We start from the raw sequence: 57,671 nt of genomic DNA on the forward strand, positions 1-57,671 counted from the left end.
AAAGTTGTTCGATGGCTGAAAACATGGCTTTGGCTGTTCTATCTGGTATCTTGAAGGCTAAGTAAAAACGAGTTTTTCGCTCTAGAAAAGTCGCTAAACACCCCTTGCTTTTGCCTCTGGAAGACACTACAGTATCAAGCTCCCAGTGGCCAAAAGTTTCACGATTCCGAACCTCTTTAGGACGTTTGGCAATCGGCGTGCCAATCCTAAATGTCCCACGTGTTTCTTTGGGTTGTCGAGTTCTTCCTTTACGACGGAGGACGCTTAAATCCAGATCAATCAAACCAGCATAGAGCCAGTTATAGATGGTTTTAAAAGCTACCATTGGCTTTTGTTCAAGCTGATAGCGCCCACAAATCTGTTCAGGCGACCAGGAGGATTTTAAACCGTTCTCAATTTCCTTTTTCAACTTTGGTGTTAAACAAGACTTCCGACCTTTTTGCTTAGCCCTGTGGTCGTACTGTTCCTGTGCTAAGACTGCGGAATAACCATTTTGACATCGTCTTAACTCTCTTGAAATGGTAGACTTATGGACGCCAAGTTTACTTGCAATTTGGCAAGGTTTTAAACCTAATTCCAAGTAGGTTTCTATCTTTATTCGGTCGGTTATGGTAAGATGGGAGTAGCTCATAGTTTTTCCTCGGGTTCTGTTTGTGTGGTTACTTACAGTTTACACCAATGAAACGCTATGAGATTTTTTGTTGAACTATATTTTACAATTTATCAAGAATAAAAAAATCGTCTGCCTATTTTTTAGTTTTTAACAACTTATTTTACCTTATGTATTAGGTATAGTTATTGGCATTATGTTTGTTTGACAAATGTTTTCTTTATACTTAGTCGTCGGTCAAGCTAGTAATTTGAGATAAAAATGTGTGATTTCAACAGCCTCTAGTTCTGGTCGGGCATGTAGCCACCAACTAAGTGTTGTTAAAAAGGTATCAATAATATATTGATTTAACAGTTGGTCAGGTAGAGAACTTTCCTTAAAATAAATGGGTTTAAGAATGGGAACCAAATATTTTTGAAGTTCTGCTTGCAGACTGCGGCTAAAATAATCATCTTTCAGCTGGTAAAGGGTTGTCACTTTATCAGCATTTTCTTTGAAGTGCTGGTAAAGATGAGTTACTTGTTCTTCAAGGCTTCCTTTGTGCAAGGATTGATTGGTTTGATGTTCAGCAAGAGAAGAAGTCACAAAAACGTGTTGAAAAAGCTGATGACAAACGGCGATTAGCAAATCATCTTTGCTTGTAAAATGACTATAAAACGTTGAACGACCAATATTAGCCTTCCGACATAATTCGCCGATGCGAATATCATGAAATGATTTTTGAGATAATAAATCAAAAAATGCGATAAAAATAGCTTCCTGTGTTTTGACTTCCTGACGTGTCATGAGATTTCTCCTTAAATGGACATTTTTTCTTTTTTGTCTATCATTGAACATTATAATATTTTTGCTTATGGTTTTAAAGTTAAAAGTTTAAGATAATAGAGATAATTTAAAGAAAGAAGCAGTCTGATGACAAATACATTACATAAATCTATTTTAAATCTTGCTATACCAGCAACGATTGAAAATATTTTACAGACTTTGGTGGGCTTTATTGACACCTTGATGATTGCAAAGCTTGGCTTGACGGCGGTAACCGCAGTAGGTGTTTCAAATACGATTCTAAATGTTTACTTAGCGGTTTACATAGCCATTGGAGTCGGCTGTTCAGCCCTTGTATCGCGAAATATTGGTGCAAAAAATAGCAAGGCTGCAAAGATCGTTGCTGTTCAGTCGATTTATCTAGGACTCATTGTTAGTTTGGTTTTTGGTTTGGCAGCGGTGCTGTTTGGACACTATCTTTTGCTTTGGATGGGGCTTGATGCAACAGAATTGGCAGCAGCCAAAACCTATTTTTACCTTGTTGGCGGATTGACGTGTTTTAATAGTTTGATGACTGTTTTAGCAAGTATTATTCGTGCAACTGGTGATACCAAGTCGCCAATGACGATTTCAGCTATCACAAATGTGACGAATGTATGTGTTGACTATGTTTTGATTTTTGGTATTGGATCATTTACTGGATTTGGCATATTGGGGACAGCGATTGGAACAGTAATTGCCAGAATTTTTGGAACGGTTTTATTATTTAAGAAATTACAATCTTCAGCACTAGCCTTGCAAAAAGAGGATTTAAGGTTTGGATGTCGTGATAAGGAATTGATTTCCTTGACCATTCCAGCAACTGCAGAGCGTTTGGTCATGCGTTTGGGACAAGTGGTTTATATGAGCTTGATTGTTGCGATTAGTAGTAAAACGTATGCCAGCCATAATATTGCAGGTTCAATTGAATCATTTGTTTACATGCCAGCTTATGGTTTAGCAACGGCAGCAGCTGTTTTGATTGGTATGGCAAAGGGGGAAAAAGATTATCATAAAATTCGTCAAGTTGGCTTTTGGTCAGCGCTTTATGGAATAATTATCTTAGGATTTTTCGGACTATTTCTGTTTTTTGGTGGAGCTTATTTTGCTACTTTCTTTACCTCTGATAGCTCTGCGATTGCCCAAGTGGGCATCGCTTTAAAAATTGATGGGTTTATCCAACCTGTTTTAGCGATTAGTTTGATTTTAGCAGGTGCTCTTCAAGGAATGGGGGATACCAAAACGCCTCTTTACAGCACGATTATTGGCATGTGGGGAATCCGTGTGGTTGGTGTATTCCTTTTCGGACAATATTTTGGTTTAGGAATTGCAGGTGTTTGGTTATCAATTCTGATTGATTTAGCCATTCGAGCTATTTTCTTATCTTACCGCTTTAATAAAGTCACTAGAATCTTGGCATGATTACCAAGACTTTTTTCGCATTGTTATGCTATTTTACCTATAATCAGCTATAAATTTGTGTTATAATGAAGTGTTACTAAAAAAGGTTTCATTTGCCTTGAAAGGAAAAACTATGACTGAAAAGAATTTTTACATTACAACGCCAATTTATTATCCAAGCGGTAAGCTCCATATTGGCTCTGCTTACACGACCATTGCCTGCGATGTCTTGGCTCGCTACAAACGCCTCATGGGCTATGATGTCTTTTACTTAACTGGTCTGGACGAGCACGGTCAAAAGATCCAGTCTAAGGCCGAGGAAGCAGGGATCACGCCACAGGAGTATGTTGATGGCATGGCTGTTGGGGTCAAGGAACTCTGGAAACTCTTGGACATTTCTTATGATAAATTCATCCGCACAACCGATGATTATCATGAAAAAGTAGTAGCCGATGTTTTTGAACGTCTTCTGGCGCAAGATGATATTTATCTAGGTGAGTATTCTGGTTGGTACTCTGTTTCAGACGAGGAATTTTTCACAGAAAGTCAATTAGAAGAAGTCTTCCGTGATGAAAACGGCACAGTAACAGGGGGAATCGCTCCGTCAGGTCACGAGGTGGAGTGGGTCTCTGAGGAGTCTTACTTCCTCCGTCTCAACAAATACGCAGACCGCTTGGTAGACTTCTTCAAAGCACATCCAGACTTTATCCAGCCGGATGGTCGGATGAATGAAATTATCAAAAACTTTATCGATCCAGGTCTTGAGGATCTTGCAGTATCACGGACTTCCTTCACTTGGGGAGTGCCTGTACCGTCCAATCCTAAACACGTGGTTTATGTCTGGATCGATGCCCTGCTCAACTATGCGACAGCTCTTGGCTATGGTCAGGATGCAGATGCCAACTTTGAAAAATTCTGGAATAATGGAACAGTCTTCCACATGGTTGGAAAGGATATCCTGCGTTTCCACTCTATCTACTGGCCAATCATGCTCATGATGCTGGATATGAAATTGCCAGATCGCTTGATTGCCCACGGTTGGTTTGTCATGAAGGATGGCAAGATGTCTAAGTCTAAGGGCAATGTCGTCTACCCAGAAATGCTGGTGGAACGCTTTGGGCTAGATCCGCTTCGTTATTACCTCATGCGTAGTCTTCCAGTTGGTTCTGACGGCACTTTCACGCCAGAAGACTACGTGGGTCGTATCAACTATGAATTGGCAAATGACCTTGGAAATCTCCTCAACCGTACGGTTGCGATGATTAACAAGTATTTTGACGGACAGGTGCCGACTTACGTAGAAAATATCACGGACTTTGATGCGGACTTGGCAGCAGTGGTAACAGAAAATATCGCAATCTACCACAAACAGATGGATGCTGTGGATTACCCTCGGGCGCTAGAGGCTGTCTGGAACATCATTTCCAGAACCAATAAGTACATTGATGAGACAGCTCCTTGGGTACTGGCTAAAGATGAAACTAAGAAAGCTGAACTGGGTGCAGTTATGAGCCACTTGGCAGCTAGTCTGCGTGTGGTGGCACATTTGATCAAGCCATTCATGATGACAACCAGTGACGCCATTTTGCTCCAGCTTGGTTTGCCAGAAGCAACTTCGCTGGAAAATCTTGATTTGGCAGGATTGCCAGCAGGCTTGACTGTGGTTAAAAAAGGAACACCAATCTTCCCACGTCTAGATATGGACGTAGAGATTGCCTACATCAAGGACCAAATGGAAGCAGGCAAACCAGTTGTTGAGAAGGAATGGAAACCAGAAGAAGTCGAGCTCACACTCAACCGTAAGGAAATCAAGTTTGACGATTTTGACAAGGTAGAAATTCGTGTCGCAGAAGTTAAAGAAGTTGCTAAAGTCGAAGGTTCTGATAAATTGCTCCAATTCCGCCTGGATGCTGGAGACGGCGAAGATCGTCAAATCCTCTCTGGAATTGCCAAGTTCTATCCAAATGAGCAAGAATTGGTCGGCAAAAAAGTCCAAATCGTAGCGAACCTCAAACCACGCAAGATGATGGGGCGTATCAGCCAAGGCATGATCCTCTCAGCAGAATATGGTGATCAACTAACTCTGCTCACGGTAGATCAAAATGTACCAAATGGTAGTTTGATTGGGTGAGCTCACAGGAAGATTAAAATTAAAAATGAGGCTGGGACAATAATGTCTCAGCCTCGCTTTGTAAGGGTTATAAGCTTGTCGCCTCGATCCACGGAGTGAATGGGAACTGTTCGTCCGAGGGTCGGACGGTCTGCCTGAAAAGAGGTTCACTCTGTCCAAGGGTCGGACGACCTATTTGAGAAGTCGTTAAAAAAGAGAGGTTGGGACAAAAGTTCCCAACCTCACGTATTTTATAGTTTGGCTTGCAATACGCAGTGGTTGGTTGGATATCCTTATCCCTTGTTATACCGGTGATAGCGGCTATCCTAACCAACTGTGCGGAGGTGGGACGACGAAATCAAATTCTTCGAATTATTGATTTCTGTCCCACTCTCTTTGTAATATAAGATATGATGATGTGCTATTCATCTTTATTTAAAATGGAAAACCTCTCCGCCAGACTAGCCCAGTTCTCTCGTATATCAGTCATAAAAGCAGTTGGATTGGGTGTTTTGAAATCGTCAATCCAGGCTTGGTAACGGATAGAAATGAGAAGTTGTGTTAAGCGATTCAGCATTTCTTTTTCTTGATCTGTAAGGGCTTGGGCATTTTGGACGATAGTCAGCAATTTCTTGATACTGTTGGGTTGGAAAAATTCATCAATGGACGTAATTTGAGCGTCTAAAATGAGACCGAAAAAGACATCAAAGAAATCTTTAAGCTCGTCATCGGGAACAGTCTCCACCCATTCTTTTAGAGTTTTATCTGTCTGAATGCTATCTGGGTTGAGCGTATCAAGTAAAACAAAGCGCTCGTTTTCAATCTGCCAAGAGAAAGTGTCATGCTGGGCGATTCCACCAATGGCCACGCTTTTAACGATGTGAGCCTGTTTAGGAGTTTCCAACATCATCCCGACGATAGAGCCTTGCGGAATGTAGCGTTTGATTTTTGGAGCCATTTCCTGATAGCCGTCTGTTTCAATCACTGTATGATTCAGTCCCGGAGCGTCAAAACTATAGATTTGAGAAATTCTTGCTTGCAAAGCGGGCTCCACTTGGCTGCCAGCGTAAGTCGCTAGATTGCCACCTTTGGAATGTCCTGTCAAGATAAAGGTCGCTGTTGGAAATGCCTGCATGACCTTTTGAACGTAGCGTACAGCAGTTTGCTGCGCAGGGACATGCTCCATATAAGTCATATGAAAATCTTCTTTCCAGCCAATAATAGAGTCATCTGTTCCGCGAAAAGCGATAACATAGGTGTCTAAGCTGATTTTATAAGTCATAGCAGCAAATTGTTTTTGCACATCAAGATCAATATCATTCACATAGCCCAAGAGTTTGATGTTCTTATAGCGCTTCACCTTAGCGGCTTGTTCCAAAAGTGCCAAGCGGTGTTTGGTATTCATCATGGAAATTTCTTGGGGCATGTATTGTGGTACATCAACCAAGCGATGGGCTTGTTGTAAGGTCAAACTCTCTGTAACAATGTCATCAAAGTTCAGATAGGTCATTTCAGTCAAGAGTAGCATATCCAGCGCTGTAAAGGACTGGTCGTAGATACTATCGTATTGTACATCTTCTAAGTAGTTAAAAATATTTCCCATAGTCATTCTCTTTCGTAAATCTACTGTTAGTATAGCATATTTTCCCAAGTCTTTGTTATAATAGAAAAAGAAAACAGAAAAGAGGGATAGCATGCACAAGATATTATTAGTGGAAGATGATGCCATCATCCGTCAACAAGTCAAAAAAATGTTGGAACAATGGGGATTTGAAGTGGTTGCAGTAGAGGATTTCATGCAGGTTTTGACGATTTTTGTCAAGGAAGAACCACATCTAGTGCTGATGGATATTGGTCTCCCGCTTTTTAATGGTTATCATTGGTGCCAAGAAATTCGTAATATTTCTAAAGTGCCCATTATGTTTTTGTCATCAAGAGACCAAGGAATGGATATCGTTATGGCAATCAATATGGGTGGAGACGATTTTGTCACCAAACCATTTGACAATAACGTCCTTCTTGCTAAAGTGCAAGGATTGTTGCGGCGGTCTTACGAGTTTGGTACCGATCAAAGTCTGCTAGAATATCATGGTGTGATTCTCAATCTAAAATCTATGGATATGATGTATGAGGGAGAAGTGATTACACTGACAAAAAATGAATTTCAGATTTTGCGCGTGTTGTTTGAGCATTCAGGCAGCATTGTTGCCCGTGATGATCTGATGAAAGAACTCTGGAATAGCGATTTCTTCATTGATGACAATACCTTATCTGTGAATGTTGCGCGGCTGCGTAAGAAATTAGAAGAAGCAGGGCTCAAGAATTTCATTGAAACAAAGAAAGGAATAGGCTACGGATTAACCAATGGATTATCAGAATAAGCGTCTATTTTTCAAATATTATCTGCGCTCTAAGCAGTTTTTATGTTTGCTGCTACTTATTTTTTATGGTCTGCTGTTTATCTTTTCTTATCTTTTTGAAGATGAACGTGCTGTTTTGCAGTATGTCATGTTGCTCTTGCTCTTGATTAGCTTGCTGGGCGTCATCTTAGACTTTGTTAAACAATATCAAAATTTTCGCCGTGCCGTTTTATATGCTGAAAGTCAGGCACACACTCCTTTAGAAGCATTACTTTTTTCCAAAATCGAAACTTTAGAAAAGGACAAAAAAGGGCTGCAATTACAACATCAAGAAAAGCAGAGTGATTTACTAGATTATTACACACTTTGGGTGCATCAGATTAAGACACCGATTGCTGCGAGTAAGCTCTTGGTGCAGGATTTACAGGATCAGACGCTCAAAAATCAATTGGAGCAGGAGTTGTTTAAGCTCGACTCTTATACCAACTTAGTCCTGCAATATTTGCGTTTGGAAAGTTTTCATGATGACTTAGTCGTGAAAAAAGAAAATATAGAGGACTTGGTCAAAGATGTTGTCAAAAAATATGCGATTTTCTTTATTCAGCAAGGTCTTCGTTTGAATTTGCATGATTTGAATCACACCATTATCACAGATAAAAAGTGGTTTCTTGTCATTTTAGAGCAAGTGCTTTCTAATAGTCTTAAATATACGAAGCAAGGTGGCATTGAGATTTTCTTTAAGGAAGATACCTTGTATATGAAGGATACTGGTTTGGGAATTCAAGATGCTGATCTTCTGCGCGTGTTTGAGCGAGGTTTTTCCGGCTACAACGGGCGCCTAACGCATCAGTCATCAGGATTGGGGCTCTATTTATCTAAGAAAATTGCAGATGAACTGGGGCATGAGTTGCATTTGCAGTCGGTGGTCGGAGAAGGCACAACCGTTATGATGACGTTCAAAGAGAAGAAATTATTATTTGAATAAATGCAATCTTACAAAATTGTAAGGTTCGTCTCTAAAAATGAAAGGTTATGTTATGGTAGTAGCCTTTCTTTTTTTGTATCATAAGATTAGAAAATGAATGATGTTTAATAGAGGAGGCAGTTATGAAAACAAAAGGATTGAACGCTTTTCAGCTCAAGCTCTTAATGGCCTTTTTAATGGTCTTTGATCACCTTGAAAAAATACCAGGTTTATTGTCAGGTGAATGGGTGAGTATTTTTCATGCTTTAACACGTTGTGTGGCGGTTTGGTTTGCTTTTGCAGCAGTGGAAGGTTTTCGATATACACGGAGCCGCTTGCTTTATAATGTACGTCTCTTTTTCTGGGCAGCCATTATGTTTGTAGGCAATACGATTCTCAATCTGCTGTTTCAGTCTAAAGGAGTTCAGATATACAATAATATTTTTCTAACCTTGGCTTGTGGTGTACTTGTATTAAATCTCTTTTTTGGGATTTCCAAAAATAGCAATTCGATTGACATCAAACGCCAGCCCATTCACTTTATCTTAGGCATTGTTGTCTGCTTGCTGGCTGGTTTTGTGACAGAAGGTGGCATGGTCATTATTCCATTTATGCTGATTACCTATACTTGCAGGGAAAAGAAAAAACTACGAAATCTGCTGTATGGTATTTTAGCGGTTATCCTATTTTGTATGAGTATTCAGATTTACCCGACATGGATCGACACACTGTTAATGATGTTTTATAATTCCGATTGGCTTTTTATCACCGTACTGCCTTTCATTTCACTTTATAATGGTGAGCGCGGTCCTGCAACCAAGTGGAGCAAGTATTTCTTTTATATCTTTTATCCAGCTCATTTATGGTTGATTATTTGCATTGCTTATCTCGTTCAAAAATGAGTAAATTATAGTCTTGCGGCGAGCAATTCGTTGCAAAGTAGTATCAAAAAAGGAGAACAAGATGAAATATGGTAAAATTTTATTGAAACAAGACAGGCAATTGCTTCAGCCAAGCGTAAAAGATATTGAAAAAGCGCAATTTGGCTACGAAGTGAGTCAATCAGCGCAACAGTTATATTTTGGATTTTAAAAAGGAGAAAATCATGACATTATTAGATGTACAACACGTGAAGAAAATTTACAAAACTCGCTTTCAAGGTAATCAAGTGGAAGCACTGAAAGACATTCATTTCACAGTAGATGAGGGCGATTATGTCGCTATCATGGGAGAGTCGGGCTCTGGGAAATCCACTCTGCTTAATATTCTTGCTATGCTGGATAAACCAACAAAAGGACGCGTCTTTCTCAATGGCACGGATACAGCGACGATTAAAAACAGTCAGGCTTCGAGCTTTCGTCGGGAAAGATTAGGCTTCGTTTTTCAAGATTTCAATCTCTTAGACACGCTCTCGGTCAAGGACAACATTCTCTTGCCGCTCGTTCTGTCGCGCCGTCCGATTACAGAAATGATGCAAAAGCTGGTTACGACCTGCAATGAACTGGGGATTAACCAATTGCAAGAAAAGTTCCCCTATGAAATCTCAGGCGGTCAAAAACAACGGGTGGCAGTAGCACGTGCTATTATCACCAATCCAGAAATTTTATTGGCGGACGAGCCAACAGGCGCACTCGACTCTAAATCTTCAGCAGCGCTTTTAGATGTGTTTGATGACATCAATGACCGCGGACAGACGATTCTTATGGTGACGCACTCGACTTCTGCAGCCAGCCGTGCTAAGCGTGTGCTGTTCATCAAGGACGGAATTTTGTACAATCAAATCTTCCGAGGAGACAAGACCGAGCGGCAGATGTTCCAAGAGATTTCTGATACTCTAACGGTTATGGCAAGCGAGGTGGGTCAAGGTGCTTAGATTAGCAGGAAAACTAGCAGTTTCAAACCTAGTGAAAAATCGCAGATTGTATTATCCGTTTGCTTTGGCAACTTGTTTGGTCGTTGCTATTTCGTATATTTTTAATTCCCTAGCCTTTAATCCCCATTTGCAAAAGATGCAGGGGGCAAGCTCTATTGTGTTTGTCTTAGCTCTTGGCGTGATTGTTGTGACAATTGCTGCGGCGATTATCGTTTTTTACGCCAATAGTTTTGTCATGAAAAATCGCTCGAAAGAGCTGGGGCTGTATGGAATGCTAGGACTCAATAAACGTCACCTTTTTACGATGGTGTTCATTGAGCTATTGATTCTAGGCTTGACGACTGTAGCCATTGGTTTAGGATTTGGTGTCCTATTTGACAAACTGATTTATGCCTTTTTACTGAAATTGATGGGGTTCAAAGTTGTATTGGTTTCAACTTTCCAATTACCTGTTCTGATTTTTGTTGTGGCAACCTATGCCTTTATTTTTGCAGGTCTAGTGGTTGTCAATGGTTTTCGGATTTTACGTTTTAATGCGTTGCAGCTGGCTAAGGAAAAGAGCAGCGGTGAGAAAAAAGGACATTTTCTTCTACTTCAAACGATTGTTGGACTGGCTTCTCTAGCCTATGGATATTATCTAGCTCTTAGTGTAAAAAATCCAATGGCAGCGATTCTCATATTTTTCGTAGCGGTTCTCTTTGTTATTTTAGGGACTTATCTGTTGTTCAACGCAGGGATTACAGTATTTTTGCAACTGCTCAAGAAAAACAAACGATATTACTATCAGCCCAATAACATGATTTCTGTGTCCAATCTGATTTTTCGGATGAAGAAAAATGCGGTTGGCTTAGCGACGATTTCGATTTTGTCAACTATGGTCTTGGTCACTTTAGCTGGTGGTATCAATATTTATGCAGGTGCTGATTACCTGAAAAAAGTGATGTATCCACAAGACTATATTATACGAGGAAGAGAAGTATCAGCTACCCAATTGGAACAGGCATTGACAGAGTTTGCAAATGAAAATCATCTAGAAGTCACTAAGAAAAATGCCTATCAATATTATTCAATGGGAATTAAAAAACAAAACGGCAATCAGCTTGATATTTATCCAAAAGGAGAAAACAAAGTTTCTCCGCAAGCTTATATTCTTCTGTTTTCAGCTGTGGATTATCAAAAGATGACTGGCAAAACGTTGGATTTGAAAGACAATGAGACAGCAATCTTTGCAAAAGGAATGTCTATCAAGCAAGATCAACCTCTTAAACTGGTTGGACAAGAATTGACAGTAAAAGAACTCTTAAAAGAAGACTTTGTCCTTGAGAATATCATGGATGAGTACAATATCATTGTGCCGCAGTCACTTTTTATGGTTGTCAATGATTCACAAAAGATAGCAGATGCACAAAAGGAACACTACACGATTAACACAGAATTATATGGTGGGCTGAATATCAAGGCTTCTGATAAGGAAAAAGGGGATCTGGATACAACTTATCAGAAAAAATTGCAGCAATTCAATACAACTCTCCCAGATAATGCTGGTGTGTATGGTTATACAAGAATTAAAGGTGTGCAGGAAATCATGAGCATGCTCGGCGGAGTTTTCTTTATCGGAATTTTCCTATCTATTGTCTTTATGTTAGGAACGGTTTTGGTGATTTACTACAAACAAATTTCAGAAGGATATGAAGACCGCGAGCGCTTTGTGATTTTACAAAAGGTAGGTCTAGATGAAAAGCAGACCAAGCAAACTATTCGCAAACAAATGCTGACTGTATTCTTTTTACCACTTGCTTTTGCCTTTGTACATCTGGCATTTGCTTACCATATGTTAAGCCTCATGCTGAAAGTTCTGGGTGTGTTAAATGCTACATTGATGTTGGAAGTTACGCTTGGCGTTTGTGCTGTTTTTCTTATCGTCTATATACTCGTCTTTCTGATTACATCACGCAGTTATCGTAGAATTGTGTCGATGTGATAGAAAATTGTAGGTTGGGGGAACCCAGCCTTTTTTATATTATCACTAATATGCTTTACAAACTAGTAGATAAATGATATACTAGTTCCAGAAAAGGTAGTTTGTATTACAAAATAGTGATTGAAAGGAGTGAGTAGATGGAACAGACACAACTCTTAAAAGGTATTTTAGAAGGCTGTGTGTTAGAAATCATTTCCCAAAAGGAAATTTATGGCTATGAACTGATCCAAGAACTGAAAAAACTAGGTTTTAATATTGTAGCAGGAACCATTTATCCTCTGCTGCAAAAGCTAGAGAAAAAAGGCTACATCAAAAGCTGGCTCAAGGCTTCTCCAGATGGACCAGATCGCAAATATTTCACTATAACAGTGGACGGTGAACTTTATTTGCAAACGTTCTGGCAACAGTGGGAAGTGTTGGCGGCGAATGTCGAAAAAGTAAAAACATGGAGGAATCTAAAATGAAAAAAGAAAATGTCGTTATTCAAGAAATCATTCAAAGAACTCAAGCATTGATTGCGCGATTGAGTCCAGAAAATCAAGCTTATTTTGACAAAATCAATGAATACATGGTCTTATCTTCTCTCCTGCGTGATGAAAGAGCTATTCGGGAGCAGATTTATCAAATGGTATTGGATTTTTCGGACGCAGAAAGAGACGGCATAAGTGCTCAAGAGTTTTTCGGCAATGCTCCCAAAGGAATGGCTGATGAATTGGTCAACAATAGTCCTAGGATACATTTAAAAAGTGCGTTATTTATTAGTGGTTTGATTGGAGTGATTTTAGCTTTTTGTCGTTTATTGAGTAGTTTTTCATCATCTACTTATTTGACTATATCTCCTTTTCTTTATCTAAGTGATGTTGTACTTGGCTTGTTTGGAATAGGATTGATTTTTCTAGTCCTAGCGAAGACCGTTTATAGCCATTATACAAAATGGGTTATTGGAGTAAGCAGTGTCTTTTTAGTAGCTGTAGGATTGCTAGTGAGATGGTTGGCAGAGGAAAATTTAGCAACGTTTTTCGTATTTATCATTTCAAATCCTTGGGATGTGGTGTTAATGGGAATGTCTTTTCTTATCTGTTTGTTTGCGATTAGGCGAGATAAAGTGTTTCAGCCTATGCTTTTTCCTGTAGGAGGGATGATTTTAACGGGACTTTTAAAGCGTTGGACAAAAGAAATGCAGATAACAGACACCTTATGGACAACGATTATTCCTATTGCCATTATTATTGTCTCGTTACTAATCTTTTATGGTTCATCTTATTATGTGTTTAAAAAGAATAAATAATCCTATTTCTTATGTCTAAATCCCGCAATCTGTGATATAATGGGATATCTAACATTTTGAGGAGATGGTTATGAATATTTTTCGGAAAAAAGATGTCAGTCGAGATCGGACTGGCATGCGTCGTCATTTACGATTGTTGGATTTGATTTTGTTAGGAATTGGCGCTATGGTGGGAACGGGGATTTTCACGATTACAGGAACGGCGGCTGCAACTCTAGCCGGTCCTGCTTTGGTGATTTCGATTATTATTTCTGCTCTTTGCGTGAGTATTTCTGCTTTCTTTTATGCAGAATTTGCATCGAGAATTCCTGCAAATGGGGGCGCTTATAGCTATCTCTATGCTGTTCTTGGAGAATTTCCAGCTTGGATAGCAGGTTGGCTGACCATTATGGAATTTATGACGGCTGTATCTAGCGTTGCTTCTGGTTGGGCTTCTTATTTGAAAGGTTTGCTGAGTGGATTTGGTTTGAGTATGCCCAAAGCACTCAACGGAACCTTTAATCCGCAAGCGGGAACTTATGTAGACTTACTGCCGATACTTGTCTTGGTATTTGTGACGGGTGTGGTTTTATTAAATTCTAAAGCAGCTCTGCGGTTTAATTCTGCTTTGGTTGTCTTAAAGTTTTCGGCACTTGCCCTTTTTATCCTTGTAGGAATTTTCTTTATTAAGCCTGAAAATTGGTCTCAGTTTGCTCCATTTGGCTTTGGTAAACTTTATGGTGGTGAAGTTGGTATCATGGCTGGTGCTTCTCTGATGTTCTTTGCCTTTTTGGGCTTTGAGTCTATTTCTATGGCAGTAGACGAGATTAAGGAGCCGCAAAAAAATATTCCACGAGGGATTGTGCTGTCTCTTAGTATCGTAACGGTTTTATATATTGTGATAACTTTGATTTTGACAGGGATAGTACACTATACCAAGTTAAATGTGGCAGATGCTGTTGCTTTTGCTCTTCGTAGTGTCGGTCTTAGCTGGGCGGCTAATTATGTGTCGGTAGTGGCTATTTTGACCTTGATTACTGTCTGCATTTCCATGACTTATGCTCTGTCTCGCATGATTTATAGTGTGGCACGTGATGGTTTGTTGCCAAAATATTTCAGGAAATTAACCGCTACTAGTCGAGTTCCGAAAAATGCAACGATTTTGGTAGGAATAGCTGCAGCAGTGTGTGCTGGTATTTTTCCGCTAGCCAGTATTGCATCCTTTCTAAATATCTGCACCTTGGCTTATCTGATTTTGTTAGCAGTGGCTATTTTGAAGCTGCGCAAGGATAGAGGGCTTCCTCAAGCAGGGGAATTTAAAACTCCTCTGGTACCCTTGACACCAATCCTATCGATTATTATCTGCCTGTCTTTCATGACCCAATATGGCTCTGATACTTGGCTGGCATTCGGGCTTGCCTTACTAGTCGGAACTATTATTTATTTTATCTATGGCTATCAACACTCGGAAATCAATTGATAAGTTTACCTTACAAAAATGTAAGAAATAATTGTAAATTGTAAGATAGAGCTAAGGCAATTGGCTCTATTTTTCCATATAATAGGGATAATAAAGTAAGTGATGGAGGAAATAAATGAAAAAGGGGTGCATTGGTTGTCTAGGTGTGCTAGGAGTATTGCTTTTAGCGGTATTGGGAGCAGTGTTACATTTTGGACCTAATTATGATATCTATCTTCTGCCACCTAGTCCAGAGCAGTACGCAAAGTCTGCTCTAAATAAGATGAATTCTGCTCTTTATATTGATGAAAATTGGTCACAAGAAAAGGAAAAAGCATTAAAAGAAGTCAAATCTGCCAAAACGTATGCAGATACCTATCCAGTTCTAAAGAAAATGACAAAACGATCGGGAGGAAAGCATTCTTATTTTTATACACCGAAGGAATTTAGGAGTTCACAAAAGGAAGAGAGCCGGCTTCCTATCATAAAAAATGAGGATGGCATTCTTTACTTGAAATTACCTCCTTTTATGGGAAACGAGAAAGAGGCTAAGACTTATCGTACAATGTTACATCAGGCATTGACAAAGGAAACTTACAAGGGAGTAATTGTGGATTTGGAGAACAATACCGGTGGTAATATGTATCCTATGATTGGTGGATTAGCTACTATTTTGCCTGGCGGGACTCTCTTTCAATTTGAATATGCAAATGGGCAAAAAATAGCTACTACTTTATCACAAATATTAGCAAGCAAGCAGACAGAAAAAAATAGTTCCCAAAGAATTCCAATAGCAATTTTAGTCAATGGTAATACAGCTAGTTCTGGCGAAATGACGACATTAGCGTTCAAAGGCTTACCAAACGTTAAAATTTTTGGTAAGCCAACAGCTGGTTATACAACAGGAAACATGGTTTATTCTCTTTATGACGGGGCAACAATTCAGCTGACGGTCTCTCGGATTGTTGACCGAAAAGGGAACCGTTATGAGAATAATCCTATCGAACCAGATGTAACTACAGCCACGCCATTGAATGACGCTAAAATTTGGCTACAAGAGCAAATGTCGAAATAATCTCTAAACAGCGATTACCGCTGTTTTTTGCTATAATAGAAAGAAAAAGAGGTGCGAATATGATACGACCAGCAGAACTTTCAGACGCAGCAGCTATTCAGGAAATCAATGCAACTGCTCTCGGCTATGATTTTGGTTTGATAGAAACGTTTCAGAAACTATCAGAACTGTTGGATAGGTCAGATCATTTTATCTTGGTAGCAGAAAATGCGGCAGGACAGATTGTCGGTTATACCCACACTTGCCGTTATGATTGCCTTTACTTTTCATCCTTGCTTTTAGCTGTTGCTCCAGATTTTCAAGGGCAGGGATATGGCAAAGCGCTTATGCAGGCTGTGCGTGAAAAAGGTTCAGCTACAGGCTATGCAGGTATTCGCATAAACTCTGGCATTTCTCGAACTGCAGCCCATGAATTTTATCGAAAACTGGGCTGTGAGGAAAAAGCTGATCAGAAACGTTTTTATTGGGAATTTTAAGAAAGGAAATCCATGAAAATTGAACCATTAAGTCAAAACAATGCAGAAGAAATTGCGAATCATTGGCATTACGAAGGCATCTATGCTTTTTATGATATGCAAGCAGATCCTGAGGATTATGAAGAAATCTTATCTCCTGAAGCGCGTGGAAATCACTATTATCAGGTTCTCAAAAATGATGAATTATATGGCTTTTTTTGCCTGTTTCCAGTTGACAAGGACAAGCAGGAACTGGGTTTAGGTATGAAGCCAGAGTATTGTGGCAAAGGTAAAGGTAAAGAGTTTTTACAAACGATTTTACGGTTTATCGAGGAAAACATTTCAGCAAAAATCCTGACTCTCTCAGTAGCAGATTTTAATCAAAGAGCTCAAAGACTTTATCTCAAGTGTGGTTTCAGCGTGATCGGACGGCAACCTCAGGCGAGTAACGGGGATATTTACCTTTTTGTCAAAATGGAAAAGGAGTTGAAATGAGAATTGCAGTTATCCAAGGGTCTAGCCGGAAAAATATGAATGCTCTGCTATTTGACTCTGTGAAGAAAGCAGTCCAATCGTCTGATCAAGTACTGAATTTTGGCATTTTTGAGGACGAGGACGAGCAGTATTCTTATGTTGAAATAGCAATGTTGATTAGTCTCTTAATAGAAAGTGAAGCAGTCGATTTTGTCGTGACAGGATGCTCCTCAGGTCAAGGGATGATGCTGGCTTGCAATAGTTTGCCAGGTCTTTTGTGTGGTTATATAGAAAATCCTCAAGACGCATTTCTCTTTGGACGCATCAATGGAGGAAATGTCGCTTCTCTGCCATTAGGCTTAAATTTTGGTTGGCAAGGCGAATTGAACCTGCAATATACACTGGATAAATTATTTGATGGTGAGTTTGGTATTGGCTATCCTGAACATGAAGCCGCAAGAAAAAGAGTAGAAGCAAGTGCTTTAAAGGATTTGAACTGTTTGGCGAAACGCAGTTGGGAAGACTTATTAGAACAAATTCCAAAAGATATCCTCAACAAGCTGTTGCAAAGAAAGATAGTGATGAATGCCATTATAAATAATGGAAGCAATAAAGAGTTCATCCGTTTGCTGAAAGCGAAAGCAGATAAAATGGACATAGATAAAAAGTGAAGTTAGAGATTTGATTTTATTTGCGATTTTGATGGTCTATAGAAAAAGTTGAGCTTGACTTCTGTTGCAGCTATCGTTATTTGAGCCAAGAAAAGAGACTGGAAATTCCAGCCTCTTTTGTCTTATGCTAATTTTGTAATATTGACTGCTTGAAGACCACGTTGACCTTCTTCAATGTCAAAAGTTACTTTTTCGCCTTCGTTCAGTGATTTGAATCCGTTGGATTGAATCGCTGAAAAGTGAGCAAAAACGTCTGGTCCATTTTCTTGTGAAATAAAGCCGAAGCCTTTTTCAGCATTGAACCATTTTACTGTACCTTGTGCCATACATCTTACTTCCTTTCTCTAAAATGTTGCGTAAAAAATAGAAAAAGTAAAGATGAAAAACAAAAATACTCACTCAAAATTCATTTACTCTTGCTAGTCTAACAGAAGTAGCAGTAAAAAGCAAGGAAAAGCCAGCGATTGGCAATATATTTTGCTATACTAGTAATATGAAAAGCAGAAAGAGGTATATCATGACATTTGAAGAAATTTTACCGGGTTTGAAAGCCAAGAAGAAATATGTCCGCACAGGCTGGGGCGGGGCAGAGAATTATGTTCAGCTTTTTGACAGCATTGAGCAGAACGGCGTGGCACTTGAAGTGACGCCTTACTTTCTTATCAACGTGTCAGGCGAGGGTGAAGGATTTTCCATGTGGAGTCCGACGCCTTGTGATGTATTAGCAGATGACTGGGTGGAAGTCTATGACTAGGACGGTTTTGGTGACAGGTGTTAGCTCAGGGATTGGTCTGGAACAAGCTCGTCTTTTTTTGGAAAATGGCTGGCGCGTATACGGTGTAGACCAGTCTGAAAAACCAAGTTTGACAGGGGATTTTCATTTCCTTCAACAAGACTTGACGCTGGGACTTCAGCCAGTTTTTGACCTGTGTCCACAGGTAGATGTCCTCTGCAACACAGCTGGGATTTTAGATGATTACAAGCCCTTACTGAAGCAGACTGCTCAAGAAATTCAAAAAATTTTCGAGATTAACTATATAACACCAGTAGAGCTAACTCGTTATTATCTGACGCAGATGTTGAAGAAACAATCAGGCATCATCATCAATATGTGTTCGATTGCATCTAGCTTAGCTGGCGGTGGCGGTCATGCTTACACTTCTTCTAAGCATGCTCTAGCAGGATTTACCAAGCAGTTGGCACTAGATTATGCGGAGCAGGGAGTGCAAGTTTTTGGGATTGCACCAGGCGCAGTTAAAACAAGTATGACAGCAGCGGATTTTGAGCCGGGAGGCTTAGCCCAGTGGGTGGCAGACGAAACTCCCATCAAGCGTTGGATAGAACCAGAAGAAGTCGCCGAGCTGACCCTCTTTCTCGCCTCAGGAAAAGCCCAATCCATGCAGGGGGAGATTATCAAGATTGATGGTGGCTGGAGTTTGAAGTGAGGTCATGATGAAAGTAATAAAAACAATCCCTAACCCGTTTAAGAATTGGTCAAAAAATATGGTTCGTTATGGCTTAGAAGCTGGGTTAGGGCAGTTTTATACAAATGAAGACGAGACTGCCATTTTGTACGAACAGGGAGATTTTCTCTTTTTGGCTGGGCAGGCAGATTTGGCATTGCTGGAAGATTATAGGGACTTTTGTGAGCCGGACTACCGCATCCTCATATCAGAAGAGGCTTCTTGGCAGGTCTGCTTGTCCTCTTGTCCAGCCTTATCTCCCTTTACCCGCTATGCTTTTAAGGATGAGGCAGATTTTGATGACAAGGTGTTGAAAAACATCGTGGAGCAGTTATCGGAGCAGTTCTGTATGGAGGCAATCAATCAAAGAACCTATCAAGAACTGGCTCAGGAAGAATGGTCTCAGGATTTGCAAGGGAATTTTGCAACTTTTAAAGACTTTCAGGAAGGCGGAGCTTTTGGCTTTGTGATCCGAAAGGGTGAAGAAATCGTCGCTGGGGTCTCGACAGCACTTGTCTACCAAAAAGCCATTGAAATTGAGATTGCAACGAAACCAGCTTATCGACAGCAGGGTTTAGCCACTGTTCTTGGGGCCAAGATGATTTTGGCATCCCTGCAGCGCGGCGTTTTTCCGCTCTGGGATGCCCACAATGAAGCCTCGAAGAAAATAGCTGAAAAGCTAGGTTATCAATGCTTAGGAGCTTATCCAGCTTATGAGTTGAAATCAGTAACAGATAGGAGAAACCATGACACCAGAACAATTATGGAATGAATACAAAACAATCAACCCCGCAATCGGTGATGACATTGATACTTGGGCATTTGGTGTAGAGCCAGATCAGCTGGCGGATTTAGTTTTGAAAGGAGAGAAGACCGCGACGGCTTCTGCCTATGAACTTTATGAGATGGACAAGGAACCTTTGCCTCAAGCAGGAACCTTTGATGTGATTTTAGACGGTCAGGGTCAAGCTGTCTGTATCATTAAAGTGACCAAGGTAACGGTTGTCCCCTTTAACCAAGTCTCAGCAGACCATGCCTTCAAAGAAGGTGAAGGAGACAAATCTTTGGCTTATTGGCGGCAGGTGCATGAAGAGTTCTTCACGGAATGGATGACTGAAGCTGGCTTAGCTTTCTCAGAGGAGACAGGCGTGGTCTTGGAGGAGTTTTGCAAGGTTTATCCGATAGATTAGAAGATTGTGCCTTATCATTCACTCAGAAAAAATCCAACACGAACAAGGAATTTTTCCCAGCCTCCTATGACAGCTGGCAAGGATAACCATGGATTCTGACTTCTCCCAGATAAAAGGAGACAAATTTCTCATGGAGGAAGTACCTATTTGTAGCAAAATCCGAATTTTCACATAGAGGATTTATGTTTTTTTGATAAGTCACGAACTTTTTCATGTGGTCTGGACTTTTTATGAGCAAAAAATCAAATTTCCTGTGGGAAATGGTTTTTTTGAGAAGAAAGAAGGTATTTTTCCATGAAAACGGACTTCTCTAGAACAGTTTGGGGAACTTTTCAGACAGATTTATTCGGAATAGACAGCCGAACGCCCTATTTCTTTTTTAATTCCTCATTTAAAAAAATTTTGTTTAATGATATAATAGTAGTGACATCTTAGAGAAAAGAGACGATTTATGACAAACTATGCAATTATTTTAGCAGCTGGAAAAGGTACTCGTATGAAATCAGATTTACCAAAAGTGCTTCACAAAGTTGCTGGAATTTCGATGTTAGAACACGTATTTAGAAGTGTTGCTGCCATTGCACCAGAAAAGACTGTGACAGTGGTCGGGCACAAAGCAGAGCTGGTGGAGCAGGTATTGGCGGGGCAGACAGAGTTTGTTCGTCAAACGGAGCAATTAGGAACTGGTCATGCTGTGATGATGGCAGAGCCTGTGCTGGAAGGTTTGGCAGGGCAAACATTAGTCATTGCAGGAGACACTCCGTTAATCACAGGAGAAAGCCTGAAAAATCTGATTAACTTTCATGTCAACCACAAAAATGTTGCAACGATTCTGACAGCAGAAGCGGAAAATCCATTTGGTTATGGGCGGATTGTCCGTAATCAGCACGAAGAAGTGATCAAAATTGTGGAGCAAAAGGATGCTTCGGATTTTGAAAAGCAAATCAAGGAAATCAATACAGGAACGTATGTTTTTGATAACGCTCGTCTTTTTGAAGCCTTGAAAAATATCAATACCAACAACGCGCAAGGAGAATACTACATCACAGATGTAATCGGCATTTTCCGTGAGAATGGCGAAAAAGTCGGCGCTTATACTCTGAAAGATTTTGATGAAAGTCTTGGTGTCAATGACCGCGTGGCATTGGCAACGGCAGAAAGTATTATGCGTCGCCGAATCAACCAAGCTCATATGGTGAATGGGGTTAGCTTTGTAAATCCAGAAGCGACTTATATTGATGTAGATGTACAGATTGAACCAGAAGTACAAATTGAAGCCAATGTTACCTTAAAAGGTCAAACAAAAATTGGCGCAGGCAGCATTCTGACAAATGGTACGTATATTGTTGACTCTGTTATCGGTGAACAAACGGTTATTACCAATTCTATGATTGAAGAATCTACAGTTGCAGACGGTGTAACGGTGGGGCCTTACGCTCATGTTCGCCCAGGTTCAAGCCTTGCTAAAAATGTACATGTTGGTAATTTCGTTGAAGTCAAAGGTTCTTCTATCGGTGAAAATACCAAAGCTGGACATCTGACTTACATTGGTAACTCTGAAGTGGGTGCGAATGTCAATTTTGGTGCTGGAACGATTACAGTTAATTATGATGGACAGCATAAGTTTAAGACCGTCATTGGGAACAATGTCTTTGTCGGTTCTAATTCGACCATTATTGCGCCAGTAGAACTTGGGGATAATTCTCTTGTAGGTGCAGGTTCAACCATTACCAAGGATGTGCCAGCTGATGCAATTGCTCTTGGTCGTGGTCGTCAGATTAATAAAGAAGAATACGCTAAACGCTTGCCGCATCATCCAAATAATAAGTAGGAATTGCTATGGATTTTGAAGAAAAAACACTAAAACGGACAGAAATTTACCAAGGACCTATTTTTAAACTTGTAAAAGATGAAGTTCAGTTGCCAGCAGGGAAAGGAACTGCTTACCGTGATTTGATTTTCCATAATGGAGCGGTGGCAGTTATCGCGCTAACGCCAGAAGACAAAATGATTTTGGTTAAGCAGTACCGCAAAGCTATTGAAGCAACCTCTTATGAAATTCCAGCTGGAAAGTTAGAGGTTGGTGAAAATGCAGATCCAAAGACTGCAGCTTTGCGTGAATTAGAAGAAGAAACGGGCTATACAGGTGAGTTAGAACTGCTCTATGATTTCTATTCAGCGATTGGCTTCTGCAATGAACGAACCAAACTTTATAGCGCTAGCCATTTGACAAAAGTTGAAAATCCTCGTCCACAAGATGAGGACGAGACCTTAGAACTCTATGAAGTGACCTTGGAAGAAGCGAAAGCTCTCCTTGCTAGTGGTGATATTTGTGATGCAAAAACCATTATTGCACTTCAATATTGGGAAATGAAAATGAATCGAAGATAGGGGAACGCTCATGGGAAGACCTTTATTAACAGATGAAATGATTGAACGGGCAAATCGTGGTGAAGATATTTCAGGTCCACCTTTGCATGATGAGGAAGAAACCAAAATTTTAAAAACGACCAGAAGTCAGTTTGGTTATTCTTCTCCAACCAGTGGCTTTAATCAAGATACGCTGCAAATTGACGTAGAACCAACGGTGACCAAAAGTCGACGCATTGAGAATGCAAAACGCGGAGTATTCCAAGCGAAGTTAAACAAAATTCTATTTTGGATTGTCCTGCTTTTGATTGCTTTGATTGCTGCTATTATTTGGCTATAAAAAGCGATAAGCCCGACTTTCGCTTTTTTTGTGATAGAATGAGAGGAAATAATGAAAATCGGAATTATTGCGGCCATGCCTGAGGAACTAAAAATCTTAGTGGAAAACTTGGAAAATGCCGAAAAACACTTACGTTTGGGACATGTGTATCATACGGGAAGTATCGGTCGTCATGAAGTTGTGCTAGTGGAAAGCGGAATTGGCAAGGTTATGTCTGCTATGAGTGTGGCTGTTTTGGTCAATGAGTTTAAAGTGACGGCTGTCATCAATACAGGTTCTGCTGGTGCGGTAGCTGAAGGTTTGCAAATCGGCGATGTTGTGGTTGCTGACCGGCTAGTATACCATGATGTAGATGTAACAGCGTTTGGCTATGAATACGGCCAAATGGCGCGCCAGCCACTTTATTTTGAAGCGAGCCGTTATTTGGTTTCTGAGATGAAAAAGATTTTAGAAAAGACACATCAGACGAGTCGTATCGGTTTAATTGCGACAGGGGATAGTTTTATTGCGGGGCAGGATAAGATTCAAGCCATTAAGCAGCATTTTCCAGATGTTTTAGCGGTAGAAATGGAAGGAGCAGCCATTGCGCAAGCAACCCATTCTATCGGTCTGCCTTTTATGGTCATTCGTGCTATGAGTGATACAGCTTCTCATGACGCCAATATCAGCTTTGACGAATTTATCCATGAAGCCGGCAAACGGTCAGCTGAAACATTGATAGCGTTTTTGAAAGAGCTAATTTAAAGAATGAGTTGGCAAGTGAAAGTAAGTCTGGAAACGGTTGTCTCAGCCCTTTTCTCTATTCTTGCCAATTTAATCAAGAAGATGATATAATTTTTGAAGTGCAGATTCTGTCTCACACCCAATAAATCAGAAAGTTTTGTAAGAATGAGTATTTTAGAAGTAAAAAATTTGAGCCACGGTTTTGGTGACCGGGCTATTTTTGAGGATGTATCGTTCCGCTTGCTTAAGGGCGAGCATATCGGCTTAGTTGGGGCCAACGGCGAAGGGAAATCCACCTTTATGAGCATTGTAACTGGTCAATTGTTACCAGATGAAGGCAAGGTTGAGTGGTCCAAATATGTGACTGCTGGCTACTTGGATCAGCATGCTGTATTGAAAGAAGGTCAATCCGTGCGTGATGTGTTGCGGACTGCTTTTGATGAACTTTTCAAGACTGAAGCTCGGATCAATGAGATATATCTGGCTATGGCAGAAGACGGAGCTGATGTTGATGCCCTTATGGAAGAAGTGGGTGAGTTGCAGGAGCGATTGGAAAGTCGAGACTTTTATACTTTAGATGCTAAGATTGATGAGGTAGCTCGTGCTTTGGGGGTTATGGATTACGGTATGGAAACGGATGTCACCTCTCTTTCTGGAGGACAGCGAACCAAGGTGCTTTTAGCGAAACTGCTTCTTCAAAAAACAGACATTTTGCTCTTAGATGAGCCCACCAACTATTTGGACGCAGAACATATTGATTGGCTCAAGCGCTATCTGCAAAACTATGAAAATGCTTTCGTACTCATTTCCCACGATATTCCTTTCTTAAACGATGTAATCAATATCGTTTATCATGTGGAAAATCAAAACCTGACCCGCTATTCTGGTGATTATTATCAATTCCAAGAAGTTTATGAGATGAAGAAATCTCAGCTGGAAGCAGCTTACGAGCGCCAACAGAAGGAAATTGCTGATTTAAAAGACTTCGTAGCGCGCAACAAAGCTCGGGTGGCTACCCGCAATATGGCTATGTCCCGCCAGAAAAAATTAGACAAAATGGAGCTGATTGAATTGCAGGGTGAGAAGCCTAAGCCTTCCTTTGACTTCAAAATGGCTCGTACACCAGGGCGCTTTATCTTTCAAGCAGAAGAGTTGCAAATTGGTTACGATCGTCCATTGACAAAGCCTCTTAATCTAACCTTTGAGCGCAATCAGAAAATCGCCATTATCGGAGCAAATGGGATTGGAAAAACAACTCTCTTAAAAAGTTTGCTTGGAATCATTCCTCCTCTTGCTGGTCAAGTAGAACGTGGAGACTATCAGGAATTGGGCTATTTTGAGCAGGAGACAGCTGGTGGTAATCGTCAGACCCCTCTGGAAGCTGTTTGGGATGCTTTCCCCTCACTCAACCAAGCAGAGGTTCGTGCTGCTCTGGCTCGTTGTGGACTGACTTCAAAGCACATTGAAAGTCAGATTCAAGTTCTTTCAGGTGGTGAGCAGGCTAAGGTTCGACTTTGTCTCCTCATGAACCGAGAGAACAATGTTTTAATCTTAGATGAGCCTACGAATCACCTCGATGTGGATGCAAAAGATGAACTCAAACGCGCTCTCCAAGCGTACAAAGGCAGTATTCTCATGGTCTGCCATGAGCCCGACTTCTACGAAGGATGGGTAAATCAGATTTGGGATTTTAATCAATTAACGTAAGGATAAAGAAAACATGGAGTGGGACAAAAATCGGTATTTCATAAGAAATCAAATTTGTTGTCCTACCACACTACTCAACTACTGCGTATTGAATGTTATTCTAGAAAGTAAACGAGTCTGGAACATTTATGTTCCAGACTCGTTTTGTGATTATTTTTTAAATGTATAATCCTTGATGACTTCAATTTTCTCAATTTTGATTTCTTTTTTGGGCTTGTCGTTTTCGCCTGTCTCGGTAGCAGCGATTTTATCAACAACCTCCATACCAGAAATGACTTGCCCAAAGACAGTGTAATTGCCGTCTAAACTTGGATTTCCACCTTTTTTATAGGTTTCAATGATTTTTTCAGGATAAGTTGTGCTAGAGAGTTGATTAGAACTGTCCTTGGTGTTTTGGTTGATAAAGAATTGACTGCCGTTGGAATTTGGATTGGAAGAACGAGCCATAGCTAATGCACCACGGATATTGTAGAGATAAGGTGAAATCTCTGTTTTAAAGCCACTTCCAGAGTCAATGTTAGAGTTTTTGCCTTTCCAAATGGACTCACCACCAGTCCCGTCTCCTTTAGGATCTCCTGTTTGAATCATGAAATCCTTAATGACACGATGGAAAGTTACGCCATTATAATAACCTTCTTTAGCATGCGTTAAGAAATTTTCAACTGCAAGTGGAGCATATTTTGGAAAGAGCTTCAAGGAGATAGCACCTTCAGTTGTGGTTATTTTCACTTCTGCTTCATCGTCAGCGACCTTGTCAGACAGCTGTGGGAAATGAGCATTTTTATCTGTCAAAGCAGCTTTTTGCTCTTCTTTTTGTTTTTCAGCTGCTTTTGAGCTGGATTCGGAAGCAAGACGTGAGTCTACATAGTCATTCCCTCTGATAGCTCTTTGTAAGTTTGTACAACCTGTCAAAAATAAACCAGCAGCCAGTCCTAAGATAAGTAATTTTTTCATAAATTTCCTTTCTGAATGTTGAACTATTCACATTTTACTATAAATAAAAGCCTTTTTCAAACCTTTTGAGAGGTTTTCCCTGCTAACTGAAAGGCACTATCGGGCTACTTTTTTGATGTAAAGACAGTTCAATCGTTTAAAGTATGAAAACATTTTCTTATGAAAAGTTTTGTAAATTTGCTTACGAGAAAAAATTTTTTGTGCTAAAATAACGTTTATCAACAAAGAAATGGAGTATTTGATGCCTAAGAATTTTAAGGAATCATTATTTTTTACAGCCCTCATGTGCAGTATGATGGTATTTGGAATGAGCATTTGGAACCTGTCCGTTGTAGGACAATTTTCATGGGCTCATCTAGCAATGGGATATGTCCCTGGATTGATTACCGCTTTTCTCTTAGATTTACTTGTAGCGGGACCAGTTGTGAAGGGACTTGCTTTTAAATTTTTAACGGAACGCCATAAAACTTGGCAGAAGATTCTCGTCGTTTCAGGCGGTATGGTTCTGATTATGGTTTCACTGATGTCTCTTTATGGTATGCTTTTTAACGGCGTGCCGCTTTCAGTAGCCAATTATCTAGGAGCTTGGTTGACCAATTTCATTGTGGCTTTTCCCTTGAATTTTCTGATTGTCGGACCAATTTCTCGCTTTATTCTAGGTCAATTGCAACAGCAACTTTTTTAATCTTGCTGACGATGAACGTTTGACAATTGGTTCATGGAAATTCTTTATGATATTTATTTAGTGGTAAAATTTTTATGTTATAATAGATTTATAAAGGAGGGGCAGAGAATGGCTAAACGATTGACAAGAGATGTGCGAAATAAGAAAATTGCGGGTGTCTGTGCAGGCATAGCAAATTATTTTGACATTGATCCTACCATTGTACGACTGATCTGGGGAGTAGCATTTTTGTATATGGAATCGGTCTGATCCCTTACTTGATTTTGTGGTTTGTCTTGCCAGAAGATGACGGAGACGATGATGTGATTTGGAAGTAAACAATGTTGTTTCAAAAGTGGAAGCATGGAGCTTTTGCTTTTTTTCTTGCATTGGATTAGTGTTCAATTTGTGGTATAATAAAGTTTATGGCAAATAAGAAAAATAGTAAAAAAGGTCGGACAACGAGACGACCTACAAAAGCAGAAATAGAGCGGCAGAAAGCCATTCGGAGGATGTTGATAACTTTCGGAGTAGCTTTTTTACTTCTTTTTGCAGCATTAAAATGGGGTGCTGTTGGAATCACTCTTTACAACCTTATTCGATTGTTAGTAGGAAGTTTAGCTTATATGGCTATTATAGCCAGTTTCACTTATCTTTTCTTTTTTAAGTGGGTCAATAAGCGTGAAGGCTATAAATCAGGCTTTTTCAGTATTTTTATTGGTTTGCTACTCATATTTCAAGCTTATTTTGTAAATGTTTTAAATTTAAAAGGACAGGTTCTGAGTACAACATTATCACGGATTTTAACAGATTTGACAGCTGTCAAAGTCAGTGCTTTTGCTGGTGGTGGTTTATTAGGAGCTGCTCTTTATACTCCTGTAGCCTTTTTATTTTCAAATATTGCCTCCTACTTTATCGGTGTTCTCCTGATATTGTTAGGAGCACTACTCATCAGTCCGTATTCGATTTATGATATTTTTGAAAAATTAAGCGAAGGTTATCATGCATGGAATGAAAAGCGAGAAGCGAAGCGCCAGCAACGATTTGTGGAAAAAGAAGAAAAAGCTGCACAAGAAGCGATGAATGCTATTCAAGTAGAGAAAGACGATCCACAAATTGATCCCGAAACGGGAGAAATTTTAGATGATGATGTTTTGGCGCACACTCCGATTCAGTTTGAAGAGGCAGATCCAGAAATCTACGATTACGATGAGGGGCTATCTGAGAAAACACACGAAGAAAATCGGCAAGATGATAGGGGTGAAGATGTGGAAGTCAATTTCACTCCTAAAGAAAGTTTAGATTACAAACTGCCAACAATCAATTTGTTTGCGCCAGATAAGCCTAAAAATCAATCAAAAGAAAAGAAAATTGTCCGCGAAAATATCAAAATTCTGGAAGAAACATTTGCTAGCTTTGGTATTCGTGCTGCCGTTGAACGTGCTGAAATCGGACCGTCTGTAACTAAGTACGAGGTCAAACCAGCTGTCGGAGTGCGAGTCAATCGCATTTCCAATCTGGCTGACGATTTGGCTCTGGCTTTGGCCGCCAAAGATGTGCGGATTGAAGCGCCTATTCCAGGCAAATCTCTGGTCGGAATTGAAGTTCCAAATTCCGAGATTGCGACGGTCACTTTCCGTGAGCTCTGGGAGCAATCTAAGACAGACGACAAGAAATTACTCGAACTTCCTTTAGGAAAGGCTGTCAATGGATCTGTTCGGACGTTTGATTTGGCAAAAATGCCTCATTTGTTAGTAGCAGGTTCGACTGGTTCGGGGAAATCTGTTGCGGTCAATGGTATTATTGCTAGTATTCTCATGAAAGCACGACCAGATGAAGTCAAGTTCATGATGGTCGATCCTAAAATGGTTGAATTGTCTGTCTATAATGATATTCCCCACTTGCTGATTCCTGTTGTGACCAATCCTCGCAAAGCGAGCCGAGCTTTGCAAAAAGTGGTCGATGAAATGGAAAATCGCTATGAGCTCTTTTCTAAGGTCGGTGCTCGCAATATCGCAGGATACAATGCCAAAGTAGCCGAGTACAATGCCAGTCAACCAGAATATAAACAAATTCCTCTTCCTTTGATTGTGGTTATTGTAGATGAATTGGCAGACCTCATGATGGTAGCTAGCAAAGAAGTAGAAGACGCCATTATTCGCTTGGGACAAAAAGCTCGAGCAGCTGGTATTCACATGATTTTGGCCACTCAGCGTCCGTCTGTTGATGTTATCTCTGGGCTCATCAAGGCAAATGTCCCGTCACGAATTGCTTTTGCCGTCTCTAGCGGAACTGATAGCCGAACGATTCTAGATGAAAATGGTGCTGAGAAACTCTTGGGACGTGGAGATATGCTCTTTAAGCCGATTGATGAAAATCATCCTGTCCGTCTGCAAGGATCATTTATTTCCGATGAAGATGTAGAGCGCATTGTCACCTTTGTCAAGAATCAAGCCGAAGCAGATTATGATGATAATTTTGACCCAGGAGAAGTATCGGAAAATGATATGGATTCAGGTAGTGAGAGTGAACAAGGGGATCCCCTCTTTGAAGAAGCCAAAGCTTTAGTCATAGAAACGCAAAAAGCGAGTGCTTCAATGCTCCAACGTCGATTGTCTGTCGGATTTAATCGTGCGACTCGGCTCATGGAAGAGTTAGAAGCTGCTGGCGTTATCGGCCCAGCAGAAGGAACCAAGCCAAGAAAAGTTTTATTGAATAATTAGAGAAGCTTTAATCCTAGAGGATGACAGAAAAAGATTTTCTATTCAAAAATTCCTTATAGGAAAATTGCATATTGCAAGAGTACCATTTGAAAAACGAACAATTCTGATATTCTAACGAATAGAAAATCGAAATTGCTCGTTTTTTTGTATGCTGTCTTTATCGTCTATTTCAGACTTATATTTTAATGTAAATCTTTCTTGGAGAGATTCTCAATAGCATTTTTTTGCTGGCGATTGCTAAAGTAATTTGAGGTGTAAAGGAGGCTATAGAGGCAATTTAAAATATAGTGCATGGCGGTTTGTGAATAATAGCCTCCTGCCTTATTGACGATACTTTCTTTGGCAGGAAACGTAATGTTTACATCAATCTTATCTTTAAAGGCTTTGGAAGAAATCAGAATAGTTTTGCTGTGTCGTGTCTGGATAAGCTCTAATTCTTGCGAGTAGGTGTTCAAGATATTGCCGGAGTAAGATAAAAACAAAATCACATCGTCTTTGTTAGAATGATAAATCACAGCGATGCTGTCATGAAATTGATTGACCATGATAGCTTGAATGCCAAGTTTTACCAACATGTTTGAAAAAGACAAGCCGATTAAATAAGAATCTCCAGCAGCAAAAATATAGACGCGTTTAGCTTTTGCAATTTGCTGCGCAGCTTTGGCAACCAAGTCCTGTGACACCGAAGCATAGCAAATATCGATAGCTTCCTTAGAAATACTGGCAACGCTTTTGAAGATATTCGCCGTATTTTCGCTCATGGAGAAAGGATTGTTAAAATCAACATGGCTTTTTGAAAAACGTTGTTTTTCGAGTTCGGCTGCTAAGGCAATGCGAAAGGCTTTGTAGCCAGCTACTCCGAGCTTTTTACAAAGACGATTGACAGTAGCATTTGACGTAAAAGATTGCTGAGCTAACTGAGAAATAGTTAGTTGCGGAATGTCATTTAAATGCTCTAAAATGTAGTTTGCAAGCTCTTTTTCAAGTTCGGTAAAGGTTGTTTGATTTTCCAAATCTGCAATAATTCCCATATCATGCTCCTTTTCTTTAAGTATATCAAAAATCATTGGAAAAAATGTCCGCAAAAAAGCTATCTAGGCAAAAAAATCGTGAAAATAATTTTCTAAATTAGCTCAAAAGCATGCTTTTTCAGATGACAAGGCGTAAAATAACAGTAGCAAGTCACAAAGGAGAAAAACGATGAAATTAGGCATTATCGGAGCAGGTTTGATTGTTGAAGAATTTTTACCTAAATTGGTTCAATTAGATCAATTGGAAATTTTGGGAATTCAGAGCGTTCCCAGTGATATGGACAAGCTAAAGCAGTGGTGCACAAGGTATAACATTCCTCTAGCCACCAGCGATTTTGAGGAATTAAGTCAGTCTGGTATTGATACCGTCTATATTGCTGTTCCTAATTTTTTACACGTTAGCTTTGTCGAAAAGGCATTAACAAACGGACTCAATGTCATTGTCGAAAAACCAATGACAAGCAATAGCAAAGAAGCGCAACATTTGAAAGAATTAGCACAATCTAAAGGATTGTTCTTGTTTGAAGCGATTACGACGCGTTATTTCAAAACCTACCAAAAAATCCGTGAATGGTTACCAAAAATCGGTCAGATAAAATTAGTCGAAAGCAAGTACAGTCAATTTCTCGTCGTTACGATGCTTTCCAAAAAGGTGAGATTTTGCCTATTTTTGACCCAGCAAAAGCTGGCGGTGCCATGATGGACTTGAATCTCTATAATTTGCATTTTGTCATGGGACTTTTTGGTCAACCAGAAGCGCAGCATTATTTTGCAAATGTGGAACGTGGGATTGATACAAGCGGGGTTGCTGTGTTGACCTATCCAGACTTTATCACGATTTGTTCAGCAGCAAAAGACAGCAAGGGAAAATCTAGCAGCCTGATCCAAGGAACAAAAGGCTACATTGAAACAAGGCTATCTCCAAATCTCGTGGGAGAAGTAAAATTAGTCTTAAATGACGGTAGAAAAGAAAGTTTTGATGATGGTTCGTCACAAGCAAGACTCATTCCAGAATTTCAAGCATTTGTCAAAATAATCAATGACAATGATTTGGAAACTTGTTATAATGAACTTGAAGCTAGCCTTTCTGTCAGCAAGGTACAAACCCAACTGCGTAAAGAAGCAGGAATTATCTTTCCAATGGATAAATAATGATGGCAAATGAAACGATTTTAGAGACAACAAAAGGCTATTATAAAACTGAACATCTGGAGGAGTTAGAGAGACTTGAAAATCAGCTGCGCTTTCAAACCTTTGAAAGCCAAGAGGCGCTAACTTTGGGCGAAAAAATACTCAGAAATGTAGAGCAAACTGAGAAAGTTGCTATTCAAGTTATTAGAGTATCTGACCAACTGCCGATTTTCCAATATATTGGCGACCAAGCCAAAGGACGGAATCTATATTTTGTTCAAGCAAAGGTGGCAACAGTACTAGCAATAGGACATAATAGCCTTTGGGCTTTGGTAGCTCACCATGCAGGTGAAATCACCTTGACAGAAGAGGATATGATTTCACAGTTGCCTGTTAGCGGCGCCTTTCCGATTAAGGTGGGTGAGGAGTTGATTGCTGTAATTGGCATATCAGGATTGAAAAATGGCGATGACTTTCGCATCTTGATTGCCGGTATAGCAGACTACCTTTCTATTCAACTAAAGCAGTTTACAGGATTTTTGATTTAATTTGTAAAGGAGTTGGTTATTACGGCAACGGCAAAAGTACCAATCGTTACCATTTACCATTTTTAATGCGTCGACAAGATACTATTTTTGTAAAGACGATTTATGCCCCAACCTTGCGAGATGTTTGGGTTAGGTGGGAAGGGGCTCATTACACCGATAAGTTAGATGATATGTTGAATGACCCAGAAATTGATGTCGTTGTTGTGACAACACCTGCTCCAGCGCATTATGAGACAGCTAAGCAGGTCTTAGAAGCTGGAAAAAATCTTGTGCTTGAAAAGCCCTTTACCCAGTCTGTTAAGGAAGCACAAGAATTATTTGATTTAGCAAGAGAAAAAGGGCTCATGATACAAGGTTATCAAAATCGCCGATTTGATAGTGATTTTTTGACCACGCAAGCTGTGATTGCTTCTGGGAAATTGGGTGATTTATTAGAAGTCGAAATGCATTATGATTATTATCGTCCAGAAATTCCAGAGGGTGTTACTCATTATTCCAAGGATCAATCTTATATTTATAACCACGCTTGCCACACGGTAGATCAAGTCTTGTCTTATTTTGGTAAGCCAGACCATATTCATTATGATGTGCGTCAGCTTTTAGGTACGGGACGGATGAATGATTATTTTGACCTTGATTTTTATTACCAAGAATCAACGGATAAATTTAAGGTTGCTCCTGGTGGCTTAAAAGTTTCTGTTAAATCAAGTTATTTCAGAGTAAAAGAACGTCCAAGTTTTGTCGTTTACGGTCGCAAAGGTATGTTTGTTAAATACGAAAAAGACCCTCAAGAAGCTGATTTGAAGAAATTTCACCTACCAGATCATGATGATTTTGGCTTAGATAAACCAGAAAATTTTGGAACGCTGACTTATTACGATGACAATGGTCATTACCACGAAGAAGCAGTAGAAACTGTCGTAGGAGATAATGGACGTTTCTACGATGCTTTGTACGAAACCATCATCCATCACAAACCGGCTTTGGTAACAGAAGAACAAACCATGCTCCAAATGGAAATCTTAGAAGAAGCCACGAAAGATTTGAAATAATTATAAAAAGGGGTCTGGCTTGAACTGACCCCCAAAAATTGGATAATAGTTAAAGGATTTCGTTCTGCATTGGACAGGGCTGAGTCCTTTATTTTGTTTTGCTACGTTTGTTGTCGTAAAATAATGTTGTTTTATACGAACCATTCACCTACTACAACAATTATAAAGCCAAAAGATTTATTAGGTTTTTGTTTCTGAGAATACAATATTATCCATTGAGCGAGAGCCATTTTATGTAATTCTCGTTTTTTACATTTAAGATAAAGGTATACAGATACAGAAATAGAAAATCCAACTTGTGAGATGATTTTCTGAAATTAAGTTATGAGAAAAGTGACAATTTATTATTTGAAATAAGAAAAGGTAGGAAAAGAGAAGATATAAAACTATATATAGGAATTATCATTATGAAACCAAAGACAATACATTAGATTTCTGAAGATGGCATTTCACTTAAATTATCGTTAGAAATTGAATTTTGGATTAAATTCATGAAATCATCAAACGAGCAACATTTTTGAACCTTACTTAATATTTCTTGTTCAGAAAAAAGAGAAATTAATGCTTCATATAGACCTCTAAAGTGCCCTAAGTCTGATTCACGTATAGAGATTAATAATACTAGCTTAACCTCATTATTATTCCAAGTTATACCATTAGGTATTATTGAAATGGCAATTCCTGTTTTTATAGAGTCATTCACAGTCGAATGAGGTATTGCAATATTTCCAAATGAAGTGCTAGCAGCAGACTCACGTTTCCATACATTTTCTTCGAAGTTATCTAAAACATATCCTTCATTTTTTAGTTGAGCTGACATTAAATTAATTACTTGCTTTTTGTTGTAACTACTTGATAGAAGGTTAAATAATTTAGGGTTAAAATATTGTTTAATAGCTGTTTCGTAGTTTCGTCGCTTTAAAAATTCTTGATGCTTACTGACGATATTTTGAATTTCATTCAGTTGCAATTCCAAATTAATTGGACTAATATTTATTATTTTCATCCTACTAGTAAAGTTAATAGGTATAGTAGTGAATAAAATAATGTCATCATCTGTATGTTCAAAAGTAAATTTTTTCAATTCATCCACTGTTTCAAAATTTTGGGTAAATTCGAGTTGGTTTCCAAAAAATTTATGTAGTTGATTAAAAATATTATCAGAAATTGATAGATAGTTAGGACATAAGAGGATAGCTTTCAATAGTTTATCATTAGAGCTTCGCCTATCTAATTCTGAGCCAATATGAATTGCTAAAAATGCAATTTCATCTTTTGATATTTCAATATTAAATCTGTCCATTAAATCTAAGCCAATATATACTGCCATGTCAAAAATTAAAGGAGAACTTACTCGTAAAGTTTCTGATAATGGATTTTCAATTGTTCTATTTAATCTTGCTCGGAGTATTAATTTATTTAAATGAATTGAAAAAGAGGTTAGAAAAATTTGACTTGAAAGATCTATGTGGTACCTTTCTTTTAATAGAAAGATATACATTTTTCCAAGTTATAGTATTTCATTGTCTACAAGAGTTTCAATATCTAGATCACCATTATTCATATTAAGATTTAACTTAAATAATAGATAAATTTCATCTAATTCGTATTTATTAAAATTTATCTGGAATTCATTTTCAATTTTTTCGATACATATATTAGTTAGTTTGTCAATCTTTTGAGGACTACTAGTTTCAATAATTGTTGTTTCAGATAAACTATTACCAGTAAAATTTCTTTCAATAATTAAAGATAGGTGAGTTAATAGATTTTTGAAAGTAAAAATATTGGGGTAATAACCATTTTGTTTAAATGTATTTGTTAAAATGTTCATGAGTTTATCTGTATTAACATGAATAAAATATTCTTGAATACTTTTAATGTCAAATACTTTATTTTTAGTTTCTTTGCTAATTACAGATGTTATTAGTTTTCTTTTATTGGTTTCATCACCATTTAGAAAAAGTATGTTGTCTTTAATATCAAGAAATACATTAAATTGTTTAAAATCACGCCACATCTGAAAAATGGTATTTTTTAATGTTGAAAAACTAATATATAAGTCTTCAGCTACATCAAATAAATCTGCAGATAAATTGGAAGAGCTAATTAAAAGTTTTAAAATATAGTCGGCGCGTTCTTGATAAGTATCAGGAATTTCACCAGATTCTTGATCTAATAATAATATAGCAGAATTCCGTTGGTTCAATTTATATCCTTTATTTGAGGATAGTATAATTGACTGACCATAAGTTTCATTAATTGATTTAATATAGTTTTTTACACTTCTAGACGAGACTTTTAATTCTTGTCCTAAATATTTAGAAGTGACTTCGGAATTGCTTGTAAGCAGAATATTTAATAATTGTTTCTCCTTATTTTTCATCTTTCACCTCAAATTTTTGTCATTCATTAATATAGTTATAGTATAATCAAAAATACTCATTTACTCAAACATCATAGTTCACCCTAGAGTGAAAAAGGTTGGTTGAGATAATCAAAAAATTAAGAGATAATCAATACATAAAAAATGGAGGTTCAAAAAAATGAACAAAAAAATTATGCTATGTTGTGGAGCAGGAATGTCTAGTGGATTTTTAGCTAGTAATGCGCGTAAGTATGTCAAAAAAAATAAACTTAATTTGACTATTGAGGCGCGTAGTCATTCAGAAGTTGCAGAATACTTATCTATGATTGATGATTTGCTATTAGGACCGCATTATAAACTTGAATTAGAACATTTTAGACAACTAGCAGCACCATACAATGTTGTAGTAGATGTTATTCCACAAGATATCTATGGTTCTCTAAACGGAGAAAAACTTATTGAATTTTCATTAAATTTAATAAAAGGTTCCAATTAATAAAATAGGAGAGAAGATGATGAAAAAATTAATAAATTGGTTAAGCGTAAGTTTTGCACCAAAAGCTAGTGAAATTTTCTCAAAACCAGTATTATCAGCTATTTCTTCCAGCATGCAGAAAGTAGTGCCATTTATCCTTACAGGATCACTAATATTTTTTTATAATGTTATTAAAACTTATATCACTTTCTTACCAGATTTATCTCCGATTGCTAATTTTAGCTTTGGATTATTAACATTAATTGTAACGTTTATGATAGCAAATCAATGTTTGGAAAAATTAAAACATCCGGAATATACTGTCAACGGTGGTTTGGCAGCTATTGGTGTACTGATGATGGTCGCGTTTCCGACAGGAGAAAATCAAGATAGCTTGAATCATTTTATTGCTAACCTGGGTCCATCAGGTATGGCTGTTGGAATGATTGTAGGTCTTATAGTTTCTTTTATTTTTCATATTTGGGGAAAGATAAAATTTTTACAGGATAGTAGTATTCCTGACTTTGTAGTTTCATGGATTAATTTTTTAATTCCTAATATAATCGTTCTTGGAGCATCAATGCTTGTTGTAAATGTTTTTGGTATCAATTTATATCAAGCTATCATTAATATCTTTATGCCGATAAGTAGTATTGCACAAACATTACCAGGATTTATTATTATTTCTCTATTATATGCATTTTTCTATACATTAGGAATATCTTCATGGTTATGGAATGCTGTAACTACACCAATTTTTATGACAGCAATAAATGAAAATATTGAATTAGTTAATGCAGGTAAAGAGGTGGTTAATATTGTTACATCGGAATCATTTTTTACTTTAGCATTTATTACTATGGGTGGAGTTTGTGCAACACTTGCTTTGAATATTCTTATGTGCTTTTCTAAATCAAATCAGCTAAAAATGTTAGGTCGAGTATTTATAGCTCCATCTATCTTTAATATTAATGAACCACTTATGTTTGGAGCACCTGTTGTATTTAATCCAATTTTAATGTTGCCTGCATGGATAAATGCTGTAGTTGGTCCAGTTTATGTTTGGACATTGATGAAGACGGGATTGCTAAATATTCCTTCAAAGATGATACAAGTAGGTCAAATTCCAGCACCAGCATCAAGTGTAATGATTACTGAAGATTTAAGGGCAATCTTGTGGTGGGCAATTCTATTACTAATTTATACTTCTATTTGGTACCCATTCTTTAAGGTATTTGAGAAGGAAAAAATAGATGAAGAATTAGCAAGTTGAGATAGGAGGAATAATATGCCAGAAGAAAATGAATTGATTCACGTAGCAATGCAGATTATTTTGCATGCAGGTAATGCCCGAAACTATTTAAACGAGGCTCTTGAGTATGCAAAAAAATTTGACTTTATTCAAGCAGAGGAAAAGATGGCAGAAGCAAGTGCAGAAATTATTCTTGCACATAAATCACAGACCTCTACAGTTCAAAATGAAATGAGCGGTAAAAGTTATGATTATTCATTGCTATTTAATCATGCTCAAGATACACTGATGACTGTGATGTCTGAAATCAATATTGGACAACAACTGATTGATATTCTTAAACTTATTAAGAAAGGGGAAGAGTAGGCATGCAAGAAAAATTTCCAGATACATTCTTATGGGGTGCATCAACTAGCGCCTATCAAGTAGAAGGAGCTGCATACGAAGATGGTAAAAAAGCTTCGCAACAAGATTATATAAATAGAGAAAGTTATAAATTAAAGGGATTTGCGACGGCAGATATTGCAAGTGATCATTATCATCGGTATAAAGAGGATGTATCTCTGATGAAGGAAATGGGATTAACGTGTTATCGTTTTTCAATTGCATGGTCGCGCGTCTTCCCAGATGGCATTGGCAAGGTGAATGAAAAAGGTATTCAATTTTATAGAAATCTAATTGATGAATTATTAAAAAATAACATTGAACCAATTGTTACCTTATATCATTATGATTTACCCATGGTCTTGGTTGAAAAATATGATGGTTGGATAAGTCGAGAAGTTGTTAAGGATTTTGAGTATTATGCTAGATACGTTATTTCTGAATTTAAAGATAAAGTAAAATATTGGACTACAATCAATGAACAGAGCATCATTGTACAATATATTGATAGAAAAAATTATATTCCTGAAAAATATCAGGGAAATAACCAAATTCGCTATCAGATTAATCATCATATGAATTTAGCTCATGCGACAGCTTGTAAGTTAGTGCATGAGCTAGTGCCAAATGGATTAGTTGGTGCAGCTTTGGGTTATGCTCCTGTATATCCTCTTACTTCAGATCCTAAAGATTGTATGGCGGCTCAAAACGCTCATGATCTGAGAAATGCCTTCTTTCTAGATGCTTATTTTAAGGGAGAATATACAAAATCAGCTATGATTTATCTTGAAGAGCATGGGTTAGCTCCTATTATTGAGGAGGGAGACTTAGAGCTTATGAAGGAAGGATATTCGGACTTCTTGGCTTTGAATTACTATTATAGTGATTGTGCAAAATATTGCCCAGATGACGGCACAAAAGAAATTCGCTATAATGGTGTGAACCTAACTGGAAAGAAAGGTGAAATGTCAGGATTTGAGACACATCCCGGTTTTTATGAGATGTGTAAAAATCCAAAATTAGATACTACAGATTGGGACTGGTCAATTGATTCAATTGGCTTGGAATACTTATTAAGAGATATCTATGCACGATATGGAAAACCATTGATGATAACCGAAAACGGTATTGGTGCATTTGATACATTGGTAGAGGACAAAGCCATTCATGACCCTTACAGAATTAACTATTTGCGAGATCATATTATTGCAATGAAAGCAGCAATTGATAAAGGTGTTGAAATGATGGCATACTGTCCTTGGTCAGCAATTGACTTGCTATCAACAAGTAATGGGGTGAAAAAGCGATATGGGTTCATTTATGTTGATAGAACGGATGATGATCCTAAAGAATTAGCTCGCTATAAAAAAGATTCTTATTATTGGTATAAAAAAGTAATTAAAACAAAGGGCAATGACTTGGGGGATATATAATTTCTGAATTATAAATATTGCGTATTATGTTTCCTATTAATTAGGGCTGTGGATAAATCAACTAAATAGCAAAGTTTCAAAGTATAATAATGTACGGGTTAGTTGGACTATTAGTGAAAGGATTGAGTTCTGTATTGGACAGAGTTCAGTCTTTTTAGTTTTGCTTTATTATAATAGTGGGTATAATTGATAATTGTCTTAAGCTACTCAGAGAATGAAAGGTTTACTGAAGCCCCTAAAATATTTTTACTTTCAGAATACTCAAGAAAGATTCTATCATGTCAGTATTGATATCATTCTCTTTATAATTTTAGGTAAAGATGAAGCGATTTTTCCTTTCTGTTTTAACTGATATATGTTTACTTTATCTTCCTAACCTGATTTCATATAAAAAGATTCTAAAGATTCATTTTGGGAGTAAGGATTGTTATGATTCTTTTCAATTAGAATTTGGTTGTATAGTTCATATGGTGTACATTCAAAAAGTTTCATAAGCTCTAATGTGTTTTTATCTACTGTAGAAATTACAGTGAGTTTCTTTAATCGATTTTTGAAAGTTATGTAGAAAAGGTACAGAAAATCTCATGTTTTCCAGTTTTATGACTTTTCTACAATCCAAATATAACTTTTTTGATAGAATAATAGTATAACTCGTGAATGGAGGCTATATGTCAAAGGATATATACATAGGTCTTAGTCAAAAAGAAGTTGAAGAACGAATTCAAAAAGGCTTAGTAAATAAAGTAACAGTTAGTACGGAAAAGACAATTTGGCAAATCATCCAGTCAAATGTTTTCACTTATTTTAATTTCATATTTTTTGTACTTGCTGTGTTATTAATTATTGTACAATCGTGGAATAATCTGCTTTTTCTACCTATCGTTATTATCAATTCTCTTATTGGGATTGTTCAAGAATTAAGAGCTAGAAAAACATTGAGTAAAATGCAGTTACTTCATCACAATATAGCAATTGCCATACGAGATGGAAAAGAAGTTCAGCTAGACACGAAAGACCTAGTACAAGATGATCTTGTTCTTTTTTCTGCCGGTGACCAAATTTATGCAGACGCTAGGCTTGTATCAGGTGATTTGAAAGTCAATGAATCACAATTAACCGGTGAAGCAGATGAAATTGCAAAAAAAGTGAATGATACCGTCATGTCAGGTAGCTTTGTTGTATCTGGCAAAGCGTATGCTTGCTTAGAAAAGGTGGGCGATGATTCTTACATCAATCAGCTAACATTGAAGGCCAAAGAAGTATCTGGAAAAGAAGAATCTGAAATGGTACGGTCGGTCAATAATTTGGTTAAGGCGATTGGATTTTTGATTATTCCTTTAGGACTTATCTTATTTTTCCAAAGTTATGTGACCAATCATGAAAGTTTTCAAGTTAGTATTGTTTCGACAGTAGGGGCGATTATTGGTATGATTCCAGAAGGGCTTTATCTTCTGATGACTTTAGCGCTAGCTTTGGGAGCAGTTAGTTTAGCAAGACAGAAAGTTTTGTTAAATAGCATGAAAGGGATAGAATCTCTTTCTCGTGTGGATATTTTGTGTGTGGATAAAACGGGGACCATTACAGAAAATACGATGAAAGTCACACAAGTTCGATCTGTTCATCAAAATGAACAAATCTCGCAAGAAGCTCTTAAACACTATTTAGCAGTAAGTCCAGATGAAAATGAAACAATTGTAGCGATCCGAGATTTTTTTGAGTCAGAAATAGTCGAAGAGTCTTGGACAGTATTGTCAATCTTTCCGTTTAGTTCAAAAACCAAGTTTGGAGCAATTTCTTTTAAAGAGGGCAATTTTATTTTAGGTGCCCCAGAATTTGTATTAAAAGAAAAACTGGAAGAATATCGCAGCTATATTCAAAAATATGCAGAAAGTGGAACGCGAGTTCTTGTTTTTGCTGAATCAAAAGAGCCGTTAGTTACGGGTGATTTGACTCAAACAGTAGAACCGCTGCTCTTCATCTTATTAGAAAACCCAATTCGAGAAAATGCTGCTGAAACCTTTTCCTATTTTGCTCTTCAGGGTGTGGAAGTTAAAGTTATCTCAGGAGACAATCCTGTCACAGTTGCGGCAGTTGCTGCCAAAGCAGAGATTCCTCATGCAGAGAATTATATAGATGCACAAAGGTTAGATACTGATGAAAAAATTGCTCAAGCAGTTGAAAAATATACAGTCTTTGGCCGAGTAACCCCTCAACAAAAACAAAAACTGGTTCAAGCTCTTCAAGCTAACCAACATAAAGTTGCAATGACAGGGGACGGTGTAAATGATATCTTAGCCATGAAAACTGCAAATTGCAGTATTGCTATGGAATCCGGCAATAATGCTACAAAGCAAATTGCACAAGTTGTTTTGCTGGATTCTGATTTTTCACATATGCCACATATTGTGACAGAGGGACGCAGAGTTGTCAATAATATTCAGCGCTCTGCTAGTTTGTTTCTTGTAAAAAATATTTTTTCCATTTCACTAGCTATTTTGTCCAGTTTGTTTGCCTTTACCTATCCTTTGCAGGCTTCGCAAGTTTCTTTGATTAGTGCCTTTACGATTGGTATTCCGGGATTTATGTTAGCCTTAGAGCCAAACAAGCAACGCATTCGTGGTCGTTTTATTAGAACGGTTTTGCAGAATGCCATACCCGCAGCTCTTGTTGATTTACTAGCGGTTTTGATTGTCATGCTCTGTGGTCGAATTTTTCGATTATCTACACAAGAAGTTGCAACATCTTCTATTATCTTATTGGCTGTAGTTGGATTTATTATTATCATAAAACTTATTCAACCGCTCAATCGGATGAAAACCACTGTGCTGCTCTTCAACATGATTGGGTTGATTGTTTCAGGGATTTTATTTCACTCTATCTTTTCTTTATCTAAAATCTCACCTATCACCATTATCCTCACAATCATTCTCTCATTGATGCTAGAATCGCTCATGAGACTGTTTCAATATGTTACCAATAAACTATTTGCAAGGTTTGATAAAGTTTTGATAAGATACCAAGTGGCTAAAAAATAAAAGAAGCTGGGACGAAAGTATCCAGCTTCAAAGTATACTATGTAATAAAGCAACAACGCAGTATTTGATTGCTCAAAGTTAGAGATAAGGCTTGCGAAGGAAATCATTCTTCGGTTGTTTTTAGTTTGAAAGAGTAGCTAATTAGTTTTTCAGGGAATGAGACTAGAAACTAAACATTTTAGTTATGTCTCACTCCCATTTTCATTATTTTGATAAGAATAAACCAATCACCATAGCGAGATAGAGAAAGAAGGTCAAAATAAAGCCAGCTCGCCAGAAGAATTTTAAAAATTTAGGATAGTAAAAGCTGCGTCTGACTTTAAGGAAATAGACGGTGATAGCAATTGCTAAAGCAGAAAGAGCTAAAGCTAATTCTGGCAACAAGCTGTGATAGAAAGCCTTATCTGAGATGAGATAGAACTCTAACACGAGAAGCGGAAAAGCTAAATCTGCAAAATTCAAACCAAATCGTTTCAGGCGGAATAATTTTGTGATAATAATGGTTAAAATAATAGTTAAAAAGATAAATAAAACAGAAGCTATTTTTAATAATGTCATACAAATATTTTACCATAAAAAATATAAAAAAGAAGAGGAAATCCGCAGTTTTGTCTTGCATTTTACAAAGATTGGTGTATAATAGATGAGTATGCGAAAAGCATACTTGTGGGAGGTAAAAATCTTACATTACCGCCAAAACCACAAAGGAGGATTTAAAAATGGCTAAAAAAGTCGAAAAACTTGTAAAATTGCAAATCCCTGCTGGTAAAGCTACTCCAGCTCCACCAGTTGGTCCTGCGCTTGGTCAAGCCGGTATCAACATCATGGGATTCACGAAAGAGTTCAACGCTCGTACAGCTGATCAAGCTGGCATGATTATCCCAGTTGTTATCTCAGTATATGAAGACAAATCATTTACTTTCGTAACAAAGACACCACCAGCTGCTGTTCTTTTGAAAAAAGCTGCAGGTGTTGAAAAGGGATCAGGTACACCAAACAAAACAAAAGTTGCAACAGTTACTCGTGCACAAGTACAAGAAATTGCTGAAACTAAGATGCCAGATTTGAACGCTGCAAACCTTGAGTCTGCAATGCGTATGATCGAAGGTACTGCTCGTTCTATGGGATTCACTGTTGTTGACTAATCAATAACACCCAAACCCGCAAGACTTCATCATTTCGAGAAGGACGTGGGAGATGAAAATCGATTGAACCACTTACAAGGAGAATAGAAAATGGCTAAAAAAAGCAAACAACTTCGTGCTGCTCTTGAAAAAATCGACAGCACAAAAGCATACAGTGTAGAAGAAGCTGTAGCACTTGCAAAAGAAACAAACTTTGCAAAATTTGACGCAACTGTAGAAGTTGCTTATAACTTGAACATTGACGTGAAAAAAGCAGATCAACAAATCCGTGGTGCAATGGTTCTTCCAAACGGAACTGGTAAAACTTCACGCGTGCTTGTTTTCGCGCGTGGTGCAAAAGCAGAAGAAGCAAAAGCTGCTGGTGCAGATTTCGTTGGTGAAGATGACCTCGTTGCAAAAATCAACGGTGGTTGGCTTGACTTTGATATCGTAATTGCTACACCTGATATGATGGCACTTGTTGGACGTCTTGGACGTGTTCTTGGACCACGTAACTTGATGCCAAACCCTAAAACTGGTACTGTAACAATGGATGTTGCAAAAGCAGTTGAAGAGTCTAAAGGTGGTAAAATTACTTACCGTGCAGACCGTGCAGGTAACGTACAAGCTATCATTGGTAAAGTTTCATTTGATGCTGATAAGTTGGTTGAAAACTTCAAAGCATTCCACGATGTGATTGCCAAAGCTAAACCGGCTACAGTAAAAGGAACTTACATGACCAATCTTACTATTACAACTACTCAAGGTGTAGGTATTAAGGTTGATGTCAACTCACTTTAATTTAGAATCTAAAACTCTATCTTCGGATGGAGTTTTTCATTTGTACGAAACGAATAGCGGTGGAGTGATGAAACTCATCGCTTTTTATATTTGGAAGAAAGTTTGCAGGGGGATACATATATAACATAAAAATATTTTTATGTTATATTTTCTGACATATTTTTCAAAAAACTATTGCATGAATTTTCGTAAAATTGTATAATATAAAATAATTATTCCTAATGGGAGGTTTCTCATGCTAACATATAAATCTATATTATATCAAGATAAGCGAGAATATAGCTATATTGATCTCGAAAAAGCGGCATTAGATATGGGTGGAAACATAAACAGTCTTCCTTATTCTATTCGCATGTTATTAGAAAGTCTTTTGCGAAAAGAAGATGGTGATGCTGTAAGAAAACATCACATAGAGAATCTAATGCACTATCAAGCTGTTAAACCGAAAGGTGAAGTGCCCTTTAAACCAAGTCGTGTTATTTTACAGGATTTTACGGGAGTACCAGTTGTTGTTGACTTGGCAAGTATGCGCGATGCAGTTGTAACAAATGGGGGAGACCCAGAACTTATCAATCCTGAAATTCCTGTGGATTTAGTCATTGACCATAGTGTGCAAGTTGATTGTTATGGCTGTGAGACTGCTTTGGAAGAAAATATAACAAAAGAATTTTCACGTAATAATGAGCGGTATGAATTTTTGAAATGGGCTGAGCGATCTTTTGATAATTATCGTGCAGTTCCACCTGCAACTGGGATTATTCACCAAGTTAATATTGAATTCCTTAGTGATGTTGTTATTGAAAAAGACGGTATGCTTTATCCAGATTCAATGTTTGGAACAGACAGTCATACAACAATGATCAACGGAATAGGGGTTCTTGGCTGGGGAGTTGGAGGAATTGAAGCAGAAGCTGCTATGTTGGGAGAAGCCTCCTATTTTCCGGTTCCAGAAGTGATTGGTGTACGCTTAGTTGGGAAATTGCCTAAGATTGCAACGGCAACAGACTTAGCTTTAAAAGTAACGCAACGATTGCGACAAGAAAATGTAGTTGGAAAATTTGTGGAATACTTTGGGAAAGGACTAGCAACACTTAGCTTGGCAGACCGCGCAACAGTTGCAAATATGGCGCCAGAATATGGGGCAACTTGCGGTTACTTTCCTATTGATGAAGAGACACTTCGCTATATGCGACTAACAAACCGAAAAGAAAAACATATTGCGTTAACGAAGCTCTATGCTCAAAAGAATCATCTATTTTATGATGAAAATGTGGAGCCAATTTATTCAAAAATTGTTGAGATTGATTTGTCCACCATTGTTCCAAGTATTTCTGGTCCCAAACGGCCACAGGATTTAATTGAATTGACAAATGCTAAGCAAGAATTTCAAGCGAGTCTTATCCGAGAAGCTGGTGTTCGAGGTTTTGGTTTGCCAAGAGAGGAATTGAGGAAAACAGCGACGGTATTATTTGACGATTATGAAGAAGAAATTAAAACGGGTCATGTCGCTATTGCAGCAATCACTAGTTGTACTAATACTTCCAACCCGTATGTCCTAATGGCGGCAGGCTTAGTAGCTAAACGTGCTGTGGAAAAAGGATTGCGTGTTTCAAAGACAGTCAAAACGCCACTTGCACCAGGCAGTAAGGTTGTTACGGCTTATTTGAAGGAGAGTGGTCTCCAAGTCTATCTGGACAAATTAGGTTTTAATATTGTTGGATATGGCTGCACCACTTGCATTGGCAATTCTGGAAATTTGTTACCAGAAGTGGCAAAAGCAATTACGGATACGGATTTACTTGCTAGTGCTGTCCTATCAGGTAATCGGAATTTTGAAGGACGAATCAATCCTTTGGTTAAAGCAAATTTTTTAGCTAGTCCGCCACTGGTGGTCGCTTATGCTTTAGCTGGGAATACAAATATTGATTTAACAAGTGAACCGCTTGGATATGATAGAAATGGGCTACCTGTTTACTTCATGGATCTTATGCCAAATCATGACTTGGTAGCAGACTATGTTCGAAAGTATGTTACTTGTAACCTGTTTAAAAAAGAGTATGAGCATGTTTTTACTGATAGTGAAAAATGGAATCAAATTCCAACGACAAAATCGAAAATCTATCATTGGAATCAAGCTTCTACTTATATACAAAATCCTCCTTACTTTGATAGCTTGGAAGATGATACAAGCATTCAATCGTTGAAAAATCTAGCTGTTTTAGCAAAATTTGGAGATACGATTACGACAGATCATATTTCTCCAGCAGGAAATATTGCTAGAAATAGTCCAGCAGCATTATATCTAGAGGAACATGGTGTAAGCTATCAAGACTTTAATTCTTATGGTAGTCGTCGCGGGAATCATGAAGTAATGATGAGAGGCACCTTTGCCAATATTCGGATAAAAAATGAACTAGCAGCTGGAAAACTTGGTGGTTATACAAAGTATAAAGGTGAACTGATGCCGATTTATGAAGCTGCTATGTGTTATAAGAAAGAAAAAGTGGATACGATTATTTTGGCAGGTCGAGATTATGGTATGGGTTCTAGTCGTGATTGGGCAGCTAAAGGAGCAAATCTTTTGGGTGTTAAAGTGGTTTTAGCTGAAAGTTTTGAAAGAATTCATCGCTCCAATTTAGTCATGATGGGCATTCTGCCTCTTCAATATTTGGACGGTGAAAATGCTCAAAATCTTGGATTAACTGGAAAAGAAACGTTTGATATTCAATTGCCGAAGGAGCCACAGGTAGGGCAAGTCATAACGGTTATTGCAAAAGAAGGCGATCAAATCACACGATTTAAAGCACGTCTTCGTTTTGATGCAGACGCGGATATTCGTTATTATGAAAATGGGGGAATTTTACCAATGGTGGTTAGAAAGAAATTGCAAGAGGTAAAACAATGACACAAAGCAACGGTTTAAAAGATACGATTGCCTGTGAGACTCGTATCAGTCAGATTATAGATGATACTCTTTCTTATGCAGGCTATAATATTTCAGAATTTATGGAGAATAATGCAAGTTTTGAAGAAGTCATTTACCTACTTTGGAATTTGCATTTGCCAACTCAGATTGAATTGAAACATTTTGTGAACGATTTACGTGCCAACTATGCCATTAGTGATGCGGTGGAACAATGTATTCTCATCCAGTCGCGCAAGCATCTGCATCCAATGAGTGTATTACGTTCTACAGTTAGTCTTTTAGGAGTCTATAATATCCATGCTGAAGAGACGTCTCTAGAAGCAACTTATGAACAAAGTATTCAATTGATGGCTAAGATTCCAACGATTATTGCAACATTTACAAGGTTGAGATCGGGGCAAACTCCGATTGAACCGAGAAAAGATTTAGGATTTGCAGCGAACTTTTTATATATGTTAAATGGGCAGGAACCAACAGAATTAGAAATTCGAGCTTTCAATCGTGCTTTGGTTCTTCATGCAGATCACGAGCTAAATGCTTCAACTTTTGCAGCGCGGGTCTGTGCTTCCACTTTAACCGATATTTATTCTTGTGTGACGGCGGCAATCGGCGCTTTAAAAGGTTCACTTCATGGAGGAGCCAATGAATGCGTCTTTGACATGTTAAAGGAAATTAAAGCAGAGGGTGATACGAATGCATATTTGGATCGAAAATTAGCTTCACATGAAAAAATCATGGGCTTTGGTCATCGTGTTTATAAAACACAGGATCCTCGTGAAAAATATTTGCGAGAAATGGCAGAGGAATTGACAAAGGGAACAGAAAAAGAAATTTGGTACCAGATTTCAGAAGAAATCGAACGTTATATGAAGAACACTAAGCATTTAATACCGAATGTAGATTTTTACTCAGCAACGGTTTATCATGTTTTAGGTATTGACAGTAGTATTTATACATTGATTTTTGCAATGAGTCGGGTGTCTGGCTGGATTGCTCACATTCAAGAGCAACGCAAAAATAATAAGTTGATTAGACCTCGCTCTCATTATGTTGGCGCTCAAAATTTAAATTATATTCCTATTGGGAGGAGATAAAATGGCAGAAAGAATTCGTCTTGTGAATAAGAAGTTGCTAGTTCCGGATAATCCCATTGTCCCTTATATCGAAGGTGATGGAATTGGGCATGACATTTGGAAAAATGCACAGCTTGTCTTGGATAAAGCAGTAGAGATAACTTATGGAAACAGTAGAAAGATTTTTTGGAAAGAGATATTGGCGGGAGAAAAAGCCTTTCGTTTGACAGGAGAATGGTTGCCAGAAGAGACTTTAACGACAATCCAGCATCATTTAGTTGCTATTAAAGGCCCTCTTACAACTCCTGTTGGTGGAGGTATTCGTTCTTTAAATGTTGCCTTGCGTCAAGAACTAGATCTCTACGCTTGTGTACGTCCTGTACGGTATTTTGCGGGCGTTCCTAGCCCACTACGACATCCCGAAAAGACGGATATGACCATTTTTCGTGAAAATACCGAAGATATTTACGCAGGAATCGAATGGGAAAGTGAGTCTAATGAGGCTCAAAAAGTGATACAATTTTTGCAAGAGGAAATGGGAATTGATAAAATTCGTTTTCCGAAGACGAGTGCTATTGGCATTAAACCAATTTCACGTGAAGGAAGTGAACGGTTGATTCGAGCAGCGATTCAGTATGCTCTATCTGCCAATGTAAAAAACGTAACTCTGGTTCATAAAGGGAATATCCAAAAATTTACAGAAGGTGGTTTCAGAAAATGGGGCTATGAGCTTGCAGAGAAGGAGTTTGCAAAGGAATTAGCAGTTGGAAAATTGATTGTGACAGATGTGATTGCAGATAATTTTTTACAACAAATTCTATTAAATCCTGAAAAATTTCAAGTAGTAGCTTTGACAAATTTGAATGGAGATTATGTTAGTGATGCGCTGGCTGCTCAAGTCGGTGGCATTGGTATTGCTCCTGGAGCTAATATCAATTATGAAACAGGTCATTCTATCTTTGAAGCAACGCATGGAACGGCTCCTGATATCGCAGATCAAAATAAAGCAAATCCTTGTTCGCTTTTGTTGTCTGCCTGCATGATGTTTGATTACATTGGGTGGTCTGAAGCTGCGCAAATTATTATAAAAGCGATTGAAAAAGCGTTAGCACTTCAAAAGATGACAGATGATTTTGCTAATCAGATAGAAGGTGTTTCTGCACTTTCAACGAGTGATTTCACTCAGGTTTTATTAGATTATTTAGCTTAGATTCTGATTTTTACACATTAAACAAACGGCAAAGAAGTTGAGACAAAAGTTTCTGATTTCAATATTCGTTGCATAATAAATGAACGACACCATAGCTGGTTACTCAAATAGCACAGCAAACCATCTTCTTCCTTTTATCGAAATTTTTATTTTTTAAAGAATTTGACTATATAAAAATCTCAAAATATGGTAAAATAGTACAGATAAAATAAGGAGAATAAAAATGGTAGCCCCGAAATATAAACGTATTTTAATCAAATTATCAGGTGAAGCTCTTGCTGGTGAGAAAGGGATTGGAATTAACATTTCAACCGTTCAAAAAATGGCAGAGGAAATCAAGGAAGTACATGATTTGGGTATTGAAATTGCCCTTGTTATCGGCGGTGGGAATCTCTGGCGTGGAGAGCCTGCGGCAGAAGCAGGAATGGATCGTGTGCAGGCTGACTACACAGGAATGTTAGGAACAGTCATGAATGCTCTGGTTATGGCTGATTCACTTCAACAAGTGGGGGTGGATACGCGCGTACAAACAGCGATTGCTATGCAACAAGTAGCAGAACCTTATATTCGTGGACGCGCTCTGCGACACTTGGAAAAAGGACGTATCGTTATCTTCGGTGCTGGAGTTGGTTCTCCCTACTTCTCAACAGATACAACAGCTGCCCTTCGCGCGGCTGAGATTGAAGCTGATGCGATTCTGATGGCAAAAAATGGTGTAGACGGTGTTTATAATGCTGATCCGAAGAAAGATAAGACTGCGGTGAAATTTGATGAATTAACCCACCGTGACGTGATTAACAAAGGCCTTCGTATCATGGATTCAACAGCTTCAACTCTTTCAATGGATAATGACATTGACCTTGTTGTCTTTAATATGAACGAACCTGGTAATATCAAACGCGTTGTCTTTGGTGAGCAAATCGGAACAACCGTTTCAAATAATGTAGAAAAAGAAGAGGAATAATTTATGGTAAATGCAATTGTAGAAAAAGCGAAAGAAAGAATGACACAATCACACCAAAGCTTGGCGCGTGAATTTGGTAGCATTCGTGCTGGTCGTGCCAATGCCAGCCTTTTGGATCGGATTTCAGTTGAGTATTATGGAGTAGAAACTCCACTCAATCAAATCGCGTCTATCACGATTCCTGAAGCGCGCGTCCTTTTGGTGACACCGTTTGACAAATCTTCTATCAAAGATATTGAGCGCGCACTCAACGCTTCTGATCTTGGTATTACCCCTGCAAGCGATGGTACGGTTATTCGTTTAGTCATTCCCGCTTTGACAGAAGAAACTCGTCGTGATCTTGCTAAGGAAGTGAAGAAAGTTGGCGAAAATGCTAAAATTGCTATTCGTAATATCCGCCGCGATGCTATGGATGAAGCTAAAAAGCAAGAAAAAGCAAAAGAAATTACTGAAGATGAATTGAAAACACTTGAAAAAGATATTCAAAAAGTAACAGATGAAGCAGTTAAGCATATTGATGATATGACTGCCAGCAAGGAAAAAGAATTGATTGAAGTGTAAGCTTTTCTCTCTATGTAGTAAAAAATAGAAAACAAAGAGACTGGGACAGAAATCAGTCGTTTCCTAGAAACTTGATTTCGTCGTCCCACCTCTGCAAAGTTGAGTAGGGCTGAAAAAGTTGATTGTTCAACGAGTTAGAGCCCACTCAGCAGTGATTGATTAGGCACTAAAATGCCAATCAATTGTGCATGGGAAACTCTATTGACTAAAGTCAATAGAGTTTCTCCAAATCACTGCGTCTTAGAATGATAACTATATAAACAAAGGAAGCTGAACACTTTTGTTCCAGCTTCTTCTTTTGAAGTAGGAAGAAACGTTTCATATCTGCTTCAAACGATAGAAAGATAAAAAATGAATACAAATCTTGCAACATTTATAACAGGTCTCGTAACTGATGAAAATGATCGTTTTTACTTTGCTCAAAAAGATGGGCAGACGTATGCTTTAGCAAAAGAAGAGGGAGAGCATCAACTGGGCGAATCGGTCAAGGGTTTTGCCTATAGCGACATGAAGCAGAAACTTCGCTTGACGACTCTTGATGTAACAGCGACCCAGACGACTTTTGGCTGGGGAACAGTGACGGATGTTCGCAAGGACTTAGGTGTTTTTGTTGACACAGGACTTCCAGATAAGCAAATTGTAGTGTCCCTCGATATTTTGCCGGAAATAAAAGAACTTTGGCCTAAAAAAGGCGACCGTCTCTATATCCGTCTGGATGTGGATAAAAAAGATCGCATTTGGGGGCTTTTGGCCTACCAAGAAGATTTCCAGAAATTAGCTCGTCCAGCTTATAATAATATGCAAAATCAAAATTGGCCGGCTATTGTTTATCGTTTGAAGTTATCTGGAACCTTTGTCTATCTGCCAGAGAATAATATGCTGGGCTTTATCCACCCTAGCGAGCGATATACTGAGCCGCGTCTGGGCCAAGTATTGGATGTGCGTGTCATTGGTTTTCGTGAGGTGGATAGGACTTTGAACCTTTCGCTCAAGCCCCGCTCTTTTGAAATGCTAGAAAATGATGCTCAGATGATCCTGACTTATCTGGAGACTAACGGTGGCTTCATGACCTTGAATGATAAGTCAGCTCCAGAGGATATCAAGGCTACTTTCGGTATTTCCAAGGGTCAGTTTAAAAAAGCCCTGGGCGGCCTCATGAAGGCTGGTAAGATTAAACAGAACGCGACTGGGACGGAGTTGGTTTGAGATACCAATTTGCTTTGCTTCCTAGATTTTTGGTAGAATAAAAAATATGAATCAAATAAACCTCATAAAAGGAGGCCGTTGTGTTAGCGATTGAAGAGATCAAAACAGTAAATCTGACAAATTTACCTAATCTGACAATTTTGACTGGTGATGATACAGGGCAATTTGAATTGATGAAATCACAATTTTTACATCAAGTTCAATATGATGCTGCAGATTTAAATATGACTTATTTTGATATGAAAGAAGCCGTTTATCCAGATGTGGAGATTGATCTAGTGAGTTTGCCCTTCTTTTCTGAAGAGAAGATCGTCATTTTGGATCATTTTTTGGATGTGACAACAGCTAAAAAACGCTATTTGACGGATGATGAGCTAAAATCTTTTGAGCAATATTTGGAGAATCCTGCAGATACAACGAAATTAGTCATCTTTGCAGAAGGGAAGTTGGACAGCAAACGGCGAATTGTAAAGCTGCTCAAACGGGATGGCAAAATGTTTGAAGCAACTGAGCCTAAAGAACAAGAATTACGAACCTACTTTAGTAAGCTGGCTCAAAAACAAGGATTAGAATTTAGTTCGCAGGTTTTCGAGGAGTTGCTTGTCAAATCCGGCTTTGATTTTAGTGAAATCAGCAAGAACCTAGCTTTTTTAAAGGACTATAAAAAAGATGGCATCATTACAAGTGATGACATTGCTGAAGTGATTCCAATGACTTTGCAGGATAATATTTTTGACTTGACCAAGATGATTTTGCAGCAAAAGGTGGACGCGGCAAGAAGCCTAGTGCGCGATTTGACATTGCAAGGTGAAGACGAAATCAAGCTGATTGCGATTATGCTGGGACAGTTTCGGATATTTACGCAAGTGAAAATCCTCTTTGAAAATGGACGTAACGAAAGTCAGATTGTAGCAGATTTGTCCAGTTATTTAGGACGAAAGGTGAATCCTTTTCAAATCAAATATGCCTTACGTGATGTGCGATCTTTACAGCTTGATTTTCTAAAAAAAGTACTTGCTTGCTTGATTGAAACAGATTATCAAATTAAGTCGGGAATTTACGAGAAAAGTTACTTATTTGACTTGGCTTTGTTAAAGATTGCTACCCACAACTTATAAGCAAATAAGTTGAAAATTTTGTAGCTCTACGTTATCATTTTCATATAAACTGAAAAAGGGGAACAAACCAATGGCAATTATTTTACCTGATCTACCTTATGCTTACGACGCTTTGGAACCATATATTGATGAAGAAACGATGCACTTGCATCATGACAAACACCACAATACTTATGTCAATAATGTAAATGCAGCTCTGGCAAAACACCCTGAAATCGGTGAGGATTTGGAGCAACTTTTGTCAGATGTGGAAACTATTCCAGCAGATATTCGTCAAGCTGTTATCAATAACGGTGGTGGTCATCTCAACCATGCTCTTTTCTGGGAATTGATGACACCAGAAAAGACAGAGCCGTCAGCAGCATTGGCAGCAGACCTTGAAGCAACATTTGGTTCATTTGATGACTTTAAAGCAGCATTTACAACAGCTGCGACAAGTCGCTTTGGTTCAGGTTGGGCTTGGCTGGTGGTCAATAAAGATGGCAAATTAGAAGTGACTTCAACTGCTAATCAAGACACACCAATCTCTGAAGGGAAGACGCCAATTTTAGGAATTGATGTTTGGGAACATGCTTATTATGTGAAGTACCGCAATGTTCGTCCAGATTACATCAAAGCATTCTTCTCAGTCATCAACTGGAATAAGGTTAATGAATTGTACGCAGCAGCAAAATGAGGTGTGCAATGAGATAGAAAAAACGAATCTGATTAGGTTCGTTTTTTTCTGTTATAGTAAAATTACCTATAAATTCCTTCCAAATAAAACCAGATTTGTTGTTTGAGGAATTTCAGAGAATGATCGTTTGTTCTGTCAATCACGCCAAAAACGAGATAGTGATTTTTAAATAATAGCTCATAATCAATATTTTCTCCGACAATAATCATTTTTCCTCCTTGTAAAATATCTTATCATATAAGATAATCTTCTGATGAGTAAAATCCTTAAACAGTCATTCAACGTTGTTTAACAGTTTATCTTTGTAGTAATGAAAGAATGATTTTTTCGCAATGACATTCGTTACTCGTCCTTGCAAACCGTACTTCAAGATTTGGCTATCTTTTTTAGATACGGAGGCTTTTGCAGTAATTTTAAATAGATTTCCCTGTTTTGTTTCAGTAGCAGAAGTATCAATGCTGTTAATTTTACCGATTATAGTGACTGTCTGATTTCCAATTTTTTCTAAGGTAAGTCGGGAAGTTTGTCCCTTTTTTAAATTGGTCATATAGGCTGAAGGAACGTAAAAGGTGATAAGAACTTCTTTTGTTTTCGTAATATCTGGATAAATCTGAGCAATTTCCGTTCCTTTGGGTAGTAAAGATTTCCCTTTGAGCGCACTGCTGATATGAAGAATTCCTGCTTTGGGAGCAGTTAGTTGATTATTTTGAAGCTGAGCAGTTGCTTGGTTCAATTGATTTTGCAAATCAGTAATTTGTGTCGTAAGACTTGCTAACTGTTGGTCTGCTGTTTGGATAAATTGTGTGCGAAGTACCTCAATCTTAGTCGAAAGGCTATTGTCATAGGTCGTTGCAGTTCCAGTACCAGCTTTTTGAATCTTTAGATTAGCGATGGAAGAATTTAGACTGGATATCTTTGTATCAATTTGAGCTAAGTACTGATTAGTAGTCGACGTATCAGGATTTACTTGATATTCATTTTTATATAGGTTAAAGGTTGCTTGATGAGGATTGCTTTTTGGCAAATTTGAAGCGTTGCTAGAAATGGCATTATACAGTTCATGATAGTCATTGATTTGTTTTGTTAATTCGCTCATTTGCTGATCAATAGCAGCAATCGTATGATTGGTTAAAGACACTTGCTTGCTAACTTCGGAATTATTTTTTGAAATACCGAGAGTTAAATCTTGTGATTGTTTGATAAAATTGTTAAATGTATTGGCATAGCCAAACTCATCGTTGTCTGTGAAAAGATTTGTCCCCTGGTGCAAACTAGATTTGAGTCTCTCCAAGTCTGCTTTTTGGCGCTGGTAAGTGGCAAGCTGCGTTTCAATGGCTGTTTGCTGGGAATCTTCCATATTTTTTGTATATTGAACCAACAACTCTCCTTTGGTGACGGTCTTATTTTCAGCTAACTGATTGGTCAGAACCGTATTGTCACTGGTTGACTGTATCATGGCAATAACTTTCGTTGGTGTAATTTCGCCAATGGATTTGACAGTCACTTCTTTTTGCCCAATAAAGGAAAAGAGGACGAGAAATAGAACGAAGAATACCAAAGGCAGAATGAGAACAGTCGCAAAGTTGTGGTATCTTCGATGATAAAATTCTGCACTTTTAAACAGATTGGGATTCATAATTTACTCCTTATTTATTAAATAGATGATAATAAAAACCTTTTCTTTCTATCAATTCAGTATGAGAGCCAGTTTCAATCACTTTTCCTTGGTCGAGGACGATAATTTGATTTGTACGCTTTGAAATGCTGAGACGATGAGCAACAAAAATAATGGTTTTGTCTGGTAATTTCATGAGGTTATCAATGACTTTTTTCTCTGTTAAAACATCTAATCTGCTCGTAGCCTCATCTAAAATGAGAATAGGAGATTTCGTCAGAAGAGCGCGTGCAAGTGCGATTCGTTGTTTTTGTCCGCCAGATAATCCAGCTCCGTCAGACAATTCTGTCTGGTATCCCATGGGCATTTGTTCGATATCTGAACGAATTTCTGCAATTTCACAGGCACGAAGAATATCTGATTGCGAAACTGTTTGATTGGCTCTTAATGTGAGGTTGTCTAGAATGGAACCACTAAAGATGTAGGCTTGCTGAGGTAAGTAGTTGATATATTGCCGAAGAACTTTCTTATCAATTGTCTTGAGATCATTTCCATTGAGGCGAATTTGTCCTTGATAAGGCTCATAAAAATGAACAATCATCTTAGCAAGTGTTGTTTTTCCCGAACCACTGATACCGACAAGACTGATTTTATCTCCCTTCTTGATAGTTAAACTAATGTCTGATAAAGTATCTCGTCCAAAGCCATATTTATAGGAGACGTTATGGAAAGTAATATCACCAGCTAAGAAATTTTTCTCCGTAAGAACTTGTTTGGTTTTGAATTCGGATTCTACCAGATAAACTTCATTCAGTCGATGATTGGCAACTTTAGCTGATTGCAGTTTGGTTTGAAGATTGATGATACTTTCCAGCGGGCTTGTAAAATACGAAAGAAGTGCATTGAAAGTAATCAGTTGTCCAATCGAAATTTTTTGAGACATAGCCAAAGAGGCTCCAACCCAGAGAATAATCACATTCAAAATGAGCTGTGCTCCTTGTTTGAGAGCTGCCTGCATAATGGAATATTTACTTAACTTGAAAGTCTTATCCAGATAATCAACAAACTCGCTATCAATCTTCTGGTAACGACTTTCTTCGCTGGTTAACGATTTAATGGTTTCAATTCCATTGATATCTTCGATAATAGCAGAATTCACCATAGCATTGCTTTGCATAACATCGTTGTTCATTTTTTCAAAAGGCTTCATAAAAGCAAAAATAATGAGAGCATAGATAGGAATTGCAAGCAAAGTCAGTAAAAAGAGATTGGCATTTTGCAGTAAAAGAACACTGCCGACAATCATCAAAATGGACAAATCAAGAAGGAGGGATAGAATTGTTGAAGCTAGAGCATCAATAATGGAGTTGGCATCTGTAAAACGAGAAATAATCTCTCCAGTGCGTCTCGTCGCAAAAAAGGACATTGGTAATTCAAAAATATGCCGAATATAAGATAAAATCACATCAATTGTCAATCGCTGACTGAGCACCGTTAACAGGTAGTCTCTTGAAAAACTCATCATTTGTTGTAAGATGTAGGTGATGATAAGCCCGATTGAAACGATTCCAAGAGTTGACTTCATTTGATTTGGAATGTATTCATCCAAAATCCCTTTCAGATAATAAGAACCGACGATGTTAATGAGGGTTACGAGCAAACTGGCTAAGACAATATAAAAAATCAAAGAGCGCTGTTTAAAGATGAGTGGTAAAAAGCTAGCAAGCCCATTTTTCTTATCCTTATGAGGTTTATAGTTAGGTTTCGGTGCGAGAAAGATAGCAACACCCGTCCAATCTTTTGCAAATTGCTCTTTGCTGATCTTAGTTATTTTGACAGTCGGATCAGGATCACCAATAAGCAAGTATTTTTTCTCGTTTTTATAAACGACATAATAGTGCTGGAGCTTGCCGTCTTTGTTGACATGAGCGATGAAAGGATAGGGAATATCTTCTGTGTCAAACAATGTCATGTTTGCCTGGATTGGTCGCGTTTCAAAACCCATTTCTTTTGCTGCTTTGACAATTCCAAGTGCAGTTGTTCCTTCTTT

At 38.1% G+C, this 57,671-nt stretch carries 58 protein-coding genes and 1 pseudogene (1 of these 59 running past the window's edge); 46 read left to right on the forward strand and 13 right to left on the reverse strand.

The features are described 5' to 3' along the window. Positions 1 to 631 (reverse strand): IS30 family transposase (locus FQ204_RS08145; RefSeq protein ID WP_144207107.1); only part of this gene is annotated, 631 nt, incomplete at its 3' end. A gap of 216 nt (positions 632 to 847) precedes the next feature. Beyond that, a complete protein-coding gene (locus FQ204_RS08150) occupies positions 848 to 1,396 on the reverse strand; it encodes a TetR/AcrR family transcriptional regulator (RefSeq protein ID WP_144210525.1) in 549 nt (182 codons plus the stop codon). A 126-nt stretch (positions 1,397 to 1,522) separates the two neighbouring features. On the opposite strand from FQ204_RS08150, the gene FQ204_RS08155 reads away from it, so the two are divergent. Beyond that, positions 1,523 to 2,836, forward strand: a complete 1,314-nt coding sequence (locus FQ204_RS08155) for an MATE family efflux transporter (RefSeq protein WP_144210527.1) — start codon at positions 1,523 to 1,525, stop codon at positions 2,834 to 2,836. Positions 2,837 to 2,948: 112 nt separating this feature from the next. Beyond that, positions 2,949 to 4,946: a methionine--tRNA ligase gene (gene metG / locus FQ204_RS08160; RefSeq protein WP_144210529.1), complete on the forward strand. Its 1,998-nt coding sequence runs from the start codon at positions 2,949 to 2,951 to the stop codon at positions 4,944 to 4,946. Positions 4,947 to 5,346: 400 nt separating this feature from the next. On the opposite strand, the gene FQ204_RS08165 is transcribed toward metG, so the two are convergent. Then, the gene (locus FQ204_RS08165; protein WP_144210531.1) at positions 5,347 to 6,528 is read right to left on the reverse strand and encodes a DUF2974 domain-containing protein; all 1,182 of its coding nucleotides are present in this window, start codon (positions 6,526 to 6,528) and stop codon (positions 5,347 to 5,349) included. A gap of 91 nt (positions 6,529 to 6,619) precedes the next feature. On the opposite strand from FQ204_RS08165, the gene FQ204_RS08170 reads away from it, so the two are divergent. The 13 genes from FQ204_RS08170 to FQ204_RS08225 all read left to right on the forward strand — a co-directional run bounded on the left by FQ204_RS08170 (position 6,620) and on the right by FQ204_RS08225 (position 17,504). Further along, positions 6,620 to 7,306, forward strand: a complete 687-nt coding sequence (locus FQ204_RS08170) for a response regulator transcription factor (protein ID WP_144210533.1) — start codon at positions 6,620 to 6,622, stop codon at positions 7,304 to 7,306. Next, entirely contained in the window at positions 7,290 to 8,270 is a 981-nt protein-coding gene (locus tag FQ204_RS08175) for a sensor histidine kinase (protein WP_144210535.1), read from the forward strand. Before FQ204_RS08170 ends, FQ204_RS08175 begins: the two co-directional genes overlap by 17 nt. Positions 8,271 to 8,392: 122 nt before the next feature. Then, positions 8,393 to 9,151 carry a TraX family protein gene (locus FQ204_RS08180; RefSeq protein ID WP_144210537.1) on the forward strand — a complete coding sequence of 253 codons (759 nt, stop codon included), beginning with the start codon at positions 8,393 to 8,395 and terminating at the stop codon, positions 9,149 to 9,151. A gap of 61 nt (positions 9,152 to 9,212) precedes the next feature. Beyond that, entirely contained in the window at positions 9,213 to 9,341 is a 129-nt protein-coding gene (locus FQ204_RS10730) for a hypothetical protein (RefSeq protein ID WP_022526886.1), read from the forward strand. Positions 9,342 to 9,354: 13 nt separating this feature from the next. Beyond that, positions 9,355 to 10,122 carry an ABC transporter ATP-binding protein gene (locus tag FQ204_RS08185; protein ID WP_144210539.1) on the forward strand — a complete coding sequence of 256 codons (768 nt, stop codon included), beginning with the start codon at positions 9,355 to 9,357 and terminating at the stop codon, positions 10,120 to 10,122. Then, positions 10,115 to 12,103, forward strand: a complete 1,989-nt coding sequence (locus FQ204_RS08190; RefSeq protein ID WP_144210541.1) for an ABC transporter permease — start codon at positions 10,115 to 10,117, stop codon at positions 12,101 to 12,103. The genes FQ204_RS08185 and FQ204_RS08190 overlap by 8 nt, the downstream gene beginning before the upstream one ends. 137 nt (positions 12,104 to 12,240) lie before the next feature. Continuing rightward, complete coding sequence (locus tag FQ204_RS08195; RefSeq protein ID WP_144210543.1) at positions 12,241 to 12,567, forward strand: PadR family transcriptional regulator; 327 nt, start codon at positions 12,241 to 12,243, stop codon at positions 12,565 to 12,567. Beyond that, the gene (locus FQ204_RS08200; protein ID WP_144210545.1) at positions 12,564 to 13,391 is read left to right on the forward strand and encodes a hypothetical protein; all 828 of its coding nucleotides are present in this window, start codon (positions 12,564 to 12,566) and stop codon (positions 13,389 to 13,391) included. The genes FQ204_RS08195 and FQ204_RS08200 overlap by 4 nt, the downstream gene beginning before the upstream one ends. Positions 13,392 to 13,461: 70 nt before the next feature. Further along, the gene (locus tag FQ204_RS08205) at positions 13,462 to 14,850 is read left to right on the forward strand and encodes an APC family permease (protein ID WP_144210547.1); all 1,389 of its coding nucleotides are present in this window, start codon (positions 13,462 to 13,464) and stop codon (positions 14,848 to 14,850) included. Positions 14,851 to 14,965: 115 nt separating this feature from the next. After that, positions 14,966 to 15,904, forward strand: a complete 939-nt coding sequence (locus tag FQ204_RS08210) for a S41 family peptidase (protein WP_144210549.1) — start codon at positions 14,966 to 14,968, stop codon at positions 15,902 to 15,904. 59 nt (positions 15,905 to 15,963) lie between these two features. Further along, positions 15,964 to 16,380: a GNAT family N-acetyltransferase gene (locus FQ204_RS08215; protein WP_144210551.1), complete on the forward strand. Its 417-nt coding sequence runs from the start codon at positions 15,964 to 15,966 to the stop codon at positions 16,378 to 16,380. Between the two features lie 12 nt (positions 16,381 to 16,392). Beyond that, on the forward strand, positions 16,393 to 16,854 hold the full coding sequence (locus FQ204_RS08220) for a GNAT family N-acetyltransferase (RefSeq protein ID WP_144210553.1): 462 nt from the start codon (positions 16,393 to 16,395) through the stop codon (positions 16,852 to 16,854). Continuing rightward, entirely contained in the window at positions 16,851 to 17,504 is a 654-nt protein-coding gene (locus FQ204_RS08225; protein WP_144210555.1) for an RpiB/LacA/LacB family sugar-phosphate isomerase, read from the forward strand. Before FQ204_RS08220 ends, FQ204_RS08225 begins: the two co-directional genes overlap by 4 nt. Positions 17,505 to 17,626: 122 nt before the next feature. On the opposite strand, the gene FQ204_RS08230 is transcribed toward FQ204_RS08225, so the two are convergent. Next, entirely contained in the window at positions 17,627 to 17,830 is a 204-nt protein-coding gene (locus FQ204_RS08230; RefSeq protein WP_144210557.1) for a cold-shock protein, read from the reverse strand. Positions 17,831 to 18,021: 191 nt separating this feature from the next. Between FQ204_RS08230 and FQ204_RS08235 the strand changes: the two genes are divergently transcribed. From FQ204_RS08235 to FQ204_RS08275, 9 genes are all read left to right on the forward strand, one after another. Beyond that, a complete protein-coding gene (locus tag FQ204_RS08235; protein ID WP_144210559.1) occupies positions 18,022 to 18,258 on the forward strand; it encodes a DUF2829 domain-containing protein in 237 nt (78 codons plus the stop codon). Further along, positions 18,251 to 18,949 (forward strand): 3-oxoacyl-ACP reductase, encoded by a 699-nt coding sequence (locus FQ204_RS08240; RefSeq protein ID WP_144210561.1) that lies wholly within the window; start codon positions 18,251 to 18,253, stop codon positions 18,947 to 18,949. Before FQ204_RS08235 ends, FQ204_RS08240 begins: the two co-directional genes overlap by 8 nt. 7 nt (positions 18,950 to 18,956) lie before the next feature. Continuing rightward, entirely contained in the window at positions 18,957 to 19,739 is a 783-nt protein-coding gene (locus FQ204_RS08245) for a GNAT family N-acetyltransferase (RefSeq protein ID WP_144210563.1), read from the forward strand. Continuing rightward, positions 19,714 to 20,157 carry an ASCH domain-containing protein gene (locus FQ204_RS08250; RefSeq protein ID WP_144210565.1) on the forward strand — a complete coding sequence of 148 codons (444 nt, stop codon included), beginning with the start codon at positions 19,714 to 19,716 and terminating at the stop codon, positions 20,155 to 20,157. The genes FQ204_RS08245 and FQ204_RS08250 overlap by 26 nt, the downstream gene beginning before the upstream one ends. Before the next feature lie 451 nt (positions 20,158 to 20,608). Next, positions 20,609 to 21,988 carry a bifunctional UDP-N-acetylglucosamine diphosphorylase/glucosamine-1-phosphate N-acetyltransferase GlmU gene (glmU, locus tag FQ204_RS08255; protein WP_144210567.1) on the forward strand — a complete coding sequence of 460 codons (1,380 nt, stop codon included), beginning with the start codon at positions 20,609 to 20,611 and terminating at the stop codon, positions 21,986 to 21,988. Positions 21,989 to 21,996: 8 nt separating this feature from the next. Beyond that, the gene (locus FQ204_RS08260; protein WP_144210569.1) at positions 21,997 to 22,548 is read left to right on the forward strand and encodes an NUDIX hydrolase; all 552 of its coding nucleotides are present in this window, start codon (positions 21,997 to 21,999) and stop codon (positions 22,546 to 22,548) included. A 10-nt stretch (positions 22,549 to 22,558) separates the two neighbouring features. Further along, positions 22,559 to 22,867, forward strand: a complete 309-nt coding sequence (gene macP, locus FQ204_RS08265) for a cell wall synthase accessory phosphoprotein MacP (protein ID WP_003025491.1) — start codon at positions 22,559 to 22,561, stop codon at positions 22,865 to 22,867. Between the two features lie 51 nt (positions 22,868 to 22,918). Further along, on the forward strand, positions 22,919 to 23,611 hold the full coding sequence (locus FQ204_RS08270; protein WP_144210571.1) for a 5'-methylthioadenosine/adenosylhomocysteine nucleosidase: 693 nt from the start codon (positions 22,919 to 22,921) through the stop codon (positions 23,609 to 23,611). Between the two features lie 144 nt (positions 23,612 to 23,755). After that, the gene (locus FQ204_RS08275; protein WP_144210573.1) at positions 23,756 to 25,297 is read left to right on the forward strand and encodes an ABC-F family ATP-binding cassette domain-containing protein; all 1,542 of its coding nucleotides are present in this window, start codon (positions 23,756 to 23,758) and stop codon (positions 25,295 to 25,297) included. Between the two features lie 150 nt (positions 25,298 to 25,447). Here the strand turns inward: FQ204_RS08275 and FQ204_RS08280 are convergent, their stop codons facing one another. Beyond that, on the reverse strand, positions 25,448 to 26,251 hold the full coding sequence (locus tag FQ204_RS08280; protein ID WP_144210575.1) for a peptidylprolyl isomerase: 804 nt from the start codon (positions 26,249 to 26,251) through the stop codon (positions 25,448 to 25,450). Positions 26,252 to 26,492: 241 nt separating this feature from the next. Here FQ204_RS08280 and FQ204_RS08285 point away from each other — a divergent pair, with 241 nt between their 5' ends. The 3 genes and pseudogenes from FQ204_RS08285 (at position 26,493) to FQ204_RS08295 (ending at position 29,638) form a co-directional block, all read left to right on the forward strand. Next, the gene (locus FQ204_RS08285) at positions 26,493 to 26,936 is read left to right on the forward strand and encodes a hypothetical protein (RefSeq protein WP_144210577.1); all 444 of its coding nucleotides are present in this window, start codon (positions 26,493 to 26,495) and stop codon (positions 26,934 to 26,936) included. Between the two features lie 108 nt (positions 26,937 to 27,044). After that, positions 27,045 to 27,253, forward strand: a pseudogene (locus FQ204_RS08290) (PspC domain-containing protein). Between the two features lie 87 nt (positions 27,254 to 27,340). Next, positions 27,341 to 29,638, forward strand: coding sequence for a DNA translocase FtsK (locus tag FQ204_RS08295; RefSeq protein ID WP_144210579.1), 2,298 nt, complete (start codon positions 27,341 to 27,343; stop codon positions 29,636 to 29,638). A gap of 182 nt (positions 29,639 to 29,820) precedes the next feature. Here the strand turns inward: FQ204_RS08295 and FQ204_RS08300 are convergent, their stop codons facing one another. Continuing rightward, the gene (locus tag FQ204_RS08300) at positions 29,821 to 30,669 is read right to left on the reverse strand and encodes a MurR/RpiR family transcriptional regulator (protein ID WP_144210581.1); all 849 of its coding nucleotides are present in this window, start codon (positions 30,667 to 30,669) and stop codon (positions 29,821 to 29,823) included. 169 nt (positions 30,670 to 30,838) lie between these two features. On the opposite strand from FQ204_RS08300, the gene FQ204_RS10735 reads away from it, so the two are divergent. Genes FQ204_RS10735 through FQ204_RS08315 form a run of 4 tightly spaced genes read left to right on the forward strand, consistent with a single transcriptional unit; the run spans position 30,839 to position 33,400 of the window. Continuing rightward, positions 30,839 to 31,369 (forward strand): Gfo/Idh/MocA family protein, encoded by a 531-nt coding sequence (locus FQ204_RS10735; protein ID WP_260843574.1) that lies wholly within the window; start codon positions 30,839 to 30,841, stop codon positions 31,367 to 31,369. Continuing rightward, entirely contained in the window at positions 31,330 to 31,821 is a 492-nt protein-coding gene (locus tag FQ204_RS10740) for a Gfo/Idh/MocA family oxidoreductase (protein WP_260843575.1), read from the forward strand. The genes FQ204_RS10735 and FQ204_RS10740 overlap by 40 nt, the downstream gene beginning before the upstream one ends. Then, positions 31,821 to 32,348 (forward strand): heme-binding protein, encoded by a 528-nt coding sequence (locus FQ204_RS08310; RefSeq protein WP_260843576.1) that lies wholly within the window; start codon positions 31,821 to 31,823, stop codon positions 32,346 to 32,348. Before FQ204_RS10740 ends, FQ204_RS08310 begins: the two co-directional genes overlap by 1 nt. Next, positions 32,348 to 33,400 (forward strand): Gfo/Idh/MocA family oxidoreductase, encoded by a 1,053-nt coding sequence (locus tag FQ204_RS08315; RefSeq protein ID WP_144210583.1) that lies wholly within the window; start codon positions 32,348 to 32,350, stop codon positions 33,398 to 33,400. Before FQ204_RS08310 ends, FQ204_RS08315 begins: the two co-directional genes overlap by 1 nt. Before the next feature lie 427 nt (positions 33,401 to 33,827). Here FQ204_RS08315 and FQ204_RS08320 read toward each other — a convergent pair whose 3' ends face one another. Further along, positions 33,828 to 34,901, reverse strand: coding sequence for a PTS sugar transporter subunit IIA (locus tag FQ204_RS08320; RefSeq protein ID WP_144210585.1), 1,074 nt, complete (start codon positions 34,899 to 34,901; stop codon positions 33,828 to 33,830). Between the two features lie 9 nt (positions 34,902 to 34,910). Beyond that, the gene (locus FQ204_RS08325; protein WP_144210587.1) at positions 34,911 to 35,786 is read right to left on the reverse strand and encodes an HTH domain-containing protein; all 876 of its coding nucleotides are present in this window, start codon (positions 35,784 to 35,786) and stop codon (positions 34,911 to 34,913) included. A gap of 160 nt (positions 35,787 to 35,946) precedes the next feature. On the opposite strand from FQ204_RS08325, the gene FQ204_RS08330 reads away from it, so the two are divergent. Genes FQ204_RS08330 through FQ204_RS08345 form a run of 4 tightly spaced genes read left to right on the forward strand, consistent with a single transcriptional unit; the run spans position 35,947 to position 39,312 of the window. Further along, on the forward strand, positions 35,947 to 36,264 hold the full coding sequence (locus tag FQ204_RS08330) for a PTS sugar transporter subunit IIB (protein ID WP_144210589.1): 318 nt from the start codon (positions 35,947 to 35,949) through the stop codon (positions 36,262 to 36,264). 16 nt (positions 36,265 to 36,280) lie between these two features. Further along, positions 36,281 to 37,516: a PTS transporter subunit EIIC gene (locus tag FQ204_RS08335; RefSeq protein ID WP_260843577.1), complete on the forward strand. Its 1,236-nt coding sequence runs from the start codon at positions 36,281 to 36,283 to the stop codon at positions 37,514 to 37,516. A 15-nt stretch (positions 37,517 to 37,531) separates the two neighbouring features. Beyond that, entirely contained in the window at positions 37,532 to 37,861 is a 330-nt protein-coding gene (locus tag FQ204_RS08340; RefSeq protein ID WP_144210591.1) for a PTS lactose/cellobiose transporter subunit IIA, read from the forward strand. 2 nt (positions 37,862 to 37,863) lie between these two features. Further along, positions 37,864 to 39,312, forward strand: coding sequence for a glycoside hydrolase family 1 protein (locus tag FQ204_RS08345; RefSeq protein ID WP_144210593.1), 1,449 nt, complete (start codon positions 37,864 to 37,866; stop codon positions 39,310 to 39,312). A 110-nt stretch (positions 39,313 to 39,422) separates the two neighbouring features. Here the strand turns inward: FQ204_RS08345 and FQ204_RS10785 are convergent, their stop codons facing one another. Further along, on the reverse strand, positions 39,423 to 39,506 hold the full coding sequence (locus tag FQ204_RS10785) for an IS3 family transposase (RefSeq protein ID WP_144210647.1): 84 nt from the start codon (positions 39,504 to 39,506) through the stop codon (positions 39,423 to 39,425). A gap of 474 nt (positions 39,507 to 39,980) precedes the next feature. On the opposite strand from FQ204_RS10785, the gene FQ204_RS08355 reads away from it, so the two are divergent. Then, the gene (locus FQ204_RS08355) at positions 39,981 to 42,347 is read left to right on the forward strand and encodes a cation-translocating P-type ATPase (RefSeq protein ID WP_144210595.1); all 2,367 of its coding nucleotides are present in this window, start codon (positions 39,981 to 39,983) and stop codon (positions 42,345 to 42,347) included. A 204-nt stretch (positions 42,348 to 42,551) separates the two neighbouring features. Here the strand turns inward: FQ204_RS08355 and FQ204_RS08360 are convergent, their stop codons facing one another. Next, positions 42,552 to 42,905 (reverse strand): DUF3397 family protein, encoded by a 354-nt coding sequence (locus FQ204_RS08360; protein WP_144210597.1) that lies wholly within the window; start codon positions 42,903 to 42,905, stop codon positions 42,552 to 42,554. 161 nt (positions 42,906 to 43,066) lie between these two features. On the opposite strand from FQ204_RS08360, the gene rplK reads away from it, so the two are divergent. From rplK to FQ204_RS08410, 10 genes are all read left to right on the forward strand, one after another. Beyond that, positions 43,067 to 43,492 carry a 50S ribosomal protein L11 gene (gene rplK / locus FQ204_RS08365; RefSeq protein ID WP_003025466.1) on the forward strand — a complete coding sequence of 142 codons (426 nt, stop codon included), beginning with the start codon at positions 43,067 to 43,069 and terminating at the stop codon, positions 43,490 to 43,492. A 90-nt stretch (positions 43,493 to 43,582) separates the two neighbouring features. After that, complete coding sequence (gene rplA, locus FQ204_RS08370; RefSeq protein WP_144210599.1) at positions 43,583 to 44,272, forward strand: 50S ribosomal protein L1; 690 nt, start codon at positions 43,583 to 43,585, stop codon at positions 44,270 to 44,272. Between the two features lie 235 nt (positions 44,273 to 44,507). Beyond that, positions 44,508 to 47,177 (forward strand): aconitate hydratase AcnA, encoded by a 2,670-nt coding sequence (acnA, locus tag FQ204_RS08375; protein WP_144210601.1) that lies wholly within the window; start codon positions 44,508 to 44,510, stop codon positions 47,175 to 47,177. Continuing rightward, entirely contained in the window at positions 47,174 to 48,292 is a 1,119-nt protein-coding gene (locus tag FQ204_RS08380) for a citrate synthase (protein ID WP_144210604.1), read from the forward strand. The genes acnA and FQ204_RS08380 overlap by 4 nt, the downstream gene beginning before the upstream one ends. Then, on the forward strand, positions 48,279 to 49,481 hold the full coding sequence (gene icd, locus FQ204_RS08385; RefSeq protein WP_186286738.1) for an NADP-dependent isocitrate dehydrogenase: 1,203 nt from the start codon (positions 48,279 to 48,281) through the stop codon (positions 49,479 to 49,481). The genes FQ204_RS08380 and icd overlap by 14 nt, the downstream gene beginning before the upstream one ends. A 223-nt stretch (positions 49,482 to 49,704) precedes the next feature. Then, positions 49,705 to 50,445 (forward strand): UMP kinase, encoded by a 741-nt coding sequence (pyrH, locus tag FQ204_RS08390; RefSeq protein ID WP_003025453.1) that lies wholly within the window; start codon positions 49,705 to 49,707, stop codon positions 50,443 to 50,445. A gap of 3 nt (positions 50,446 to 50,448) precedes the next feature. Beyond that, entirely contained in the window at positions 50,449 to 51,006 is a 558-nt protein-coding gene (gene frr, locus FQ204_RS08395; protein ID WP_144210608.1) for a ribosome recycling factor, read from the forward strand. Positions 51,007 to 51,357: 351 nt separating this feature from the next. Next, positions 51,358 to 52,212 (forward strand): RNA-binding virulence regulatory protein CvfB, encoded by an 855-nt coding sequence (gene cvfB, locus FQ204_RS08400; protein WP_144210610.1) that lies wholly within the window; start codon positions 51,358 to 51,360, stop codon positions 52,210 to 52,212. 80 nt (positions 52,213 to 52,292) lie between these two features. After that, positions 52,293 to 53,330 (forward strand): DNA polymerase III subunit delta, encoded by a 1,038-nt coding sequence (gene holA, locus FQ204_RS08405; RefSeq protein WP_144210612.1) that lies wholly within the window; start codon positions 52,293 to 52,295, stop codon positions 53,328 to 53,330. 70 nt (positions 53,331 to 53,400) lie between these two features. Further along, positions 53,401 to 54,006 (forward strand): superoxide dismutase, encoded by a 606-nt coding sequence (locus FQ204_RS08410; protein ID WP_144210614.1) that lies wholly within the window; start codon positions 53,401 to 53,403, stop codon positions 54,004 to 54,006. A gap of 62 nt (positions 54,007 to 54,068) precedes the next feature. Here FQ204_RS08410 and FQ204_RS10540 read toward each other — a convergent pair whose 3' ends face one another. From FQ204_RS10540 to FQ204_RS08420, 3 genes are all read right to left on the reverse strand, one after another. Continuing rightward, positions 54,069 to 54,215, reverse strand: a complete 147-nt coding sequence (locus tag FQ204_RS10540; protein WP_186286735.1) for a hypothetical protein — start codon at positions 54,213 to 54,215, stop codon at positions 54,069 to 54,071. A gap of 65 nt (positions 54,216 to 54,280) precedes the next feature. Next, complete coding sequence (locus tag FQ204_RS08415; RefSeq protein WP_144210616.1) at positions 54,281 to 55,642, reverse strand: bacteriocin secretion accessory protein; 1,362 nt, start codon at positions 55,640 to 55,642, stop codon at positions 54,281 to 54,283. 10 nt (positions 55,643 to 55,652) lie between these two features. Next, on the reverse strand, positions 55,653 to 57,671 hold the 3' portion of the coding sequence (locus tag FQ204_RS08420) for a peptide cleavage/export ABC transporter (RefSeq protein WP_411572733.1). 132 nt of this gene lie beyond the right edge of the window; only the last 2,019 of its 2,151 coding nucleotides appear in the window; its start codon lies beyond the right edge, outside the window; the stop codon is at positions 55,653 to 55,655.

Origin of the sequence: Streptococcus constellatus (assembly GCF_902167705.1) — a bacterium.
GTDB classification, from domain to species: domain Bacteria; phylum Bacillota; class Bacilli; order Lactobacillales; family Streptococcaceae; genus Streptococcus; species Streptococcus constellatus_A.

Bases quoted from the DNA above. Each gene is read 5' to 3' on its own strand.
- FQ204_RS08150 (WP_144210525.1), bottom strand. From the start codon at position 1,396: ATGACACGTCAGGAAGTCAAAACACAGGAAGCTATTTTTATCGCATTT.
- FQ204_RS08155 (WP_144210527.1), top strand. From the start codon at position 1,523: ATGACAAATACATTACATAAATCTATTTTAAATCTTGCTATACCAGCA.
- metG (WP_144210529.1), top strand. From the start codon at position 2,949: ATGACTGAAAAGAATTTTTACATTACAACGCCAATTTATTATCCAAGC.
- FQ204_RS08165 (WP_144210531.1), bottom strand. From the start codon at position 6,528: ATGGGAAATATTTTTAACTACTTAGAAGATGTACAATACGATAGTATC.
- FQ204_RS08170 (WP_144210533.1), top strand. From the start codon at position 6,620: ATGCACAAGATATTATTAGTGGAAGATGATGCCATCATCCGTCAACAA.
- FQ204_RS08175 (WP_144210535.1), top strand. From the start codon at position 7,290: ATGGATTATCAGAATAAGCGTCTATTTTTCAAATATTATCTGCGCTCT.
- FQ204_RS08180 (WP_144210537.1), top strand. From the start codon at position 8,393: ATGAAAACAAAAGGATTGAACGCTTTTCAGCTCAAGCTCTTAATGGCC.
- FQ204_RS10730 (WP_022526886.1), top strand. From the start codon at position 9,213: ATGAAATATGGTAAAATTTTATTGAAACAAGACAGGCAATTGCTTCAG.
- FQ204_RS08185 (WP_144210539.1), top strand. From the start codon at position 9,355: ATGACATTATTAGATGTACAACACGTGAAGAAAATTTACAAAACTCGC.
- FQ204_RS08195 (WP_144210543.1), top strand. From the start codon at position 12,241: ATGGAACAGACACAACTCTTAAAAGGTATTTTAGAAGGCTGTGTGTTA.
- FQ204_RS08200 (WP_144210545.1), top strand. From the start codon at position 12,564: ATGAAAAAAGAAAATGTCGTTATTCAAGAAATCATTCAAAGAACTCAA.
- FQ204_RS08205 (WP_144210547.1), top strand. From the start codon at position 13,462: ATGAATATTTTTCGGAAAAAAGATGTCAGTCGAGATCGGACTGGCATG.
- FQ204_RS08210 (WP_144210549.1), top strand. From the start codon at position 14,966: ATGAAAAAGGGGTGCATTGGTTGTCTAGGTGTGCTAGGAGTATTGCTT.
- FQ204_RS08215 (WP_144210551.1), top strand. From the start codon at position 15,964: ATGATACGACCAGCAGAACTTTCAGACGCAGCAGCTATTCAGGAAATC.
- FQ204_RS08220 (WP_144210553.1), top strand. From the start codon at position 16,393: ATGAAAATTGAACCATTAAGTCAAAACAATGCAGAAGAAATTGCGAAT.
- FQ204_RS08225 (WP_144210555.1), top strand. From the start codon at position 16,851: ATGAGAATTGCAGTTATCCAAGGGTCTAGCCGGAAAAATATGAATGCT.
- FQ204_RS08230 (WP_144210557.1), bottom strand. From the start codon at position 17,830: ATGGCACAAGGTACAGTAAAATGGTTCAATGCTGAAAAAGGCTTCGGC.
- FQ204_RS08235 (WP_144210559.1), top strand. From the start codon at position 18,022: ATGACATTTGAAGAAATTTTACCGGGTTTGAAAGCCAAGAAGAAATAT.
- FQ204_RS08240 (WP_144210561.1), top strand. From the start codon at position 18,251: ATGACTAGGACGGTTTTGGTGACAGGTGTTAGCTCAGGGATTGGTCTG.
- FQ204_RS08245 (WP_144210563.1), top strand. From the start codon at position 18,957: ATGAAAGTAATAAAAACAATCCCTAACCCGTTTAAGAATTGGTCAAAA.
- FQ204_RS08250 (WP_144210565.1), top strand. From the start codon at position 19,714: ATGACACCAGAACAATTATGGAATGAATACAAAACAATCAACCCCGCA.
- glmU (WP_144210567.1), top strand. From the start codon at position 20,609: ATGACAAACTATGCAATTATTTTAGCAGCTGGAAAAGGTACTCGTATG.
- FQ204_RS08260 (WP_144210569.1), top strand. From the start codon at position 21,997: ATGGATTTTGAAGAAAAAACACTAAAACGGACAGAAATTTACCAAGGA.
- macP (WP_003025491.1), top strand. From the start codon at position 22,559: ATGGGAAGACCTTTATTAACAGATGAAATGATTGAACGGGCAAATCGT.
- FQ204_RS08270 (WP_144210571.1), top strand. From the start codon at position 22,919: ATGAAAATCGGAATTATTGCGGCCATGCCTGAGGAACTAAAAATCTTA.
- FQ204_RS08275 (WP_144210573.1), top strand. From the start codon at position 23,756: ATGAGTATTTTAGAAGTAAAAAATTTGAGCCACGGTTTTGGTGACCGG.
- FQ204_RS08280 (WP_144210575.1), bottom strand. From the start codon at position 26,251: ATGAAAAAATTACTTATCTTAGGACTGGCTGCTGGTTTATTTTTGACA.
- FQ204_RS08285 (WP_144210577.1), top strand. From the start codon at position 26,493: ATGCCTAAGAATTTTAAGGAATCATTATTTTTTACAGCCCTCATGTGC.
- FQ204_RS08295 (WP_144210579.1), top strand. From the start codon at position 27,341: ATGGCAAATAAGAAAAATAGTAAAAAAGGTCGGACAACGAGACGACCT.
- FQ204_RS08300 (WP_144210581.1), bottom strand. From the start codon at position 30,669: ATGGGAATTATTGCAGATTTGGAAAATCAAACAACCTTTACCGAACTT.
- FQ204_RS10735 (WP_260843574.1), top strand. From the start codon at position 30,839: ATGAAATTAGGCATTATCGGAGCAGGTTTGATTGTTGAAGAATTTTTA.
- FQ204_RS08310 (WP_260843576.1), top strand. From the start codon at position 31,821: ATGATGGCAAATGAAACGATTTTAGAGACAACAAAAGGCTATTATAAA.
- FQ204_RS08320 (WP_144210585.1), bottom strand. From the start codon at position 34,901: ATGTATATCTTTCTATTAAAAGAAAGGTACCACATAGATCTTTCAAGT.
- FQ204_RS08325 (WP_144210587.1), bottom strand. From the start codon at position 35,786: ATGAAAAATAAGGAGAAACAATTATTAAATATTCTGCTTACAAGCAAT.
- FQ204_RS08330 (WP_144210589.1), top strand. From the start codon at position 35,947: ATGAACAAAAAAATTATGCTATGTTGTGGAGCAGGAATGTCTAGTGGA.
- FQ204_RS08335 (WP_260843577.1), top strand. From the start codon at position 36,281: ATGATGAAAAAATTAATAAATTGGTTAAGCGTAAGTTTTGCACCAAAA.
- FQ204_RS08340 (WP_144210591.1), top strand. From the start codon at position 37,532: ATGCCAGAAGAAAATGAATTGATTCACGTAGCAATGCAGATTATTTTG.
- FQ204_RS08345 (WP_144210593.1), top strand. From the start codon at position 37,864: ATGCAAGAAAAATTTCCAGATACATTCTTATGGGGTGCATCAACTAGC.
- FQ204_RS08355 (WP_144210595.1), top strand. From the start codon at position 39,981: ATGTCAAAGGATATATACATAGGTCTTAGTCAAAAAGAAGTTGAAGAA.
- FQ204_RS08360 (WP_144210597.1), bottom strand. From the start codon at position 42,905: ATGACATTATTAAAAATAGCTTCTGTTTTATTTATCTTTTTAACTATT.
- rplK (WP_003025466.1), top strand. From the start codon at position 43,067: ATGGCTAAAAAAGTCGAAAAACTTGTAAAATTGCAAATCCCTGCTGGT.
- rplA (WP_144210599.1), top strand. From the start codon at position 43,583: ATGGCTAAAAAAAGCAAACAACTTCGTGCTGCTCTTGAAAAAATCGAC.
- acnA (WP_144210601.1), top strand. From the start codon at position 44,508: ATGCTAACATATAAATCTATATTATATCAAGATAAGCGAGAATATAGC.
- FQ204_RS08380 (WP_144210604.1), top strand. From the start codon at position 47,174: ATGACACAAAGCAACGGTTTAAAAGATACGATTGCCTGTGAGACTCGT.
- pyrH (WP_003025453.1), top strand. From the start codon at position 49,705: ATGGTAGCCCCGAAATATAAACGTATTTTAATCAAATTATCAGGTGAA.
- frr (WP_144210608.1), top strand. From the start codon at position 50,449: ATGGTAAATGCAATTGTAGAAAAAGCGAAAGAAAGAATGACACAATCA.
- cvfB (WP_144210610.1), top strand. From the start codon at position 51,358: ATGAATACAAATCTTGCAACATTTATAACAGGTCTCGTAACTGATGAA.
- FQ204_RS08410 (WP_144210614.1), top strand. From the start codon at position 53,401: ATGGCAATTATTTTACCTGATCTACCTTATGCTTACGACGCTTTGGAA.
- FQ204_RS10540 (WP_186286735.1), bottom strand. From the start codon at position 54,215: ATGATTATTGTCGGAGAAAATATTGATTATGAGCTATTATTTAAAAAT.
- FQ204_RS08415 (WP_144210616.1), bottom strand. From the start codon at position 55,642: ATGAATCCCAATCTGTTTAAAAGTGCAGAATTTTATCATCGAAGATAC.